This window comes from uncultured Acetobacteroides sp. (assembly GCF_963667355.2).
Classification (GTDB): domain Bacteria; phylum Bacteroidota; class Bacteroidia; order Bacteroidales; family ZOR0009; genus Acetobacteroides.
This window is the reverse complement of sequence record NZ_OY763328.2, coordinates 3,943,187-4,000,857: the sequence shown is the minus strand read 5'-3', so window position 1 is coordinate 4,000,857 and position 57,671 is coordinate 3,943,187. Positions and strand designations below refer to the sequence as shown.

Below are 57,671 nucleotides of genomic sequence, written 5' to 3'. Positions count from 1 at the left end.
AACCATTTTTAATTTTATTAAATCCTTTGTGTCTCTTAACACAACACGATAACCTCCTATATCTTGCATACCTCCTAATCCCATGCTATCATTAAGGTCTATTTTATATATAATTGATTCAAGTCGTTTTAATCTTTGAGAAACTAAAACTGGATTTATTTTATTTTTAATCATTAAACGAACAACAGAATTTTTCATGATATTCAAAGGATGCATATGATTATACCTCCATATATTTATTATATCTAATGCATCATTTATTTCATCTTGACTTTTTGATGTAATCAAGGTTATTCCTGCTTTAGTAATTCGCTTCTTACTTACCATTATTAATATTTTGGCATGTTGGATAATTCGCTTATATGTCTAACCTTATCAGTTCTTTCCACCCATTTTAGGGTGAGTATGTCTGATTAGAGCTAGACTATTCCATCTACAAGCAGTAAACCCACCACCCCGAACGGGATGCAAATGAAGGGAACGTACCCAAATCTGTACTAGTAGGCTTACGATTATAAATAGTGCGCCTAAAGTAGCAATAATAGCCTACAGCTAGCACTGCTTAGCTCTGTTTTTTTAAGAAAAGAGGAGGAAAACGGGTGAATGGGCTAGAAAAGGGGCGCTTAATTCAGCAGGCGACTGAATTTAATTCAGTAACCTACTGCGGTTAATTCAGTAGCCGACTGAGCTTAATTCAGTAGCCGACTGCGGTGAATTCAGTAGACGACTAAGCTTAATTCAGTAACCTACTGCGGTGAATTCAGTAGCCGACTGAGCTTAATTCAGTAACCTACTGCGGTTAATTCAGTAGCCGACTGAGCTTAATTCAGTAACCTACTGCGATGAATTCAGTAGCCGACTGCGGTTAATTCAGTAACCTACTGCGATGAATTCAGTAGTCGACTGCGGTTAATTCAGTAACTTACTGAATTAATTTAGGACATCTACTGCGACGAATATTCACTTAAACAGCGCATTAGGCTACAGGCAAACCATTAAGCAGGCAGGATTACTCTGTAACGGGGCAAACCAACCTTATGTAGATTAAATCTAAACAACCACGACAGCCTAAAATTTTCTTCTTCGCAAATTACCATTTTTAAGCAACCTCTGTTATTCTTTTAAAACGGACCGAAATTTTTGTATAACGTTTAAAAAGAAAAATAAAGATGTCAAAGCCGCAGTTTATTTCTCGCTTTGTTGATAAGGATTTTGAAGACTACAACAAGCTGCTAACCGACCTAGAGGCAATAGATAAGGGGAAGCTCGATAGCCTAACGCCATCCGAGCGGCAGCAGTACGGCAAGGTGGGTAACTCAGTGCTCGAATGGGACGACAGGGTGTACGGCTACATTAACCAGAAGCCGGAGTTTGCCCCAATATTCTTAGATAAGGTAGCCTTTGCTGACAAGCTGAATCTGCACAAGAAGATTCGTCCGATTGTCAACCGCCTAAAGGCCATTTTGGAGAACTGGGAGGACACTGAATCGCTGGTTAGCTTCGACCTCGACACTGAGGCCCGTAGCTACTACCAAAACGTAAAGATGCTTGCCTCTAAGAATGTACCAAGCGCCAAAACTATCTACGACGACCTATCGTCGCGCTTTAACAACGCCGGTCGTAAGGATAAAAAGGATGCTCCAAAAGATAACAAGAAGAGCTTAGTTGATTAGTAGTTCTTTTCTTTAGTGCCTTGCCATTAAAAGCGGGACTCAGCAATGGGTTTCGCTTTTTCTTTTATAGCTTTCAGCACAGAGACGCAGAGGGCACGGAGGCACACAGAGCTTCTTCTTATCCTTTATGCGCTTTGCGCTACCCTTTGTGGTATTTGTGATAAAAACAGGTAGGATTCCTATTCAACACGGAGACGCGGAGGTACAGAGGGCACAGCGTTTTTTCTACTCACTATTCCCTACTCACCACATAACCCACCCCTGCCCCTCCCTAGGAGGGGAAAATGCGCCTTGATTAGGGTTAGCCCATAATTCTTTAGCTTCTTTGCATTCGCATTCTTCTTCCGAATAGCTTCAGCATAACTTCCGTTTATTCCTGTTTAACTTCTTTCCCCAACACATAGTCACGGAGACACGGAGGGCACGGAGTTTCTTCTACTCCCTATTCCCTATTCCCTACTCCCTATTTAACACATTTTACTGCAACATTAAGCTATCCCGTGCGTCTTATTTGCTGATATTGCGCCGACTTGTACGCCTACGAATGCGTTTTTGCAACAACAAATAAAGGGATCCTTACCATGGGACTATTCAGCTTTACGAAAAAGAAAGAACAGGTTAACACCAGCTTAGCGGGTGCCAATATTCCAATGCTCGAGCGAAGCATGGCGCCTCAGCCCATCAACGAGCCAGCGGCTACGCCCGAAGCACCGCTGCTGGGAATCGATGCCATTTACGCCTTCCTTCAGGCCAACTACGAAACGAGGGGCTACAACGATGCGCTCACCAACCCCGACGAGAGCTACAAGAACGACAACATTAAGCTTTTCCAGTACGATTTGCAGATACTCATTCAGCGCTCGTTCATGTACTACGACGATAAGATTAAGGAGATTGACTTCCACATCGGGTCGCGCACGCGAGCAGGGCTAATCGACCTGGTGGAGGAGCTTAAGATTAAGCGCGAGCTGGTGGTGGAGCATATCAGCAAGGTAAACCAGCTGAAGCAGGAAACCGAAAGCAACGCCGGGATGAGCGAGCGCATCAAGCTCTCGTACCAGCGCGGCTTTATGCGCGGGCTAGCCGCCATCAGCCAAACCAAAGTAATGAACATCACCCTATAGCATATAAAGAAGGAAACACCCAAACCTGCCGAGCGCAGGCACAAGCCCGTAAATGGCACAAATGGGTGTTCCATCCAACCGCTTACAAAAAATTATTCGGATGAAAGATTGGTGGATAAAGCTGGGCTGCTACCTCACGGGGTACAACTACAGCATTGTAAAGAGTTCGAGCGAGGCAAGCGCCAAGGCGGTAAAGAAGTTTACCTCTGCCCTATTAATCATCAGCATGGTGTGGTGCTTCATCGGCTTCGAGTTTACCAGCCGCTACCTGCACGGCAATGCGCTGGTCTCGTCCATTGGCGCCATCATTATGGTGGTTGTGGTTATCCAGATAGAGCGCCAAATTATCCTTACGATAGGTAAAAACAGCTCGGTAAAGCGCTTCCGTATCATCATTGGTATTGTAATGGCCATCATCGGTTCGGTGATTATCGACCAGGTGATGTTTAAGGATGATATCGAGCGCGAGCGCATCACCGTCGACCAAATCAAGGTGAACAAGGCGATGGCGATTAAGACTAAGGAGATAGACGATCAGATCATGCAGCTCGATTCGTCGATTGCCCGTAAGGAGCGCGAGCGCATGAAGATGATTGCCGAGATTGGCAAGAATCCGACAATTACCACCTACAACACGCAAACGCAGGCGAAGACCGACGATAAGGGCAAGATGGTAACGGTTGGCAAAACCACCACCAGCCAGTCGATCCCCAATCCTAAGATTGAAATGCTCGCCCAGCTCGACGATCAGATAAAGACGCTGCGCACCGCAAAAACGGCCAAGGAGAATAGCCTGCTAACGATACGCGCCACCGTCGAGAAGGATATTAAGAACAACAAGCCGTTCCTGGAGGAGCTGTCGATCCTGTTTAGGATACTTGTGTCGAGCCCCATTGCCTTTATCGTTTGGGCGCTAATCTTCACCTTCTTCTTTTCGATAGAGCTCTTTGTGCTCTACTGCAAGTTTGGCGACGACAAGAACGACTACGACCGTACGATACTGCACCAGATGCAAATCCGCATGCAGATGATCGACAAGCTAAACCCGTAACTTTTTTAAGGAGAGCCGGCAGCTTGCTGCCCATAAAATGGTAATGCAGCATCTACATCCGTGGTGCTGCATTATTCTTAGCACCTATCCCCAGCTGCATTTCCAGAGCCATTCCGTCAGCTATCAAAGAATATATTAGAAACAGTAAAAACCGGCATAACCCCCTAAACCAATCGGAGATGAAAACCTTCAGACATCTAAAATCTACCATTCTAGCTTTAGGAATAATACTTTGCACAAATGCCTTTGCAAAGTCCTACACCATACGAAAAGGAGGAGTAACCTACGATTTCACCTTTGCCGAGCTGGCCGTTAAGTATCTGGAAAGCGGTGATACTACCTACCTGCACAAAATAGCGGCTTGCGATGGTGCCAAACACATTCTAAACCATTCGAATTGGAGTAACGGCAACGGAAAGGCAGAGCAGGACGCCTTACCACTGGTAAAAGAGCTGCTTACACCACGCGAGAAGCTGCTGCCCAACCTTACGCGAATTAAGCAGAACATTCGGTTTGCTAAAGATAGCATTGCCAGCACCAACCTATCGCAACGATTTGCGCTGGAGTACCTGCCACACGGCTTTAAATTTGCAAGCCACCTCTACTTTACCGTAGGATACGACTTGGGCGTTGCATTCCAAAATAGCAGCAGCGTAAACCTTGCCCATTCTCACTACCTAAAAGATCCGAACGAGATGAGGTACTACTCGATCCACGAGCTTCACCATGCCGGTTTTATTATAACCAAGGGCTATATGCCATCGCTTAACGTCAACACCCACGTACAGATGTCCGAGTTAATTGCATACTTAACCCACTTAGAAGGAATGGCAACCTATGCAGCGCTCGATATGAGAACAAAAGAGCATGCACTAGGCAACGATAATGACTACGTATCGCTACAGGACAGTACGCTAATGAAAAGCTACAAGGAGGAGTACTTCGAAATATACCGTTACTTTAAGGAAACACCCAACCAACCTGTAACCGAAGATGATTGGAATAAGATTAGCATACTATCCGATAAGCGTAGGCTTTGGTACAGAGTCGGTGCGCTAATGGCATTAGCTATCGACAAAAAGATAGGAAGAGATGCCTTAACCATGCTTATAGCAAAACCATCAGCATGCTTTATTGACACCTACCTCGGCCTAAAGGAGTAGAAATACAAAAGCGATTCGGATAACAACTAGCGGTAGTAGGAGTCGGCAAGAAGAGCAATGAAGAGTATCATTATCACAGAAATAACATTAGCCCAGAAGAGAGACTTAAAGTAGCTAGATCTTTGCGCCTTGGCGTAGCTAAAGAAGTAGAGCAAATCTCTAATGCCGTAAAGCGTTTTTTGCGTCTTTCCCTCCCCTTCGAGAATACGGGCAATGGTATAGCTCGTAAAAATAAGGATGAAGCCCCAAGCAATCTCTAGAATAATGAATAGGTAGGCCATTGCTGTTGTTTTAATGGCAAACGTTAGCCATAGATTAAAACAGCTTACGGCAACATTAGTTTCGATTTATCCGCATAATGCGCCTACTGGTGCGGAGTAGTAGCTCCACCTGAAGCATGAAGGAATGGCATCTCGCCATTTTTTTGATCTATATAGTATTGGTGGATGAGTTCTGTTGTTGCTCAATATTCAACCGCTATTCGGTTGTAATCTTGTGGTACATTACGGTCCCGTATTGCAGATGGGGCTATTCGAATTCAACCCTTTCGGATTACTGCCTGCTGCATTATTCAAGGACAAGCATAGATACTAGCCAACTATCAGCAATAAAAAAAGGAAACCTAAATAGGTTTCCTTTTTACGATATAGGCTTAAAATAATTACTTTCCAATAACATTAATAGCCTTAAGGTCGGCAAACGACTCCTTTAAACGGGCAATTACAGACTCTTCGCCCTTACGTAACCAAACGCGTGGGTCGTAGTACTTCTTGTTAGGAGCATCTTCGCCTTCTGGGTTACCAAGCTGACCTTGTAGGTATGCTTCCTTAGCCTTATAGAAGTTAAGGATGCCTTCCCAGTATGCCCATTGGATATCGGTATCGATGTTCATCTTGATAACACCGTACGAGATTGCTTCGTGAATCTTTTCCTTTTCCGATCCCGAACCACCGTGGAATACAAAGTCAACAGGCTTTGCAGAAGTGTTGTACTTCTTTTGGATGTAAGCTTGCGAATCTCTAAGGATTTGTGGGCTTAGCACCACGTTACCTGGCTTGTAAACGCCGTGAACGTTTCCAAACGATGCAGCAACCGTAAAGTTAGGGCTAACCTTGCTTAGCTCTTCGTAAGCGTAGGCAACATCTTCTGGCTGAGTGTATAGCTTCGAAGCATCAACGTGGCTGTTATCAACGCCATCTTCTTCTCCACCAGTAACACCAAGCTCAATTTCGAGGGTCATTCCCATTTTGCTCATGCGAGCAAGGTACTTCTTAGAGATTTCGATGTTTTCTTCTAGCGACTCTTCAGAAAGGTCGAGCATGTGCGAGCAGAAAAGAGGCTTTCCCTTTTCGGCGAAGAACTTTTCTCCAGCATCTAGCAAACCGTCAATCCAAGGAAGAAGCTTCTTAGCGGCGTGGTCGGTATGAAGAATTACAGGAATTCCATAAGATTCAGCAACGTTGTGTACGTGAAGAGCAGCGGAAATAGCACCAGCAATAGCCGACTTTTGACCATCGTTGCTAAGACCTTTTCCTGCAAAGAAAGAAGCACCGCCGTTAGATACTTGAATGATAACAGGAGAGTTTACTTCGCGAGCTGCTTCAAGAACTGCATTTGCAGTGTTGGTTCCAGTAACGTTAACAGCAGGAATTGCGAATCCTTTTTCCTTTGCATAAGCAAAAAGCTCATGAACGTCAGCGCCGCTGATAACACCTGGCTTGAAATTGAAAGTTGCCATAATGGGATTATTTTGATGTAATAAAAAACTGCTTTCTTTCAGGAATAAGCTCAAAAAGCATATAAAATGCATTCTTAACTTCGACCATCAAAGGTATAACTATAGGCAGTTGCAAACAAATCTATTTTAGAAAATTTACAGAGCCTGAAAACCGGAGCACACCTATGAGAAACAATTAGGGGAATCACCTAAAAGGCAACTCCCCTAAAAATTATAGTGACACGACAATTAAAGCCGAAATAAAAGGCTTCCTATAAGGTTACAAATAACGAAATAAGCACGTATAGCCAGTGGGCAAATATGCCCGCACAAATTCCGCCAATGGTTTGGGCAAGCAACCCTTTAGAGAGCAATCCCCGATAACCAATGGAGTCGTACATCGCTGTATAGGTGCTGAGGAATCCGCTCCAGCACATGCCCATTGCTGTAAACACGGCAACAACTCCTCCATTAATAAATCCTGATGCTATAAACTGCTTAACCAAGCCTAGCGCAGCGCCAACGGCACCAAGCGAGGTAATTGGGAATGCAATAAGCTCGGGATGCTGAAATCCGAAAAGACCTTCGAAAAGCCAGTTAACCTTGCTTGCAAGCCAAGGAAGAACTTTAACACCTTCGTATGCTAAACCTTGATACCCAACAGCAGGATTTGAAGGGCCAAAGGTGAGTATCATTACCATGGTAGAAATGATGAGCACGCCAGGAATAATGGTAAGCCCTAGCTCTACCCCTGTTTTGCCCCCATCAAGGATGGCATTAAGGAAACGCAAAAAGATGGTTCCCTCTTTCTTTAAAATGATTTTATCCGTAGCCCCCTTTTCAACTTTTGATTCGCGCAGGAATGGGCTATTCCGAATAGATCGCTGCATTAAGCGGGTAGAAATCATGCCTCCGAATGCCGCTCCAACAACGCCAATCAACGCTGCCTTGAAGTAGCCTAAGCTCGCCATAAAGGTGAGGACCACCAATCCCATACCGAATGCTGTCCCAAAGTTGGTAAGCGATACCAGCTGGTATGGCTTAAAATAGCGGTTAAAGTTTTTATCCTTTAAGAGACCAATGATTGCGGGATTGTCGGAAAAGAAAGTCATTATCCCCCCCAACGCAGCAACTCCAGGAAGGTTGTAAATGGGACGCATGAGCGGCGAAAACAAGTACTCCAAAAGACGAACAACCCCAAACTCGATGAGTAATCGGCTGAGCGCTCCGGAAAGCACCGTAATTGCCATAATGTAGAAGACCGTTTTTATCAACAAATCGTACGCCGTAGCCATTATGGTATTAATCAGGTTTGCTGTTCCCATTCGTCCTCCTAGGAAGCCAAAAATCAGAAAGAAAACGAGAAGGAACGCCCCTGCTTCGATACGTCTACGGGTTAGGAACTGCAGGTGAGATATAGGTTTCATCCTTGTTATGTAGCTTTGAACATTGATGGCACAAATGTATAGGTTTATCCTAATTAACAAACTTAACGTAGCGCTTATTTTTAAGTTTAAAAACATACCTAAAGCGTATTTTTATCTATAGATATCACCCCATATCAAACAAAAAGCCGAACTATTGTAAGTTCGGCTTTGTATTTAGCTACATACGGAATTTTCGTTCATATTCCCTGTTGCACAAGACTTCTACTTGAAGTTTGCAATGATAGCCTTTACGGCCTTTACCTTTTCAACAAGCAAGTCCTCCGAGGTTGCCTCTGCAAGAAACCTTAGGTAGGGTTCAGTATTCGAAGGTCGAACGTTAAACCACCAGTCGGCAAATTCTAGGCGGTATCCATCGAAGTCGTAGAAAGCGGTTACGGTTTCAGCCTCCTCAAAATGCTTCTTGATGGCATCCATTGCCTGCTGCTTCTGCTCAATCTTAAAGTTGATTTCGCCGGAGTTGTGGTAGCAAGATATGGCTGAAATTGCTTCGCTAAAGGAGATCCCCTTACTCTTAAGCTTAGCAACTACGTTAAGCGTAAGAATAGCCGCAAGCATTCCCGAATCGGAGTAGAAGAAATCCTTAAAGTAGTAGTGCCCGGCAAGCTCGCCACCGTATATACCATCTATCTCGCGAAGCTTAAGCGCCGCATAGGCACGCCCTACGCGCCAGGTGTGAATCTCTGCTCCAAAGTTCTTCTTTAGATACTCTCCTACTGCCTTCGACGAGCGGATATCCTGAAGAACGATCTGCCCGGCGGGCTTACCTTCGAGGAAGTAATGCCCCAACAACGCAATGATAAGGTCGGGCGATACGAACTTTCCCTTTTCATCAACAAACATTACGCGATCGGCATCGCCATCGAAGATAACGCCTATATCGCTCTTGGTATGGTTTACCAAAGCCTTTAAATCGGCTACGTTGGGTTCATCGAGAGGGTTGGGCTCATGGTTAGGAAACGTTCCATCAACATCATCATAGATATAGGTAGGAGTCTCGCCGAATACCTGCTGCACAAAAAGCCCAGCCATACCGTTAGAGCAATCCACCGCAATCTTTAAATTCGACACATCCTCCAGCTTCGCCTTAAGGAACTCGAGGTACTCCTCCTTAACCTTAATCGGCGTAATGGAACCGCGCTTAGAGGAAGGCTCTACATTTCCGCCCAAAACCAGCGACTCCAGCTCCTTTAGCCCAGAATCGTAACCTACAGGGAGAGCATTCTCGCGCGAGATCTTCAACCCATTATACTCTTTTGGATTATGCGAAGCCGTAATCTGCACCGAAGCCTTAAAGCCCAACTTCGCGGTGGTGTAGTAAACCAAAGGGGTGGTAGCCAACCCTAGATCGAACACATCGGCTCCGGCATCGTTGATGCCCTTGGTAAGCGCCTCGTAAATCTCTGGTGATGATTCGCGGGCATCCCTACCCACTAAAATTTTAGAGGTTCCCAACAGCTGTGGAAGAAAGTAGCCAATGCGGTACACATCCTCCCGGTTAAAATCTTTATTGTAAATGCCTCTAATGTCGTACGCGTGAAAAGCACCCATAATCAGATTATTTATTTTTGTTTTTATGTTAATTCCCTCCTGAAAAATCGGGCGCACAATCTACCTATAATTACTGGAAAGAAAAAATGGTATTTCAACTTTTCGGAAACTTCGTCTAGGAGCTGCGCGTTTAAGGCTGACTAAACGCTGCATTCACCCATAAATATCCAAAGGGGACATTACGGCATCTCTACAATAATGTGATATTTTCGGGTTAGTACAAACTACCTGATGGAAGTACAAACCTAAGCCCGTGTTAGTACAAACCACCCGACGGAAGTACTAACCCAAACCCGTGTTAGTACAAACCTCCCGACGGAAATACAAACCTAAGCCCGTGTTAGTACAAACCTCCCGATGGAAGTACAAACCCAATTTGGGGGAATATCTTTGTTCATCGGCAAAAGCGGGTAGGAATACATGCAAAAGAAGCAGAGCCAACCCGAATTGCTTTTGGTTGGCTCTGCTTCTTCACTGCATACGCTATTGGTTATACGGCAGCAATAAACACATCGAGCTTAGGCAGCAAGTACTTCACCTTTTGCAACGATGAGATCTTAATGGTTCCGATAACGTAGCTGTATTCCTTCGACGAGTACTTTTCGGTGATATCCTCGAACTCGAAGTGGCTAAACGCAAGGCTGTCGCGGTAGCGTAGGTAGATCTTTACCTCGGTATCGGTGGTGTAGGTTGGCGGAGTAAAGAGCGTGTGCTTCTTGTACTCGTACTTGTAGCTGTGCGCGCGGGCGGTAATATCCGAAAGAACCGACGAAGCAGTTGGGAATGCCCCAGCCCCCTTGCCAAACATAAACTGCTTCTCGTAGTACTCGCCCTCGATGATCACGCCGTTGTACTCGTTCTCCACCGAATAGATATACTCTTCGGGAGAAACCAGTTTTGGCATTACAAACATGGTGAAGTTACCATTGTCGAGTTTGGTAACCTGCGCCACCAGCTTAATCTTAAGCCCCTTCTCCTTGGCATACTGAATGTCGCAAGGTGCAAGATTTGGAATGCCGCAGTTGAAGATATCCTTGGGCTTAACCAGCGTACCAAAGGCATGCAGGGTGATGATGATAAGCTTAAACATCGAATCGTAGCCCTCTACATCGAAGGCAGGGTTGCTCTCGGCAAAGCCTAGTTCTTGAGCCAACTTAAGGGCGCTATCGTAGTCGCCATTCTCGTTGAAGATTTTGGTAAGGATGAAGTTCGAAGAGCCGTTAAGAATACCGGTGATAGACTTCAGCAGGTCGTTATCGTAGTACTCCTCGAGGTTACGGATAACGGGGATGCTACCGCAGGCGCTGGCGTCGTAGAGCAACGACACGTTGTGCTTCTTCTGTATTTCGATCAGTTCCTCAAGGTGCTCGGCAAGCATCTTCTTGTTGCCCGACACCACGCTCTTGCCCTTAAGCAACGAAGCCTTTACGATATGGTATGCCTCATCGGCATTGTCGATAAGCTCTACAACCAGGTTGATGGACTCATCATTGATAATTTCGTTGGCATCAGTGGTGTAGAAGTTTTCCGATACGTTTCGCTTCTTATCGAGGTGCTTAATGCACACCTTTTTTATAGTAGCATCTACCGTGCGGCTGTTTTTTAGCACGTGGTAAAGCCCTTCGCCTACCACCCCAAATCCAAAAAGACCAATATTCAGGTTTGTCTTCATCGTTCTATATTTCTTTGTTTTTTTATTATTCTGATTTTGGGAAGTCGGGAAAAGTAAAGATTGGGACACCATTGAAGTATACCTTAATAAAATACTTGGTTCTCATGCCCACCCGTCCAAACGGGAGGATAATCATGCTTTGCTTCTGAATTCTATGCATCCTTTAGCTTCTCTTACTTCTTCGACTTTTGTCTTGCGTCTTGATACTGGTATCTTGTGTCTTGAGTCTTGTATCTTACATCTACCACGTATCGTACTGAAGAACGCAGCATTCCAACTCCTCCTCGCCGCAATCGGAGGCGTAGAAGTCCTCAATTACCCGGCTCAGCTGCCGCCACTCCAAAAGAAATCCATCGTGCCCGAAGTTGGAGCTGATTGAGGCAAACTGTGCATTAGCGATAAGCGCCTTCAGCGCGCGCTGCTCCTCTATTGGGAAAAGGAAATCGGTGTCGATACCAACCAGCAGCGTCTTTGCCTTAATTTTCGAAAGCGCAGCAGCCACTCCACCCCTATTGCGCCCCACATTGTGCGAGTCTATAATGCGGGTAAGCGTGTAATACGAGTAGGCATCGAAGCGGTTAGCCAGCTTTTGCCCCTGGTATTGCTGGTACGATGCAGCACGCGTATTCTCTAGGCTATCGCCATCCTCCTCGAACTGGGTTTTGTTATACCCCTCGTAGCTGCGGTAGCTAACCAGCGCAACGGTACGAGCTGCCTTAAGCCCATCCAAGCCACCATCGGGCCTATCCTCAAAAAAAGTCTTATCAGCACGAATAGCCATGCGCTGGCTCTCGTTTAGCGCCGTAGCCCAAGGGGTAACCCGTGCATTGCTGGCTACTATAATAAGATGTTCGCAAACATTGGGATTGATGATAGCCCACTCCAACGCCTGAAAAGCTCCAATCGAACCACCAATAAGCGTATGAACCCGATCTATTCCCAAATGCTTACGAAGCAGCTCGTGCGCAATGGCAAGGTCACGAACGGTGATTTGAGGGAAAGATCTAAAGTAAGGCTTGCCAGTTTCGGGATTGGTTGAAAGCGGACCGGTGGTGCCATAGCACGAGCCAATCATGTTGGCGCACACCACAAAGTAGCGAGAAGTATCGTAATACTTACCCGCACCAACCAGCACATCCCACCAATCCTCCACATCGGAGTTGGCGGTAAGGGCGTGGCAAACCCAAAGAACGTTATCCTTCGCAGGATTAAGCGTTCCTGAAGTATGATAAGCAATGTTCAATTCAGGGAGCACCTCCCCGCACTCCAGCGGGAAGGTACGTCCTAAACAGTACTGATGTTTATTCATTTATCTAAATAGAATTAAAAGCTTGTTCGAGATCGCTAATTATATCATCGACATATTCTATTCCTACTGAGATGCGAAGCTGAGACGGGGTTACCCCTGCAGCACGCTGTGCCTCTTCGTTAAGCTGAGAGTGAGTTGTTGCCGATGGCTGAATAATAAGCGTTTTGGCATCTCCCACGTTAGCAAGATGGCTAGCAAGTTTAAGGTTTTCAACAAACTTAGTTGTTTGTTCCTTGGTTCCGTTAATCTCGAATGATAACACCGAACCAAAGCCGTTCTTCAAATATTTTTTTGCCACTTCGTGACTTGGATGGCTCACCAATCCTGGAAAAAAAACGTTTTTAACCTTGGCATGACCATCTAGCCAATGAGCTATTTTGAGGGCATTACTATTATGCCTCTCTACACGAAGCGAAAGCGTTTCGAGACCTTGTATCAGCTGAAAAGAATTGAATGGGCTGATTGTTGATCCAAAATCGCGAAGACCTTCCAGTCGTGCTTTTAGGATATACGAAACATTTCCAAACAGGTCCCAAAGCGAATGACCATGGTAGGAGTCCTGAACCTCCGATATTTCTGGAAACTTACCGTTTGCCCAGTTAAAGTTACCTCCATCTACAATAACACCTCCCATAGTGGTTCCGTGACCTCCAATCCACTTGGTAGCCGACTCAACAACAATGTTTGCACCATGCTCTAAAGGACGGACGGTATAGCCACCCGCGCCAAAGGTGTTATCTACAATAAAAGGAATCTCATGCTTTGCGGCAAGAGCGCCAAGCGCCTCAAAATCGGGAACAACAAACGATGGATTACCAATAGACTCTGCATAAATTGCCTTGGTATTCTCGTCGATCAGTTTTGCAAAGTCTTCCGGTTTTTCGCTTTCGGCAAAGCGAACTTCAACCCCAAGACGGGCAAACGTAATCTTAAACTGGTTGTAGGTTCCCCCATATAGGTAAGGCGACGAAATAAAGTTATCCCCTTCCTTTAGTATATTATTAATGGCAATAAATTGAGCAGCATGCCCCGTTGCAACCGCCAACGCAGCCACACCGCCTTCGAGAGCAGCAACACGCTTCTCAAACACATCGGTAGTTGGGTTCATCAGGCGAGTATAGATATTTCCAAACTCTTTTAGTCCAAAAAGGTTGGCAGCATGTTCGGAGCTATTAAAAGTATACGATGTCGTTTGGTAAATGGGTACTGCGCGAGAATTAGTAGCGCTATCTACCTCTTGTCCTGCGTGTACCTGAAGTGTATCGAAATGTAATTTGTTTGCTGACATGGTTCAAATAAGTTTTAAATTAAACATAGCAATGCCATAACCGCTTATGGCTTGAATTTTTTATCCTGCTAAAGCACCAAAATAAGCTGCTATAGCAAAGATGCCCCATACGGTTTAAGGGTAAACTGAAAAGGATGCAGCAATGTTCTAAACATCGCCATTGCAAAGAGAGATGATTATTCGCGCAGCTAGCGCATTCGTGGCATTGTAGCAGCGCTACCTATTGCCACAGCTGAGATAAATCGTAGAAATGAAAATTCTGATTTCATGCTGTTGTTTTTAAATTATAAACCCCGTATAACTTGGGTAGGTTTTAGCACCATCTCCCCGTGGGGGAAGGTTGCTAGAGCTTCAACGAGCCTATTCTCTCCACTCTTCTTTATAACTCAAACAACCCTTTGGAAAGGATTATTGAACTGGTACAAAAGTACACCTTTTATTAATTTGGACAAGCCTCAACCTGCATTTACACATTCTTTAACTCAATGAAGACCAAACGAAAAGTGAATTTATCTGCTGTTTATCGGTTAAATAGGCTACAAAAAAACGATGCCATCCTTTATGGGATGGCATCGTTAGAAAAATTAGCGCAAGTCTTTTAGCAGCTCATTTCGCCTGCGTTCTTCTTTGCCGAAAGCAGGTTATAGGCTCCTTTTACTACAACTTTAGCAGTCTTTACATCGAACTTTTCGGGCAGAGTCACCTCGGTAAAACCTCCGCTGGCAACTCCCTTATGAACTTCAACCATACGGTACTCGGTAACAGGCTTGCCTTTTTCGGTTTTGTTTCTATCAAAAACAAAGATGTAATCTTTATCGTCGAAGCTTACAATTGCATCAGAGGGAAGTGCAGCCACATTACTGCTCGAAGCGTCGATTACGGCGTTAACGTACATGCCTGGAATTACATTCTTGCAGCGTTTGGTCACGCTGGCATACACCTTATAGGTTTTATCGGCATTTACCGACTTACCGGTTTGGTAGATTACCCCCTCATGCTGCTCGGTTTCGTTATTGATGAAGAAGTGAATCTTCTGCCCTACAGAAACCTTATCGGCATCCTTTTCGAAAAGGGTAAGCTCGAGGAAAAGTTTATCGCCATTTACGATTTCGAATAGCACATCAGAAGGTGCTACGTACTTACCGATGTTTACATTCACCGTTTTCACGAATCCTGATATTGGCGAGAGCACCGGAACCGATCTGCTGATATTTTCGGCATGCAGCTTAGATGGATTTATACCGATAAGCCCCAACTTCTGCTCTAGCGCCTTTACCTGAGCTTTTAGGCTCTTGTAATCGGCTGTAACCTGTTGAACGTTCTGCTTAGAGTAGACATCATCCTTGTACAGATCGTTGTGTCGCTTATAATCATTTTCTGCAAATTCGTACTTGCTCTTCGCCTCCAGATACTGTTGCTGGACATCCACGAACTCCTGATTCTCCAAGGTAGCAAGCACCTGCCCTTTACGAACGGCACAGCCCGGAATCAGCGAAGTACTTTTCACAAAGCCTCCCATTGGCATGCAAACCGTGGCCAAGTTCTGTGGGGCGACAGAAACTACGCCGTTTACCTTAAGCGTACCGTTCAACGTTCGATTTTCAACAGCCCCCATCTCGATGTTGGCCATCTTAATCTGGTCGGCACGGAGTTCGACCACATCATCGGGAAGAACCTCTCCCTCCTTTTCTTCTGCTCCGCCTTTACTGCCTCCGACACACGAAGCCATCGCTAACGCCGAGAGCAGGATTATGGAAGGCATAAGTAATCTATGTTGTATCATTGCTTTTGCTTTTAAAAGATTTTACCTGTTATTGAGTCGATAGAGATTATGGCCTGGTTGTAGCTGTTAAGCGCATCCAAGTAGCCCTGCTTCACGCTCATTGCCCGATTCAGGGAAAGGATGTACTCCAAGTAATCCAATGCGCCGCCCTTATAGCTTCGCGATGCCTGATCGATGATGTTGTCGGCTTCGGGTAACGCCTGCTTCTCGTAGTAATCGAGCGTACCGCTAAGCTTTGCGTACTCATCGAGCAAGGAAGTGTAGGTACCAGCCAACGACTTGGAGTAGTATTCGGCATTAGCCTGGGCAACTCGCTCCTTAAGCTTGGCCGCTTTGCTCCGAGAGGTGTACGGTGTGCTCCAAAGTGGAATAGAAATGCCTGCCTGAATGGCCGTAAAGCGATCGCCTGTGCCAAATGTTCGAGGAGCACCGTTAACATCCTGTACCCCGACGATGGTTTGGCTGGATACGCCGATGCTGAAGTCGGGCATCATGCGGCTAAGCTCAACCTTTCGCTCATACTTCGAGATCTCTACCTCCTGTGCCGCCAAGCCTAGGGTTGGATTTGCGCCAAGCACCGCGCTATCGCGAACAGGCGTAAAGGGAAGACGAACCAGTACGGTATCGGTTGGATTTACCTCTACATCTAGGTTCAGCAGATTCTGCAGATTCCGCTTGTAGATGACCAAATCGGCCTTTACCTGCCTCAGCTGGTTCTTCATCTCCAAGCTTTGCGAACGGGCGGTAACCATTTCGAGGCGATTGGTCTCGCCAACATTTGCCCGACGCTCGGCTGCCCGTTGGAAGCCTGCGAAAAGGCTATCCTGATAGGCGAGTAATCGCTGCTTGGCGTAGAGATACGCCAGCTGGTAGTACACCTGCTTTACCTGAGAGGCAACATCGAGCTGTGCAGCCTTTAGCTGCCATTCGCTACTGGTTACGTTGGCCCTTGCTAGCTTGTTCTGGTTAACATACACCGTAGGGAAGGCAAATGTTTGCGACACGGTAAGCCTGTTATCCCTGCTATGCGAGCTAAGCTGTCCCGTTTCCCCCAGTAGCTGCGTCTTGGGGATATCCCACGATGCACCAACCAGCGCCCGTTGCGCATCTACCGAATAGGAAGAGGCCTTAACGGCAAGATTGCTATCCAACGCAATTTGAACAGCCTTCTTTACGTCGACCGATAGCGGGCGTTGCTGCGCCATCAGCATATTAGAGAAGGTAGCACCTGCAACCATCAGCAACAGCATCGACAAAACCTTTGTGCCCTTGCGGCTAAACAGCTTTCGGAAGCTGTGGGTCGAGAAGATGATGTAGAAGATCGGTAGGATAACCAGCGTAAGGAACGTGGCAGAAATAAGCCCGCCAATTACCACCGTAGCTAACGGTTTTTGCACCTCCGCTCCTGCCGATGTTGATAGCGCCATTGGAAGGAAGCCTAACGATGCCACGGCAGCCGTCATGATTACCGGGCGCAGACGGGTATGTAGCCCTTTCCGTATTCTTTCGACGATATCGGTAATCCCCTCTTTCTCCAAGCGGTTGAACTCGGCGATGAGCACGATGCCGTTTAGCACCGCAACACCGAACAGGGCGATAAAACCAACCCCTGCCGAGATCGAGAAGTTCATGCCGCGCAGCCAGAGGGCGAACACTCCGCCAATAGCCGACATCGGAACTGCCGAGAAGATGAGCAAGCTCTGCTTCACGGAGTGGAAGGTAAAGAAGAGCAGAACGAATATCAGCAGCAGGGCAACCGGTACGGCTACCGAGAGCCTTGCCTTTGCCGCCTCGAGGTTCTGGAACTGCCCGCCGTAGGTTACGTAGTACCCCGTTGGCAGCGTTATCCGCTTATCTATCTTGCTGGTCACTTCGGCAATTACGCTTTGCACGTCGCGGTTGCGCACGTTGAAGCCGATGGTGATGCGTCGTTTGGTATCCTCGCGCGATACCTGTGCAGGCCCCGACTTGATCTGCACGGTGGCAATCTGATCGAAGGGAATTTGCCCCCCATTGGGCAACGCTACCGAGAGGTTCTTTACATCGTCGAGGCTATGGCGGTAATCCTTATCCAAGCGCACCACCAAGCCAAACCGCTTCTCCTGGTCGAACACCACTCCGGCCTGACTACCGGCAAATGCGGCCTGTAGGGTGCGATTTACGTCGCTAACCGAGAGCCCGTACTGGGCCAGACGGTCGCGGTTGTACTCCACCTGAACCTGCTCCAGTCCGGTTACCTTCTCCACGTTGATATCTTCGACGCCATCAATTTTACGAATGATCTTTTCGACCTCGTCGGCCTTATCCGAGAGAACATCAAGATCATCCCCAAATATTTTGATGGCGATATCCTGCTTTGCACCTGAGAGCAGCTCGTTGAAGCGCATCTGAATTGGTTGCTGGAACTCGAACTTCACCCCTGCAAGAACGGAGAGCTTATCCTCCATCTTCTCGGCGAGCTCCTCGCGCGTCTTGGCGCTTGTCCACTCGCTCTTATCCTTCATGGTAATGACGTAGTCGCCCGTTTCCATAGGCGTTGGGTCGGTAGGGATCTCGCTCGACCCAATTTTGCAGACCGTATGCTTTATCTCGGGGAAGTTTTCCAGCAAAATCTTGTTGGCAGCCTTTACCTGGTCGATGGTGTTGGAGAGCGAACCGCCTTGCAGCGTGATAACGCCTGCAGCAATGTCGCCCTCTTCGAGCTGAGGAATGAACTCGCCCCCAAGGCGGGAGAACAGCAGCACGCTAACGAGGAATAGGCCGATGGCGGAGTATACCACCAAGCGCTTGCGCCTTAAGGCAAAGTCGATAAGCGGCGTGAATCCTTTGTGAAGCTTATCCATTAGCTTATCGGAGAAGCTGCGCTTGTGCTCGGTTCGCTTGCTGAGGAACAACGCCGAAATCATCGGCACATAGGTGAGCGAAAGGATGGCGGCGCCCACCAAAGCAAAGGTAACAACCTGCGCCATGGGGCGGAACATCTTTCCTTCGATGCCCACCAACGCCATAATAGGCAGGTAAACGATAAGAATGATCACCTGACCGAAGGTAGCAGAGCTCATCATTCGTTTGGCTGACTCGAAAACGTTCTCGTCCATCTGCTGCTGGGTGAGGCGTTCGACTCCCGGGTGATGATGTCGGCTCATGAATATGCGATGTACAACGCTTTCAACGATAATCACCGCGCCATCCACAATCAATCCGAAGTCGATTGCCCCTAAGCTCATCAGGTTGCCCGATACCCCAAACAGATTCATCAGCGAAAGGGCAAAGAGCATCGAAAGCGGAATCACTGACGCTACAATAAGCCCCGCTCTCAGGTTGCCAAGCAGGAGTACCAGTATAAATATGACAATTAGGGCTCCCTCAATAAGATTTTTCGAAACGGTACCAATGGCGCGCCCTACTAAATCGGAGCGGTTTAGGAATGGTTCAATGTGTACCCCTTTGGGAAGCGATTTTTGGATAGACTTAATACGAGTCTCTACGTTTTCGACAACCTGATGGGCGTTTGCTCCCTTGAGCATCATCACCACGCCGCCAACGGCCTCGGAGGTATCAACCACCAGCGCTCCGTAGCGCGTGGAACTGCCGTACTGTACGGTGGCAACGTCGCGGATGAGGACAGGAATGCCAGAAGAGCTGCTCTTTACAACAATACTCCCGATGTCCTCCAGCGATTTTACCAAGCCAATCCCTCGGATGAAGTAGGAAGTTGGCTTTTTATCGATGTAGGCGCTCCCAGTATTCTCGTTGTTGCGCTCCAGCGCCTCGAAGATGTCGGAAAGGGTAAGGTTCATCGCCCTAAGCCTGTCAGGGCTGATGGCCACCTCGTACTCCTTTACAAAACCACCGTAGCTGTTGATGTCGGCAACGCCGGGAGTCCCCAGCATCTCGCGCCGAACCACCCAATCCTGAAGCGTGCGCAGCTCCATGGGCGTGTACTTGTTCTCCAGCCCCTTGTCGACGGCCAAGCGGTACTGGTATATCTCGCCAAGCCCCGACGAAATGGGCGCCAGCTCGATCTTGGCTAGTCCGGGAGGAATCGATTCCTCGGCCTCCTTCAGCTTTTCGTTGAGCTGCTGGCGTGCCCAGTAAAGATCAACCCCATCCTTAAATACAACGGTTACCACCGATAGCCCAAGGCGCGAGATGGAGCGCAGCTCGATGATGTCGGGGATATTGGCAACCGCCACTTCGATGGGGGCGGTTATGAAGCTCTCCACCTCCTGCACCGCCAACGATGGCGCGCGCGATATTACCTGAACCTGGTTGTTCGTAATGTCGGGGATGGCATCGACAGGAAGCTGGATTAACGAGTAGATGCCCCACCCGGTTAACGCCAACACCAGCAACCCGATAATAAACTTATTCTTTATCGAAAAATGTATTATACGTTCTATCATAGCCCAAAATGAGTTAATCTAACGTGAGTTCGATGTCGCATAGAACTTCTCCAAGAGTGTCATCCCGTGCTTATCACGGGATCTGCAACGTTGTTCGAAGGACATTCTTTGGCCATCTTGTATTTTATAGACGCTTAAAAGTCCTTCGGACGGTCATTTAGATGCCGGAACAAGTCCGGCATGACCGCATTTTGAAAGGTTGCTCCTAAAATCGAACTGACGTTAAGCCAATAAAAAGATAAGCACAACGCCGTTTAACTATAGCGTAAATGCCAAAAGCTTTGTAAGAGGATTAAGCCAGCTGAGGGGGCTGCCAGATAGAAAAGGTGGGAGCGCTAACCTTGCTTGTTCGATACTCCTTGTACGATTGGAGATGCACAACGTAGCAGCTAAGCTGAATAGCCTTAGCGAGGTAAACGACAGGTATCGAGCAACAGCTGCAGGTGCAAAAGGGCGAGCAATGATCGGCCTCGTGGTGGTGACTACCGCCGGCTGCATGAGCCATTTCGGTTTTTGCTAGCGCACACTCGTCGTGGCACTCAACACAAGGAATAGAGATAAGCACCAAAACGTATAAGGATAGTATGAAGGCTAGCAGTCGAAGCATAATCGTTGCCAGCAAATATATAAAATAATGCAACAGGTTGAAGGATCTACGACGAAAAAGGCTTTAATTCATTCACCGCTCATGCAATCTAAGCTGGGGCTCTACCTTCCCAAGCTTTTTACCATACCAGAGGCGACTCTGCTGATCGAGTTTTCGGCATAGGCTGCAGCCACAAGCTCAAGGCCAATGCTTCCTTACGGTAGAAACAATCGTAGCTACTGCTTCCCTTTAAAGTAGCCTTGCAGCAACAGCCTTAATAGATTCTCTCCATGTATCATACGGTTTACTTCACTCCATCAACACCTGTTAAACCCAATAATGGCAAAGCATTCATGATTTTTTAAAAAACCACAGGTGCTTTTCTCAAAACCATCCGCCATTTTCTCTTTTCCTTCGACGGTTTTCTCAAAACCGTCCGCCATTTTCTCTTTTCCTTCGATGGTTTGCTCAAAACCATCCGCCATTTTCTCTTTTCCTTCGATGGTTTGCTCAAATCCATCCGCCATTTTCTCTTTTCCATCGATGGTTTGCTCAAAACCGTCCGCCATTTTCTCTTATTCTTCGACGGTTTGCTCAAAACCACCCTTCATTTTTCCCACTACTCCAACCAAAACCTTTTTACCGTTTGGCTTATTCCGATAGCGGCCGTTACGTAGCAGCCCGTCGAGCATGCTGAGCGGCTGGCAGTAGAGCACTTCCGGCACGTAAGCTCCCAGCTTGCAGATGGCATCGCCCGCTGCCGCTCCTTTGACGGAACAAAGCTAGCTCCATAGCACCACCTCTTCCTCTTCTATAGCTATTTTTTAAAAATATTTCATTCCCCTCAAAAAAACCCCAAAGCCCCATAAAATAAGGAATTCGAAAGACAACACACAACGCAGCAGGAAGATGAAACTACAAAACTATTTCACTTTATTTTGTAATATTAATTAATTTCCCTAATTTTATAACAGTAAGGAATCGGTCAGCGGTACATTACGCCTTGCGCTGCACCTGCCATATCGCAGCACAAGCCATCGGGCTGACAGCATTCCCAGCTACCCAATTAACATAACTACTAATTTAAAGACGGAAAGGAGGTATTTTTATGGCAAGAACAAAACGGACTTCAACCTCGATCGACAATCTGAAGCAACGGTTTTCAGGAATGATGTCCATTGATCCAAAGCTCGATCTCGGAAATGGAATTACCACTGCAGAGGCCGAAACCCTGATCAAAACTGGCGACGTAAGTCTACAGGATTACAACACGATCCTATCGGTTTGCGACGACAAGCAGTACAGTCTCGAAACGATCGAGAAAAAGATCGACAAGTTCAGTACCGCGATTCTTTCGTCCGTAGCGCTTAAGTACGGAAAGGATAGCATCGAGTACGAGCAGGTAGGTGGCACGCGCACCAGCGACATCAAGCGCAAGAATAACAAAAAGAAACCTAAGTCGCCCCCCTAAAAGGAGCAGGAATAGCGTTTCTTACGGTTATTGAATCAAAAAAAGTAGGCTTCCTCATTAGCAGGAGGCCTACTTTTTTTTGTTCGGGTTAAGCGCAGCCGCCCATTCAGCAATAAAGCTTAACCCAACCGCCAACAAGGGAATTCTCCCTCAGAACCAGCCCCAGCATACCGGCTCGCGTAAGTTCGAAAAATAAAGCGATCGATACCTCGAAAGGTATGTACCGGACCTAAATTCCAAGGTAAATCTAATATGAAACAGTAATAGGATAGTAATCGACACATTATCTTTACAACCGTTTAAGTCAATGCCAAGCTGGCAATATGTATGTAAGGAGTCTTTACGATGGCACAGAGCTAATGCAGCTGCTCGTACCAGCTATTCTCCTGCTAAGAAATACCAAACCCCAAGAGATCTAAAAAATGAAAAGGTTAACAAAAACAATGAGCGATTGCAGATTCTGCTGCAATCCACTACAAAGGAGCCGAAGGTTGCTCTCGAGAAAAATCAGTAAGGTAGAAGAAGTTTTGGAGCAGCAGCCATAGCAACTTGCTGGCATTAGCAGGCAGCTAAAGCATACAGGCGCACCATCACAAAACGTTACGACGTAACGTACCAACATCCACATCCAATTCGGAATACCCATAAGCAATGGGGTTCGGGGCCGCCCAAAGGCGATCGACCGACCATTGCTGCGGCATAGGTGGATATCAACAGGCGCAAAAATGGACCGGTTAGCAACACCGGAGGTTCGCCAATGCCCTAATGCCAGCCAGCATTATGCTCATCAGCCACGAAAAAGAGATTTAAGGTTAACATAAATAGACATGCTAAAAATTGAGAAAAAGAATATCGTCTCAGATATTCTAGGGGCTATGCAGCAACACCCCAATCGCAATGCATTTGTAGTTGAAGCTGTGCTCTATACGTATGCGCAGCTGGGAGAAAAGGTTGGCGGAATCATGAACTTTCTGTCGACCCTCCAAGATGAAAGAGTTGGCGTTATCGCAGAGAATTGTATCGAAACCTATGCGGCGATACTGGCGACCCTAATGAGCGGGAAAACGTACGTAATCCTTCACCCCTCCTATCCCGAAGAGCGCAACCTTAAGATTGCCGGAATGGCAGGCCTACAAACCGTTCTGTTCGCGGGCAGCTTCGATACGGAAGCCTTTCGCCAGCGAGGCATTGTAACGGTTGACGCAGCCACCCTACCAGAACAGGCCATTTGCGCATCGCAATGCCAAACCGACGCTACGGCAAACGCCTACATCATGTTCACATCGGGAAGCACCGGCGAGCCAAAAGGAGTTCCCATCTCGCGAAGCAATCTGAATGCCTTCTACCGCGCCTACAACGAGCTGGGATGGAAGCTGAACGAGCACGATCGCATGTTGCAGATGTTCGAGCTCACCTTCGACCTATCGGTGGTGTCGCTGCTGCATCCGCTAACGCTTGGTGCCTGCGTTTATCCGGTAGGATACCGCGATGTAAAGCACATCAAGGTATTCGAGCTGCTGGAGGACTACCAGATCACCTTCGCCGCCGTTACGCCCTCGCTGCTGCAGCTGCTGTCGCCCTACTTTGCCGACATCCACCTGCCCGAGCTTCGGTACCTTATACTAGCGGCCGAGGCATCGCAGGTAGCGCTGCTCGACCAGTTCAGGGCATCGGTACCCAACGCCGAATTCATCAACCTATACGGGCCAACCGAAGCAACCATCTACTGCTCCTGCTACCGAATACCCGCTACGGGGTGCAAGCACCACAATGGAATGGTGGCAATCGGGCAACCGTTCGATGGCATTGAGGTGCTTATTGCCGACGAGCAGGGAAAATCCCTCCCTAAAGGACAGATGGGCGAGCTCTGGGTCTCGGGCGAACAGATCATGAACGGCTACCTCGATGCCCCCGAGAAAAGCTCCGCTGCACTGGTGCAGCTCGCCAACGGAAAAACCTACTACCGAACCGGCGACCTGTGCATCATCGACGATAACGACGATATCATCTACTGCGGACGCCAAGACTACCAGGTAAAGATCCAAGGATTCCGCATCGAGCTTAGCGAGATCGAGTACACCGCAAAACAGTTCTTCGACAACCTGTGCAACGTTGTCGTTATTCCGACAATGCACCAGGGAATGTTCAACGAGCTGCACATGGTGGTGGAAACCCTCGACTGCGCCGAGGGCGAGCTGCACGGATACCTAAAGGAGAAGCTTCCCCACTACATGATCCCCAACAAGATCCACTGCATCCCGCAGTTCCCCGTAACCACCAGCAACAAGATAGACCGAAAGAAAATAGCACAACTCATTTAAACATCACAATAGCTATGACCCACTCAGAAGCATTAGCTCACGTACAAACCATTTTTCAAGAGGTGCTCAAGCGAGAAGGTATCCTCCTTACCGAATCGTCTACCGCCAACGACGTTGACGGTTGGAACTCGCTTTCGCACATGCTTATCATATCGAGTATCGAAAAGCACTTTGCCATTCGATTTAACTTCCGCGAAGTTGTTAAGCTCAAGAATGTCGGCGACCTTTGCAACGCCATCGTAACCAAAAAGCAGTAGGCCGATGCAGTTCCTTTCTTTTAGCTTTTTGGTGCTATTCGTCCTTTGCTTTGCCCTGTGCTATGCGCTGCGGCAGCGCTTCCGCAACGGGCTGCTGCTACTTGTTAGCTTCGTATTTATTGCTTGGTACCATCTGCCATTCCTGATAACCGCAGTAGCGGCGGCGCTGTTCACCTTCGCTATGGCGCAGCGAATTGAGCAAAGGTACGCACAGGATAAGTCTGCAGGGGGGGCTTACCTCACCGGCATTGTTGGTCTCGTCTTAGCATGGCTCTTCTTCCACTACAGCGCGTTCTCGCTGGGGATAATCCACACCCTAGTTCCGTTCTCAGGCAGCGGATCGCTGTCCGAGCGCCTAATTATCCCCCTTGGGATGTCGTTCTACACCTTCCAGGCCATCGGGTACCTCACCGACATCTATTGGCAGGAGTACAAGGCCGAGCGCAATCCGGTCGACTTCATGCTCTACATGCTTTTCTTCATGAAGTTCCTCTCCGGGCCCATCGAACGAGGGGAAACAATGCTGGCACAGCTCAAGCATCCGAAGCCTTTCGAGTACGCATCGGTAGTTGCCGGTTTGAAGCTCATCTTTTTGGGGCTTTTCAAGAAGCTACTTATTGCCAACCAGCTTACTCCCTATACCGACGCCATGTTTTCGAACATCCACAACCTCTCGGGCGTTGAGCTGCTGATGACTTGCCTAATCTACCCCATCGAACTCTACGCCGACTTCTCGGGATACTCGGATATCGCCATCGGAGGCGCAAAGATGCTGGGGATTGAGCTTTCGCCCAACTTCAAGAGCCCGTTTGCCGCGAGCAGTACCTCCGACCTTTGGCGCCGATGGCATATGTCGCTCTCGTTTTGGGTTCGCGACTACCTGTACGTTCCGCTGACAGCAACCGCCCGCGCTTGGGGGCTGTGGGGAATCTTCCTGAGCCTGATCGTAACCTTTGTTGCCCTAGGCGTATGGCACGGCGCTGGCTGGACATTCGCCATCTACGGGCTGATACAGGGTCTGCTCATCTGCTGCGAGACAGCAGTGCCCCGCTTTAGCCAAGGCCTGCAAAAGATAGTGGGGCGCCACGTAGCCCACGCCATAATGGTAGTCCGAACATACCTTTTATTTTCCCTATCGCTAGTATTCTTTCGGATAGGTTCGCTTCCGGATGCCCTCTACTTCCTTCGTCATATCTCCTTTAGCGTGCACCACACCTGGAAGGAGCTTAGCATCGGAATAAACGACCACAGCTGCCTGGTAGCAGGTTCTGCTCTGCTGCTACTGTTCGTTTATGAGTACTTCGATTCGAAGAAAGACCTGGACAAAGCGCTGGCGCATCAGCCTGCACTCCTTCGCTGGAGCATCTACTACATTCTGGCCTTCGTCCTACTCACCCTCGGCAAATTCGGAACCGATAGCTTTATCTACTTACAATTTTAACCGAATCGTTGAAGAGATGTCAATACTTGCTAAAATACAACCCAAGCCCCGCTTTTGGCTGAAGGCCTTTCTGCTGCTGTTGCCGTTCCTATCGGTGGTGGCCGTTTACTTCGTCTTCGACCCCTTCATGGTGCTGCACCGCTACAAGCGCTTCGACAATACGCACGTCATGCTCGGCGAAGCGTACGTGGGCTGGCAGAACTACATGGCCAACCGCGACTCTATCCCTTTCAACTCGTTTATAATGGGAAACTCCTGCACCATGGCCTTCAGGAGCGACGAGTGGGAAAAGCACCTAGACCACTCCGACCGCGCTGTCCGCTTCTTCGACACTGGAGAGAGCCTTGGAGGGGTTTGCCAGAAGCTCCAAGTGCTAGACTCCGCTGGAGCACCAATAAAGCACGTGCTAGTGGTAGCCAACAAGACCATGCTCAAGGATATCTTCCCCATGCAGGAGAACGGCCACCTATTCGCACCCGAAGCGGCCAAGGTAAGTCCGCTGGAGTTCCAGCTCAGCTTCCTGCAAAAGTTCCTCGACCCGAATATTGCCATCCCCTACCTGGGTTACCTAGCTAGCGGCAAGTACTCGTCCTACATGAAAGGGGTTATCTCTCCCGATGCCCCCATCCGCGAGCCCTATACCAATAACTTCATCAACCCTCACGAGAAGGAGATACAACGCTTGGGCGAACGCTACTGGCAGCGGTACAAAACAGAGTTTACGCCCCGAAGGGAGGCCGGCAAAGAGGAGGAACGCACCGTATACTGCGAGCAGCTGAAGCTGCTCCGCAAGATAAGGGCCGTATGCGACAAGCACGGCGCCGACCTGAAGTTCATCATCGGCCCCGAATACAACCAAAAGAGAACCAACCATGAGGATATTGCGCTACTAAAGGCCATACTAGGCGCATCTTCCGTTTGGGACTTTACTGGAATAAACCCTTACACCTCCGACATTCGTAACTATTACGACAGGGGACATTTCCGCCCCGAGGTGGGAAAGCAGCTGCTGGAGTTTATCTACCAAAAGAAGAACAGCTAGCGTTTTTGCTAGGAGGTTTTCTACATCACACAATAGGGAGGAAGAATAAGGTACAACACCTTTTCTTCCTCCCCTTTTTATTTGCATCATCCAAACGCAGAATATTTGTGTAGCTTTATGGGGTAAAACACCAGCAACGTAATTCTCTTTGAGGGTTTCGTGTTAACCTCTTAAACATCTGAAGTAATGAAAGCAACAAGCACGCTGATGCTCCTAGCCTGTATCGCCATTTCGCTGAGCGGCATGGGCGCTACAAACGAGCACAACGCTACGCCAAAAGGCAGCAGCAAGAGCGCCGGCATTACCACCGGCGCCGAACAAACCGAGAAGTACATTCCCTACCTACAGGGCAAAAGGGTTGGCGTGCTCGCCAATCCAACCACCGTAATCGGCAAAAGGCATCTTGTAGATAGCCTGATAGCAAGAGGCATCAACATTGTAAAGGTTTTTGGGCCCGAACACGGCTTTAGGGGCAACGCCAGCGCCGGAGTAGACGTAAACGACGAGGTAGACAGGACAACCGGCCTTAAGGTGATCTCGCTGTACGGTTCGAAGCAGAAGCCATCGCGCGAAGACCTTGCCGATATCGACATCATGGTGTTCGATATCCAGGATGTGGGATGCCGATTCTACACCTATATTAATGTACTGGGGAAAATTATGGAGGCTTGCGCCGAGAATGGGAAGGAGCTGCTTATCCTAGATCGCCCAAACCCCAACGGCTACCTGGTTGACGGTCCTATCCTCGACATGCGCTTAAAGTCGGGCATCGGCATGTTCCCCATTCCGATTGCTCACGGATTGACCATCGCCGAATTCGCCCAAATGGTGAACGGCGAGGGTTGGCTGCCCAACAAGATGACCTGCAAGCTGAAGATCATCCGCATGGTTAACTACAACCACGACATGGAGTACACCCTTCCGGTAAAGCCATCGCCCAACCTGAATACGCAGCAGAGCATCATGCTCTACCCTTCGGTCTGCCTCTTCGAGGGAACCATCGTAAGCCAAGGACGCGGCACCCATACCCCCTTTACCGTGCTGGGAAGCCCGCTGCTTAAGGGCAAGTACACGTTCTCGTTTAAGCCCATCAGCATTCCGGGCATGAGCGAGACTCCCCTACACATGAATGAGGTGTGCTACGGGATAGACTTGCAGAGCTACGACATCAAAAAGCTAAGGAAAAGCAGACGAATCAACATCCAATGGATGATAGACCTCTACAACGCCTACCCCGACAAGGAACGCTTCTTCGACAAGAGCCAGAGCCGGCAGATTGGCAACATCGACTACCTTGCCGGCACCTACGACTTCAAGAAACAGATCATCGATGGCAAATCGGCGAAGGAGATTCAGGCCTCGTGGGAGCCGCAGCTCTCGCAGTACAAGGAGATGCGGAAGAAGTACCTGCTCTACAAGTAGCATAGCGCATATAAATGCATCTCATGTAAAGGCGGTTGTCTCTTAATATGGTCACATGCAACTAGTATGAAATACGTTCATCTACTTTGGTGAATTTCTGCATTTATACTCGTTTCGCTTTTAGAATTTTGTTTTAAGAAAGCATAAGATCATACTAAAACAGGCTGTCGAAAGTTTCCTGCTCTATCGATAGTAAAGGGTTCTCCTGCCTCGTGTAGAAGAACCTTTTTTTAATTTTCACTTTATAAAGAAAATCGCAAAAAAAAAACCGCTACTTTAGCGACATATCTTTATAATCGTAAATCTTAGCAAAAGTATTGGTATCGCATTCTTTCGGCAAAGCCCAACTTGAGGAAAAGATTCACGCATTAAGAGTAAACAAAACAATCTGCCGATCCCCTATAGTATTGTCTTTTTAAGGTAAACAAGCAGGAAAGCAGATGTATAGGCTGGAAACAATATAAAACTAAGAAACTATGCGCTATTTCTTCTTTTTGCTCATTCTATTAACCTCTTGCAGCTCGGTAGAATTGGACAAGGAATACCTAAAAAAGAATTACAGCACCAAGGAGCTGGAATACTTTGGAGAGGTTGGCTTCTATACCGGTAATTCGGTAAAAAAGTGGCAGAAGAACATAACAATCTCACTGGTAGGCACCCCAAAACAAGGCGATATAGCGCTAGTAGATAGCATCATTAAGGAAGTTATGCCACTAGTAGCCCCTATTAGAATAGAACGTAAGGATAGTGATGGTAATCTAAAGATTAAGCTTGTTGATAGGGTTGATAAAGGCTATGCCAATCAGCATGTAAAATTGGGCTTTTTTAATGAGTTCCAATATTCTGACATTAACCTACCCAATAACCTAAAGGGAACCTTACGACAAGCTACATTGAGGCATGAATTTCTTCATGCGCTAGGGCTTCATCATCCTATTGAAAAAGGAACAGGAACTCTTATCGAATCAAATGTCGAATTTGTGGATTTTGACATGGAAAATGTTAAGAATTACAGATTTTCAGAATTAGATAAACGCATGATTAAGATGCTATACGATAAAAATATTATAAAAGGTCTAAAAAAGAAGGATTACTTACAGACATTAGGTCTAAAAGAAAAGCTACACCCTACACATGGAATACTAAGCACACGGCAGTAATGGTAATTGACCTGCTAAATCCGAACAATAGAATATGGACATGAAGCTAATCACATTCCTTGTGCTCTTATTTGCTTTATCCAATCTAACGATGCGGAAGAAGTACCTGCTCTACAAGTAGCATAGCGCATAGCATCGCCCTTTAAGCGAATTATAGTAATACCTGAATCATCCAGCTGGAGGGTTCAGGTATTCTTGTTTAGCCATTTCGCAAAAACAGCTGATGCAACTGACGAAAAAGTGCAAGTAAAGCTCCAAACTAAGGGCAACCTGCTCGCTAGTTAAAAACAAAAGCATAGCTTTGCTGTTAATGGACAAAAATTGAACCTATGAGATCACTACTAGCTGTTGCCTTTTTGCTGGTTGGGGTAGCATCATACGCCCAAAACAATGCAGTTTTAAGCGGCAGGATATACAGCTCTAAAAATGGAGCCCCCATACCCTTTGCAACCGTTATCGTTTGGGGAACGCAGCAGGGAACAACCGCCAACGAAAATGGCGAATACGAAATTAAGGGATTAAAACCCGGATACGTACAGCTAAAGGTTAGCGCCGTTGGCTTTATGCCTGCAATATCCAGCGAGGTACTTACCACCAACGCTAAAAGAGCAACTCTCGATGTTGCAATGGAGGAAACCTCGGTAAGCATTGAAGGAATTACCATTAGGGCAAACAACTTCAGGAAGAGCATAGAAAGCCCCGTAAGCCTATCGCGCATTGGCATCGAAGAGATTGAGAAAAACCCCGGAGGCAATCGCGATATCTCGAAGGTAATTCAATCTTTCCCCGGAGTATCTTCGGCTGCGGCATTCCGCAACGACATTATCGTTAGAGGTGGAGGTCCTAGCGAGAACAAGTTTTACCTAGATGGCATCGAGGTTCCAACCATCAACCACTTCTCTACGCAAGGTGCCTCGGGCGGACCTGTTGGGGTGATTAACGTAGACTTTATCCGCGAGGTAAACTTTTACTCGGGCGCGTTCCCATCCAATTCCAACGATGTGCTTAGCTCTATCCTCGACTTTAAAATGATTGATGGGAATCAGGATAAGCTAAAGTTTAGGGCAACTGTAGGTGCCTCCGATCTTGGATTGACGTTGGACGGCCCAATATCCGATAGAACAACGTTCATTGCTTCTGCCCGCCGAAGCTACCTTCAGCTGCTCTTTAAGGCGCTTAAGCTCCCCTTCCTCCCAACCTACAACGACCTTCAGCTTAAGGTAAAAACGAAGATCAACAGCAAGCAGGAGATCTCGGTTATCGGTCTTGGTGCCTACGACATCAGCAGGCTGAACAAGAGCATCGGCAACCCAGACGAAGAGCAGCGCTTTATCCTGAACTACCTGCCCGAAAACGACCAGTGGAGCTACACGCTGGGCGTGGTGTACAAGCAGTACCGCGAGAAGAGCGTCAACACATGGGTGGTTAGCCGCTCCCACTTCTTCAACAAGGAGTACAAGTACCCCAACAACGACGAGAGCCAGCCCAAAATACTCGACTACTCATCCGCCGAAAAGCGGAATAGGCTGCGCTTCGAGCACTCGAACGAGGTATCGGGCTACAAGCTGGGGTATGGCGCAAATGTTGGCGTCGACGAGTACTCCAACTCCACGTTTGAGTTGGGATTCAAGAATGGCACCCCCTCCACTACCGACTACAGCAGCAGCCTAAACCTCTTCGGCTACGGCGCATTCTTCAACATCGCCAAGAGCTACCTGAACGAGAAGCTATCGCTGGCGCTTGGGGCTAGGATAGACGGCAACAGCTACTCCTCGTCCATGCGAAACCCCTTCGAGCAGGTATCTCCCCGCTTTTCGCTAAGCTATGGCATTGCCAAGGAGGTGTTCTTCAACTTCAACATCGGCAGGTATTACCAGGCCCCTCCCCTTACCTCGATGGGATACGCCAACGCCAAGGGCGAGCTGGTAAACAAGCGCAATGGGCTAAGGTACATCGAGGCAAACCACCTGGTTGCCGGATTCGAGTACCGCCCCAGCGAGAAGGATAAGCTTACCCTGGAGGGATTCTACAAGATATACCGAAACTACCTCTACTCGGTAACCGACTCGGTTGCCATTGCCAGCAAGGGGGGCGACTACGGCGTTTTTGGCAACGAGGAGCTGCGCTCTAGCGCCAAGGGCACGTCGTACGGGTTGGAGCTGATGTACCGCTCGAAGGATTTCTACGGGTTTAACCTCGTGGGTGCCTACACGCTCTTCTGGAGCAGGACCAAAAGCAGCAGCAACCGCAGCGGCGCCAACGGGTGGATCCCCACGTCGTGGGACAATAGGAACATCGTTACCCTAACGGGCTCCCGGATATTCGGCAAAAGCTGGGAGGCGGGCGTTAAGTGGCGATACCTTGGCGGCAGCCCCTACACGCCCTACGACATCGACAAGTCGAGCATAAAGGAAGCCTACGATGCCGTTGGCGGTCTCTACTACGACTACTCGCAGTTTAACCAGCTTCGTCTAAGCTCCTACCAGCAGCTCGACCTTCGCGTGGATAAGACCTACTACCTAAAGAAGTGGTCGATGAACTTCTACGTCGATATCCAGAATGTCTTAGGATCGAAGCAGAAAAGAGCCGATGTGTACCTGCCCGAGCTCGACGCCAACGGCAAACCGGTTGTTGTACCGGGCAATCCCGACAGGTATAAGCTCAAAAAGGTGGCGATGAAGGGCTCCGGCACCATCCTTCCGACAATTGGGGTGATACTGGATTTCTAATAGGGATAAGCAGCCTACGATTGAAGATAATGATGCTCTGGCACGACTGTTCGTTTTGAACGACATGGTCGTTGTTAGGGCAAATGTTGCGATTATCGTTCGAACGTTCGTAGGGGCGAAATATAAAATTTATCGTCATTCCATTTGGTCGGATTACCTACGATGTATTCGGCGATATTCTGGTACGACCGTTCGTTGCGAATGATATGTTCGTAGTAGTTACGTTGCCAAACGTTCTGAACGGTGGTGTTTTGCCGCATCCATTTGGTAACGCCAATTTTAAAACCGCGTAATATCGAACCAATCGTGCGCGATGTTCCCCGTATCACCATTTTTGCATCTGCAGGGGCGATGATTGGGGTAATCGTTGGGGCGATCGTGGGGGCGATAATAGGGGCGATAATAGGGGCGAAATATTTTTCGCCCCAACAAGCATCCACAATTTGCACAATGCCGTGCACATGGTTGGGCATTATTATGTATTCGTGTAAAACAACATTTGGATAATGGCGAGGAATCTCCAACCAGCACTGTAGGGCTGCACGCCCTGCATCGTTCAAAACCATTTCCCCATTTTCAATATTACCCAACAAACAGGCCCTATTGTATACGCATAGGGTTACAAAGTACAAGCCTGCTTGCGAATAGTCGTATCCTTTTAAGCGGATGCTTTGCCGATGGTGAATATTTGGATTATAGCCCATTTCTAAATGGTTTTGGCATTCACAGCTGAGATGTTTTCAAACGAATTACAATTTACAAAATTGTATTCGTACGGGCGAAATATTTTTCGCCCAACCAACGTACGGGCGAAATGTTTTTCGCCCCAACCGCGTACGGGCGAAATATCTTTCGCCCCTTCCAACCACATACGGGTGAAATATTTTTCACCCCTACCAACCGCGTATGGGCGAAATATCTTGTTCTTAAAGGATGCAACCAAAGCAACCGGTACCGAAATCTCGTTCAATTCGCTTCCGCCACAAACGGAGCAGCCTTACTTTCATATCCACCGAAAAAACGAGGAGACCTATATAATCCTAAAGGGTTTCGGTTTCTTTCAGGTAGATGAAGACTGCTTTAGCATTAAAGAAGGGAGCGTAATACGGGTTGCCCCTCAAGGGAAACGCGGCATCTGCAACTCTTCCGACGAAACTATGATTTATATGGTGATCCAGTCTAAAGAGAATTCGTTGGAGGAGCATACCTCTGCTGATGGAGAAAGACTTCCGGTAGAACCTAAATGGAGGTAAAGCCAAAGCTAAGCTGCGGCTTACTTACCACAGCTAACAAGCAGCAAAAAAGCCAAGCACTACCGCATTTGTAGCGGTGCTTGGCTTTTTTTGTTTGCCGTTTAATTGCGGTCAAAGACCGCTACTTATATGCGACATAGTCACAGACTATGCCGAGCCTTGATCTTCGATTATACTACGCTTAGCAAGGGCAGAGACAATGCACACCACTGCACCCGCAATGCAATTTGCAATTTGTTATGCTAAGTATTTTTATAATTTGAACTGCTTTATTTTCTTCTTTTTAACTTCAGCTAAAGTTTCTTTTACCTCACTAAATTCTATTATGTTTTGACTATTTAATTTGGAAATAAAACCATTAAAATCATCATCTTGATCTTTCTTTAAGTCTATAATTTCTCGTCCTTTTATACCAGTTGGCGTTATCGTATCAAATTCAACGTCTCCAAAAGAAACAAAAACGAATTTGTTTGTATTTGTTTTTATTTCCTCAAGAATTAGTTGGTATTCGGTGCCAACACCTCCTTCAAATGCATCTGCCTTTTTTTTGTATTTTTCTGTAAGTACAACAATTACTTTGTCTGAGTTTTGAATACCTTCAACCATCATTCGATTAAAGTTAGTTGATGTTTCTTCTTGGGATATCTTTCTATCCATTGAGGCGTTGTATCCTTTTTCCTTCCTAAGAAAATCAACGAAAGAAATAATCAAATCATTGAAATCCTCTCCACCCCAAGCATAAGTTACAAAAACAGAAATTGCTTTATCCAAATTCATAGCAGGCATGCTAAAGTTTTCTACGGGCTTTTGTGATTTTTGAATCTTCTTTAATCCAATAATAAGTTCCTGCCGAACTTTGTCTAAGATATATTGAAGTGATGCCTTTCCAAAGCGATAATATGCAGATGTAAGATTATAACCAGGATTATTATATTTCAGAATATCATTCAGCAGGCTTACTTGTCCTCCGGGCATTTTTTTTAGAACAAGAGCCTTCCTCAAACTTTCTAAATTGTTTTCTATGAAACTAATGCCATCAGGTGATACCGTGGTTGAAATATCAAATCCAATTTGGTCAGAAATTTTTGAAAAGTCTAGTGGGTATTGTTGATGTACAAATCGTCCAAATGAATCTTGTATATCCCCAACAATTTCTGCATTTATTCTCCGATATTCGGGGATTTCCTTACCCGCATATCCATTTATTTCATCATCAATAAATTCAATAAATCTCTCATCCTTTGCGTTCTCGGCATATTCTTTAGCTTCCAATAAAAGAAGGCTGAGTTTGCCTTCTCCACTTAATAATCTGTTTATTAGCTCTTCCATTTCTGTTTGTTTAATATTTTGCATAACGGTGGCGGTATGAAAAGTTGCCGATTGCGGGCGATTTCCTGTCAAGTTACACAAAAGTTGAAGCGGGCTACAACCCTTGAATAACCAACTATTCCGGCAATTTTTTATACCGCGTGTTGTGTACAGTTTTTTTTGTTTTTTTCAATTCTTTCTCTATAATATTTTTGACAATTTTTTCAATTTCAGCAGAGTCCGCTTTTTTTAATTTGCGATTATTCAACTTAACTTCATTAGATGAACTAATTATTTCTTTTAACCAAGCTGATAATAATCCAACTGCCAATGTTGTCGCATTACTAACAATCAATGTAACTATAAATTCACTACTTAAGAAATTATTTGATGATATATCGATTTTGTCAAAAATTACTTTCAGATCATCTATTGATAAATCATTTATAATTTCTTCTCTTTTTGTTTTTATTGTTATTTTCATTTAATTATCTATATTTTTTTAAATCAATAAAACAAGTTTTGTAATAAAAATCAAGCACTTCATTTATACCTTCAAATTCTTCTATGGTGCAGTAATTCATATATATATTCTTTAAATTCTCAAATCTTTCGCTAGCATTTGGATATAAAAGAGTTTTTTGTTTTTTTTCTTTCTCTAAAAATTCTAATATTTTAAAAAAGAATAATGGAGCTGTTTTATAACCAATTATATTTTTAAACAAGTTCAATTCCGAATTTTCATTTGAACATTTGAACATTAATTGTATTCCCAATTTGTCTGCCTCTAATTCTTGTTTTTTTATTTGTTTAATTGCCAATTGTATGTCATTTTCGATTAGTTCATTTCGATTCACATTAGTATGTCCCAATTCATGATGAGCCTGTTCATGGCAAATAACAAATAGCATAATAACTCTCGAAAAGGATATCACATCACTATTTAGATTTTTGTATTTTTTCGGAAACTCACTAAAGTTAAGACCTTTAGTTCCCCCTTTTGTATAAAAATCTAAAAATGAGGTTATTGGAGATAATAAATCTTTTGATACAAATTCAGACATATCAATTTTATCCTGTTCAAAATCTATTGTATTCTTTTGAATAGCTTCAAAAGAATAAATAGAGTGATTTATTAGGTAAAGCAGGCCTTCTAGGAAATAATCAATTACTATTATAGGTGTTCCGTTTGGTGCCTTTTCAGCATATCCGTTCAAATTAAGAATAGGAAGATTGAGTAACTCACATTTAATATACATATTTTTTGTCTCCAAATGAAAACAATCATAAATATATTTCAGATAATTTAGTGGTGCAATTTTCTCTAAATAAGATTTATCACTATACTTATTAACATCTTCAATCTCTCCATTTTTCATTGAGTTTTCATACAAATCAAAATGGTTTCTTGTCAATGAATCATTGATTTTGTAATAACCAGTCTTAATTCTTAATGATTCAATATATTCACTATCTGTCATTTTGTTTTATTAGAATTGTACACAACTCGTTTATCCCCCCAACAAACCTGTATATCCCCACCTCTTTTAGGTGTATATCCACAGCTACTGTTGCGGTTGTCTATTTATCCCGTAAACCTCAGCAACCCCGAACAGGGCGCACACGAAGTGCAGCTTACTATTATGCTTACCTAATGTTTACGATTCGAAATATTGGGGGCTAATGTAGAGATTATATGGTGCCGTTGTACTTTTCAGCCTAACTATTTTAGCTGTGGTGGCCAGTAAAGGATCCTTCGGGATTCGCGCAGCTGCAGGCCATACCCTACTAGTAGCATACTATGCCACCCCCATAAAGCCAACACCAACCATCATACAATCGAAAAGCGCTTTTAGAAGTTCTTGAGAAGAAAAATCCCGTAGGGATGACATCGTTATAGCCCCGTGCGTAAGCGCGGGGTAATGGTTGCAGGGTAGAATTCTGCCGCATCGGCCAACCGAAAGAAGAGGTCAGACATCCCATGCGGCATCGAACACCTGCATATTTTAATCGATTAGATGCATATTTTAGTGGAAAAGATGCATCTGAAGATCGATTAGATGCATATTTTAGTAGAAAAGATGCATCTGAAAGTTGATTAGATGCATATTTTAGTGGAAAAGATGCATCTGAAAATTGATTAGATGCATATTCTAGTAGAAAAGATGCATCTGAGGATCGATTAGATGCATCTTTTAGCGCGAAAGATGCAGGCGTAAATCGTTCAGCTGAATCTAAAGGAGGTTTGCTAGAGCTTTATCAGCCCTACATGCAAGGCATAGAGCACCGCATGCGAGTGAAGGCCAACGCCAAACTTGCTGTAGATGCGCTTACGGTGGGTATCAACCGTGTTTTCGCTTTTATCGAGTGCTTCGGCTATGGCCTTGACGCTATTGGAGTAGATTAGCCTTTTTAGCACCTGCTGCTCGGCGTAGGTTATGCCAACACCCCGGCTTTTTTCGGCTATCTCGCAGGTGATGTTGTTAATAACATAGTAAATGCGATGCTGCATCTCCTTTTCCATATATAGAAGGGGAAAAAGCTGCAGCAGCAGGGCATAACCGCCATTGGAGGGTAGCTCTACTAGCTGGTACTTAAAGAGGATGCGCTTGAACTCCTTGCGGCTATTCTGCATTCGACACTCGAATACCAGGGAGTAGCCGCTCAGCACATCCAACGATTTCCCCGAAGCAAACCGATGCCCCTTCTCCCGGCATCGGTCAAAAAAAGCACGGTCATCGTGATGAATCAGCTCCCTAAAATCGCTTACGGTTATGTTTTTCTTGGCGAGGTACTCGAACCCCTCAATGGAACGGCAGTCGAAATGGTAGCATTGCAAATTCTCTTCGCAGATGGCATGCATCATAAAAAATGATTTTGTAGCGCTGCTTACAGGCCTCAACCATTCCCTGTTTGGGTTATTGTAGTCGTCGTTGGATCGCGTTTGTAGAATCCGCTGGTTTAGCTCCTCCTGAAGTGAACGTAGTTTAGCCATAAATCTACTCCTAAATGTAATTTATTCTTTATACCGTTTTTTTTGGGGGCCCTCTCTGTGAGGTTGGAGCGTTTTCTCCATTTGTGCTATTCGGCTGCAGCTGCTATTACGAAGATGCCGAACTCCCCATTTAGTATTACTGTTAATCGAAATTAGAAAAAATTATTTAACGAATGACAACATTCTCCATCAAATAATAGATTATCACCCTACAACGGTATGCTTTTCTGCCATTTAGTACCCCTCCGCCTGTATTGTTTCAGCCTGCACGCTATCCTAACTTTGTGATGTAGCGCTGAATCTATTTTATCAGGTCAGCCAACCGCTCAAATAAGTTCAACAAAAAACCAAAACGCAATGCCAACGATTTTTTTATCGTGTATTCCCTTATCGTTCGATAAGTTTAACACCTACCTACTGAACACCATCTCGTTCCTCTACGATGGAACGTCAACGGCCAACTACGTTCGCTTGGGCATTCCCGAAGCCATTGTCAAAGGTTGGAAGGATATCGGCACCCAGTGGACCCCGCTTTACAGCAAGTACTCCGATAAGTACAACCTCCGCACGCAAGCCGTCAGCGACGAGCTACGCGCCATGATCGAATCAACCCGGAAGTACGAAGAGGAGAACCACCTCATTGCCCTTGTAGCGATATCGCCCAAGGCTACCGTTACCGATATGGAGACCTTCAACATTAATGGCGCTAATGGGCAAAAGAAGAACCGAACCGTTCCGCAAAGCCAGATCACCAGCCTTGTTAACGCCATCCTGAAACCAATAGGCGGCGGCTCCATTTCCATTAAGTGCTACGACGCCAACAGCAAGCGCGCCTCTATTAAAGAAACCGCCAACTGTGTCCAGTATCGCTACTGCATTGGCAACACCGCACCAGCTTCGGTTGAAGATGCTATCTTGGATATGGACATTTCGACCAAAAGCTCATTTATCCTACAAGCGGGAGCCGAAAACGAGGGGAAACGCCTGCACATCTACTTCCGCTGGTACAACACCAAGCATCCCGAGATAGCGAGCCCTTGGTGCCCTCTCCAAAGCGCCATCATCGTTTAGCGTCAACCAATCCTACCAATAGCAGCAAGGGCGAAAGATGTTTCGCCCTTACTTTTTGCCGCTACTCGATGCAAGCAGGGATTTCGCTTTTAAGTTTACACTACTCTATTTCGAAGGATATCCCACGCTGGCGGGGGTTAGGGGGTGGATTCTTAGGAGTGTACAGCTGCCATTGAACACAATTAAACCCGCAAACCAACATACGGCAAGCAGACCATCCGAAAAGTATCAACCCCCTTCCGTAAATACCGTGGCGAAGCCACACCATCCTCGTCGTGGGTTCTGTTCGAAGCGGACGGAGCAACCGCCAACTTCTAGTAAATAGCAAAGTACTAATGCGCGTGCAAACCTTTATCGTGTATAAACGCCCCACGCCGAAGGCTGCGAGTTAAGCCACGACAGCCTTTCTTTGTTTCGTTTCTTTGGGCACAAAGAAATGAAAAGGAGAAGCATACAGAATCTATGCAACCACAAAGCCCCTTAAAAAAATAGCAACCCACCCCTACCCCTCCCAAGGAGGGGATAAGCAGCCCTGATTGCAGTTAGAACGTTATTCTCGAACTTCTGAATATTTCAGAACTCGCAAACCAACCTACGGCAAGCAGACCATCCGTAAAGCATTAACCTGCTTCCGTAAATACCGTGGCGAAGCCACACCATCCTCGTCGTGGGTTCTGTTCGAAGCGGACGGAGCAACCGCCAGCTTCTAGTAAATAGCAAAGTACTAATGCGCGTGCAAACCCTTATAGCGTATAAACGCCCCACGCCGAAGTCTGCGAGTTAAGCCACGACAGCCTTTCTTTGTTTCGTTTCTTTGGGCACAAAGAAATGAAATGCAAAAATGAAACGAGAAGTTACCCACTCCTGCCTCCCGTACAAACTGAGGATTACATGCCGCCATCAAGCAACTAGAGCGTATAAAAGCAAACCAACCACAAATCGTCAACCACCATCCGTAAATGCAGCACAAGTCTCTCATTCCTCTATTCCGAAACGTTCCCACATAAAAATGTAAATCTTTAAACAAAAAATCTTTGTAAAAATTAGGTTAAATCAACAATACGAATATCTTTGGAAAATATTCAAACAAAAATTTAGTTCACACCTATGAAAAAAATCATCATCACACTGGCGTTTAGCTGCCTAATAGGGCTTACCGCCACATTCGCGCAAAAGGTTAACAGCGTTGCCGTAAAAGACTTCACTGCTGAATACATTACAATTGGTGAAATCCCATCATTTAGTAGCAACGTCAGAATTGGAGTCGACTTTGGACAAAAGATTGCCAGCAGCTGGAAATCGAAGGAGATCGTTCTAACAGATGACGAAGGTAAACCGATGGATTTCAACACAACCGTTGCCGCGCTTAACTTTATGTACCAAAATGGCTACGAGCTAGTAAACACCTACACCCTTAAAAGTGGCGAAGAGCTCATTCCTCGTTTCGTACTAAGAAAGAAGAAGAACTAGCAACCGCTTCATAGGCCATAAAAAGGCACTCGCTTGCACTATACGGAATTCGACTAGGGGTTCCGTATATTTTTTTACTACCATAATATGTGCTTAAAGACTATTCGCGTAGATATTCAGCCTTAGCGTCAGATATAAATTCCGCATCGTTATTTCGGGCGCTTCAAATATATCCCGTTCCATCATCAACCATTTTCCGCCCCAAGAAGATGCGATTGCCCTAATTCGCCTAAATAGTCGCAAAGAAATGAGCAGCACCTTATGGGGAGAAATCGTAGCTAAACAAGCTCACTACAATTTTGTTATACCATTGACACATAATTAGCATAGGCGTAAGGTTTGATCCTAAAACGAAAGAGTAATGAGTACTGGTAGGAAGAAGTATGCCGCATTACTGGTTGCCGTGCTTTTAGCATACGCCCAGCACGGCTATGCAGGTCCACCATTCTTTACCGACGACCCGCAACCAGTATCTCTTAAGCATTGGGAGTACTATATTTCGTCGGTTAACACCTATCAACCCAATGCATGGTCGGGAACCTCTCCCCATTTCGAGGTAAACTATGGGCTAGTTAAGAATGTACAGGTGCATCTTCTGCTACCCGTTAGCTACATCCACGTCCAACATCAAAAAACCAGATTCGGATATGCCGATACCGAATTCGGCGTAAAGTACTGCTTCGTACAGGAAACCGACAGCCGTCCGCAGGTCGGCATTTTCCCCATTTTAGAGATACCCACCATCAAAAATGGCAGCTTTAGCGATGGGAAGACCAAAGCATTCCTTCCGGTATGGGTACAAAAATCGTGGGATAAGCTCACCACCTATGGTGGTGCCGGCTACTGGATAAATCCGGGTAAGGGTAACAAGAACTCTATATTCGTAGGATGGGAATTACAGTACGATTTCTCGAAGATGATAACGCTAGGCGGGGAACTTTACTACCAAACCGCCGATGCAGTAGGCAGCAAATCAACGGCTGCCGTTAACTTCGGCGGATTTATCAACATAAGCACCAAAACCCACTTCATCTTTTCCGTTGGCCATAGCGTAATGCACGAGAGCACCTTTACCTCCTACCTAGGCTTACAGTGGACAATATAACGGCTAGCAATTTTTTTAGTATATACACCTAGTTCCCCTTTTGTTTAATATAATCAGCAACAACGAATAGAGCCATGAGCTATAGAGTAGAACGAGATTCGATGGGCGAAGTGCCCGTTCCGTCCGACCACCTTTGGGGAGCGCAAACGCAGCGCTCGCTGCAGCATTTTGCCATTGGCGGCGAAGGCGCCACCATGCCCATAGAGGTAATCCACGCCCTGGCGCTGGTAAAGCGCGTCGCCGCCGAGAGCAGCTGCGAGCTGGGGGTGCTGCCGGGCTGGAAGATGGAGCTGATCGTGCAAGCGGCAAAGGAGATCGAAGAAGGGAAGCACGACGCTGAATTCCCCCTAAAGGTTTGGCAGACCGGATCGGGCACCCAAACCAACATGAACGTCAACGAGGTGATCGCCAACCGCTGCCAGCAGCTCTTTGGGGAGCCGCTCGACGCGCCGCACCGCATCATCCACCCCAACGACGACGTCAACCTGGCGCAATCGTCGAACGACGTGTTCCCAACGGCCATGTCCATCGCCACGTACGCCATCATCGAGCAGCAGCTACGGCCCAAGCTCCTCCGCCTACGCGCTGCGCTGCACCAAAAGGCCGAACAGCTTGCTAGCATCGTCAAGATCGGGCGCACCCACACCATGGATGCCACCCCCATCACGCTCGGCATGGAGTTTTCGGGGTACGCCTCGCAGCTCGACCATGGGCTGGAGGCCATCGAGGCCGCACTGCCGCATGCTGCCGAGCTGGCGCTCGGAGGAACAGCCGTAGGCACCGGCCTAAACGCCCCCAAGGGGTTTGCACAGCTGGTTGCCCAAAAGCTGGCAAGGGAAACGGGCTATCCGTTCGTCTCGGCGCCCAACAAGTTCGAGGCGCTTGCCACCTCCGACTCGATGGTTGCCGTACATTCCGCATTCCGAGCGGTTGCAGTCTCCCTAATGAAAGTAGCGAACGACATTCGGCTCCTCGGATCGGGGCCACGGTCGGGCATCGGCGAGCTGCTGCTCCCCGCCAACGAGCCGGGCTCGTCCATAATGCCCGGAAAGGTGAACCCAACGCAGAGCGAGGCGCTCACCATGGTCTGCGCCCAGGTAATGGGCAACGATGTGGCCGTTGGCGTAGGCGGGGCGGGCGGCCATTTCGAGCTCAACGTGTTCCGCCCAATGATAATCCTCAACGTGCTCTCCTCCGCCCGCCTGCTGGCAGACGCCTGCGAGTCGTTTAACGTGCACTGCATCGCCGGAATCGAGCCAAACCTGCCGCGCATCCAGCAGCACCTCAACGAATCGCTGATGCTGGTCACCGCCCTTTCGCCGCACATCGGCTACGAGAAGGCCGCGGCCATTGCCCACAAGGCGCTGCACGAAGGATTAACGCTGCGGCAGGCCGCACTAGCCCTGGGCTACGTTACCGCCGAGGAATTCGACCGCTGGGTACGACCGGAGGATATGCTCGGGAGCTAGCGGCCGCAGCCGGTAAACGAAATGGGGCACCGCGTTACCATAAAGTGCTGGATAATACGGCAAATTTCCGCACATCCGTGGTTAAAGCCCCAAAGAATAGCGCTACTTTTGGGCGTTCATTCGAAATCATTACCGTATTAATACTTACTATACCACATGAGAGCGCTTTTCCTTCTACTAGCACTACTCGCCATCGGGCAGTCCAGCCTTGCCCTCGACCAGGAGAAAACCGACAAGCTAACCCAGGCGCTAGGCAAGCTATGCAAGGGCGGAACCATTAAGGGATTTGCCGTAGCCGTGGTTAACCCCGACAGCCTTATCTACGCCAACGGATTCGGTTACGCCAACGTCGATGAAGGAACGCTCTATACCCCCAACACCATTCAGCCTATCGCGTCGGTTAGCAAGCTTTTCATCGGGGCTTCGCTGATGAAGGCGCAGGAGCTGGGACTACTGCGCCTAGACGACGACGTGAACAAGTATCTCCCCTTTAAGCTGGTAAACCCACACCATCCCAACGAAATTATCACCCTCAGGCAGCTGGCCATGCACACCTCCGGCATAAAGGACACCAAGAACTACGAAAAAACGTACGTCTTCGACGAAACAATCCCCCCCATTTACAAGTCGGAACCCATAGGCGCCAAAAGAATTCTGATGAAACAGTATGTCGACCTGTACAACTCCAACACCCGCATGCCCATGGTGGAGTTTCTTAAGCGCATCTACTGCAGCGACGGCGAATGGTACGACAAAGATTGCTTCAGCAAGGATAAACCAGGGGCGCACTACGAGTATAGCAACTGCGGAGCCGCCCTTGCCGCGCTGGCCATCGAGGGCGCTTCGCACATGAAGTACTCCTCCTTCGTGCAGGCCAACATCATTAACCCCCTTGGGATACAAAATACGGGCTGGGCGATGAACCAGTTCGATGCCAACGAAAAGGCATCGCTCTACCTCTCCGGCACTCAGATCCCCACCTACGAGCTAATCACCTATCCCGACGGAGGCTTTGCCACCAGCATCGTAGAGTTCAGCAAATTCTTCCGCGCTGCCATGCAGGGGTACACCGGCCGGAAGAATATCCTTTCGCCAGCCAGCTACCGCGAGATGCTATCAGCACAGCCGGCATCCCATTCGGAGAACGGGATATTCTGGGAGGTTAAGCCTAAGGTTATTGGGCACTCCGGCGCCGATCCTGGCGTCAGAACGCTCGCCTACTTCTACAAGGAGACACTCACAGGCTACCTGCTCTTCTTCAACACCAGCGATACCAAAACCATTTCAACCGAGATCAACGAAATCTTCAAGCTCCTCAAGGATGCATACCAGCCAGCGACAGCAGCACAGGAGGTTCACTAGAACAGGAATCGACGTAGCGGTGAACTGGCAGCGCCGAATTCCAAATGACTTGACCGTTACGCAAAGCCTCCAAATCTTTGCCCGAGGCTAAAAGAATAAAAGCCAAGATTACGGGCCTATAACGGTTTAGGTGAGCAAGTTCTCTCTCCTAAGCACCCATCAACCACCTTACGGTTGTAAGCTAGAGGTATACTGTTCCACCGCATGCAAACGTGGCGTTATTCAAATTCAATACTTTCGGATTACTGTTCGGCAACCATTATGCGGCATCGGTAAAGGGGGATAAGAAAGACCTAGGCAGCTTCACCGTAGCCAAAAGCCCATAAGAACTTCAACATAAATAGCCCCAAGAAGGACTCTGGGAGCAAAGGCAATAACAATGAATGGCTACGAAGTGGCTAGCTGTATTCCACAGCAAACGCACAGCCGCGTCTGCCACCCAACCGAACCGTTATAGAACCCAGACTTCAGGCTAGAAAGAGCCGTCATCGGCCTTCGAATAAAAAAATGCAGATAAATTCCCCCTATCCTCTTTATGAAAGCGCAAAACGGTACCCTCCCTCGCCAACATTACGCATCCCAAAGGCAAAACTCCCTTTTCGTACCACCTCAATAAAAAAGGGCATCCGAAAACGGATGCCCCTACTTTACAACCTATAAAAAGACCAATGGCGGGGATTTCACAACCCCTTCTTTCTTTCTATCTTTTTCAACCGTTCGCGGTTGTGGATAAGCTTATACACCCACGAGTAGATGATTGGCAGCACCAGCAGCGTCAGAAAGGTGGAGGTGATGAGCCCGCCAATCACCACAATGGCCAGCGGCTTCTGGCTTTCCGAGCCAATGCCGGTAGATATGGCCGCCGGCAGCAGGCCGATGGCGCCCATTAGCGCCGTCATCACCACCGGACGAATACGGCTTCGCACACCTTCGCTTACCGATGCCGTTAGCCCCTTGCCCTGCAGCAAATTATTGCGGAAAACGCTGATAAGGATAACCCCGTTCTGAATGCAGACCCCAAACAGCGCAATAAAGCCGATGCCGGCGCTGATGCTGAAGTTCATTCGGGTAAGATGCAGCGCCAGTATCCCTCCGATAAGGGCAAAAGGCACGTTAAGCAGCGTAAGCATCGCATCCTTTACGTTGCCAAAGGTCATAAACAGCAGAAGAAAGATGGCCAGCAGGCACACGGGCACCACATGGGCCAACGTCGACGAGGCCCGCTGCTGGTTTTCGAACTCGCCGTTCCACGTCATCTCGTAGCCCGATGGCAGCGCGAACGCCTTCGAGACGTTTCGCTGCGCTTCGGCGATGGTGCTCCCCAAGTCGCGCTCGCGAACCGAGAACTTAACGGCAATGTAGCGCTTGTTGTTGTCGCGGTAGATAAACGCAGGCCCGGTAAGCGTGTAGAGCCTCGATATTTCCTTGATCGGCACCATCGATCCGTTCATGGTGGGCACCATTAGGTTCCCGATCTTCTCGTAGGTGTCGCGGTACTCCTTGGGGTAGCGCACGCGGATGTCGAATCGGCGTTCGCCCTCGTAGAGCTGCGTTGCCGCCTTGCCGCCCAGCGCTGTTTCTATCACCGAATTGGCATCGGCGGTGCTCACGCCGTAAAGCGCCATCTTCTGCTGGTCGAGTTCAACGCGGAATTCGGGCTGACCGAGGTTCTTAAGGATACCAAGGTCGTCGATTCCTCGTATATTTTTGATGGTATCCTTGGCCTTACGCGCCAGCGAGTCGAGCACCTTGAAGTCGGGCCCGTAGATCTTGATGGCCAGCGCCCCGTTTACCCCCGCCACGGCCTCCTCCACGTTGTCGCGGATGGGCTGCGAGTAGTTGAATACAATTCCGGGGAACGCCTTAAGCTTGTTGTCCATCTCCTGGATGAGCTCATCCTCGGTGATGTGCCGCTTCCACTCCCCCTTCGGCTTCAGGTCCACCTGAATCTGCACGTTGAAGAAGCCCTTGGGATCGGTACCGTCGTTGGTTCGCCCAATTTGGCTGAGGGTCTGCTTCACCTCGGGGAAGCTGTCGAGGATATCCACCATCTGGTCGCTAACCTTCTTGGCGCTTTGCAGGCTGATGCTCATGGGCAGCTCGGCCTCTACCCAAAGCGCTCCCTCGTTGAGCGGAGGGATAAACTCGGTTCCCAGCAGCTTAACGCTAAGGAAGGTTGCCAACAAAATGCCAAAGGCAGCCATTACCGCCAGCCTCGAGTTGCGGTTTACCCAGTAGAATGCCGCCATAATGTTGCGCTCGAAGAAGCGAACAATGGGGTTGTTCTTCTCCTTAACGTTCTTCTTCAGCAAAACGCTGCTCAACGCAGGTACAAAGGTGAGCGTTAGGATCAGCGCACCGAGCAGGGCAAAGCCTAGGGTCCACGCCAGCGGAGAAAACATCTTGCCCTCCACCTTTTGGAAGGCGAAGATGGGCACTAGGCAGGTTAGAATGATAATCTTGCTGAAGAAGATAGCCTTTCCCATCTCAGTTCCCACATTTTTGATGAGCCCCAACTTAGTGAGCTTGTTGTATCGCTCCATGCCAACCTCCTTGGCCAGCGCGTCGAGCGCGACAAACATCCCTTCCACCATCACCACCGATCCATCGATGATGATACCGAAGTCTACAGCCCCCATCGACATCAAGTTGGCCGACATTCCCTTTATCTTCATGCAGATAAAGGCAAACAGGAGCGCCAGCGGGATAACCAGCCCCACGGTTAGCGTAGTACGCCAGTCGGCCATAAAGAGGAATACGATAACGGTGACTAGGATAATGCCCTCTAGCAGGTTATGGATAACGGTATGCGTAGCGTAGTCCATCAGGTTGGTACGGTCGTAGAACACCGAGAGCTGCACATCCTGCGGTTTGAGGCGCTTGTTGAGTTCGTCCACCTTGGCGTTAATACCCTTCAGAACCTCGGAGGGGTTTTCGCCCTTTCGCATCACCAGAATCCCCTCCACCACATCGTTCTCCTTGTCGCGGGTAACCCAGCCTAGGCGGGGAAGTCCCGTTTCGCGAACTTGGGCGACATCCTTCACCAAAATGGGCACACCGTTATCCTTTTTGATGAGCACATTCTCGATATCGGGGATATTCTTGAGCAAGCCAATGCCGCGCACCACGTAGTACTGGCCGTTCTTCTCGATAACATCGCCGCCCACGTTCACGTTGCTGCGCTGAACCGCCTGGTACACGTCGAGCGCGGTAAGCCCATACTGCGATAACAGCTCAGGTCGGGTGTCTAGCTCAAAGCACTTTTCCTCTCCACCAAAGCTATTCACCTCGGCCACCCCGGGCACCTGACGGAACTCGCGATCGAGCACCCAATCCTGAATGGCCGTTAGCTCGCGAATATTCTTGGTGTGGCTTTTTAATGTATACCGATAGATTTCGCCTGTTGGCCCGTATGGAGGCTGTACCTCTGGCTTAACTCCTTCGGGCAAATCAACGTTTGCCAACCGGCTCATCACCTGCTGTCGGGCAAACGCGTCGTCAACGCCATCGTCGAAGATGATGCAGATATAGCTTAGACCAAAAGTGTTGGTCGACCGAAGGCTGACCTTTTTCTGCACAGAAGCCAGCCCTGCCTCAAGGGGAATACTCACAAACTTCTCCATCTCCTCGGCGCTGCGCCCAGCCCATTGCGAGATGATAATGATCTGCGTATTGGTTACATCGGGAAATGTCTCAATTGGCGTGTTCTGATAGGTTATGAACCCAATCACCGCCAGTATCCCCGTAAGGAAAAAGATAAAGTAGCGGTGGTGGAGCGAAAATATGATGACTCGTTTAATAAGCGTATTCATGCTCAATCGTTTTTTAGCCTATAAATGTGTTTTTGTCGGGATCGGAGAACTACTCCATCTTCTCCTTAAGTTGGTTGTAAACCAGCAGCTGGTTTTGGGTGATAACCTTCTCGCCGGCCGACAGCCCCGAACTGATGTAACACGCATCTCCAACGGTTTTGAGCACCGTTACCGGGCGAATGCTATAGTGCGAGCGATCCTTGATCACCACCACAAAGTTTTTGCCGTTCTCGCTCAGCAATGCCGAAGCGCTAACCTCCAAGCCCACCTTCGATTCCTTCTTCGACACAAACACATCGGCGTACATGCCAGGCTTCAGCAGCATGTCCTTATTAGGGATAACGATCTTCACCTTCATCACCTTGCTCACGGGGTCGAGCACGCTCGAAGCCTTGTCCACCTTGCCGCTAAAGATTCTATCCGGATAACTCAGCGTCCTCACCTTAGCGCTAAAGCCCACGCCAACGTTGGCAATGTCGCGCTCAAAGACGTTAGCCCAGATCCAAACGTTGTCCAACGCCGCCACCGTAAAGAGGCTGGCCCCATTATCCGTGCGGATGAAGCTACCCTCCGAGATATTGCGCTCTACGATAAAACCACTTATTGGCGATTTGATAGCGTAGGTCCCCCCCGACTTGGCAGCGCCACCTCCATTAATGCTCAGCTGCGAGCTGATCTTGCTCACCGCCGATCGCGCCTTCTGAACGTTATTACGCGCCTCTTGATAGTCGCGCTCGCTCGACAATCCGCTGTGGTACATCCCCTCCACGTTTTGCAGGTTGCGCTGTGCGGTTGCCAAATCGGCCTTAGCGCCTTCCAGATCGCTGTATCCGCCAGCAATATCGGCGCTTTTGATAACGGCAAGCACCTGCCCTTTCGATACCCTATCGCCCAGCGAGGCCTTTACATGCAAAACCTGACCACTGTTGGAGGGATATATCTTTGCCATCTTGTTTTCGTCGCAGCCCACCTCTCCAGTAAGCTTTAGCGCATCCTCAATGGGAGCCATCCGAACGGTATCGATGGCTATCATGCTCATCAGCGTGTCGCTAAGAGCCTCTGCCTTCTTGCTGCTGCTCTCGGCGCTCTTACTATGCGAGCACGATGCTAAGGAGATCGCAACAATCCCTGCTATTCCTAGATATGAATACTTCATAGTAGCATTAATTTAGTTTTCGGAACACCTCAGCAAGCCCAACCAGTGGATTTCGCATCTGAGGTATCGCGTATTAATGAATGGTTTTACTTAGTTACTTAACGATAGATGCCCCAACATGGAAGTTCAACTCCTCCTTGGCAAGCTGGTACTTCATCCACCTGTCGTTCCAGTCAAGACGATTCTCCTTGTAGCTGTCGTAGAGATCGAGGAACTCCACCAGGCTCATGTTGTGGCGTAGGTACTGCCCCTTTGCCGCATCAATAAGGCCCTTGTAGCTGGATATAAAGGTCGAATCGGATTTGCCAATAGCCTTTTGGTACTGTGCCAAGATTTGGTAGCTGCTAGCAATATCCTCAATCGCACGATTAGACTGGGCGTCGAGCTGTGCTTGCGCGGCATTCGCACTTGCCTTTGCCGCGCTGATGTTTCCCTGATTACGGTTGAAGAAAGGGAGATCGAAGGAGGCTGAAAGTCCAACATACTTCTTTGTTGGTCCTCCAACCCTGTCGTACTGCGCCCCGAAAGTCACATCGGGAACGGCCAGCGAGCGCTGCATCTTGATGTTCTGCTGCGCCATTAGCAGGTTTTGCTGGGCAATCTGCACGTCTGGTCTATTTGCCGAGGCACTGTCGATAAGGGCACCAAGCGGAGGCAACGAAATACTCGAGGCTTGCTGCTGCCAACCCTCGTCGAGTATCGGACGGTAAACCTTATGCGAGGTGTGCAGCAGCAGGTTCAAGTCGTGCTCCAACGCCACCACCTGGGCGCCAACCTCCACCTTCTGGTGCTCTAGCGATTCCTTTAGGGCAACCATGCGAAGGAAATCTTTTGCGGCAACGTTGCCCTTCTCCTTCTGCTCTTGGTATCCCTTAACAATCGATACGATGGAGCTTAGCTCCTCGTCAAAAAGCAGCTCCGACTGCTGAAGAAAATAGAGTTGGTAAAAAGTACTAGCAAGCTGATACTTTAGGTTTCGCATCAAGTCGATGTACGAAAGTTCGCTCACCTTATAGCCAATCTTTGCCAGCTCGATTTGGTTGCGTCGTTTTCCAGCAATCGAAAAGAGCTGCTGCAGCTGCAGGCTGTACTCTGCCTGATTGCTCATGTCAAAAAACTTCTTTTTCTCGCCCGAATAAGCTTCACGCGACGCGCTAAACGATGGATTGGCAAACAGCTTCGCCTGCTTTACAAGGGCATCCGCCGCATCCATGTTGTAGCGCTGGGCTATAAGATCCAAATTGTTCGACAAGAAGTCCTGCTGAACCTTACTTAAGGACACGCTGAGCGTATCCTGAGCCCTGGCATACTCCATGGCCAAGGCACACAGCAATAGTAACCCTACACGTTTCATACGTTTTAAGTTGATTTAAGTGGTCGAATACTCCTGCAACAAACCATGCAGCTGCAACACAAGTAGCCAGCAGCAGCACACGTAAGCTACAGAACTAAATATTTAATGAAAGACGTAACATGCACCGCATGCAATGATGGAAACAGTGCCAGCAGATACTGCTAGCAAACGGAAGGAGGTGGAGTGATGATATCCGTATAGCACCCCGAAATAGCGCTATCGTTTATATAAGCAAACGAGAGTTGCGTAGCACTACCGCAGCATATCTGACAAAAAGATCGAATGGCAGGATCTTTCTTGATAACCTGATGATGGTTCTTATGTGTTAGCTGACGTTTATGCCTCTTTAGGTGATGGAGGAGCAGCTGAGCAATCGTTGCATCATGCCCTGTGGAGATAGAAGAGTGTTTACTCGAATGGCAGAAGGGACACTGATCATAGCTATTCAAATCGTAAACAGCAGGAATAAAAAGGTAGACAATCGTGTAGAACACGAATCCCAAAAACACCCTACTCAATACTGTTCTATTATCCCGCATTCGTAACTCTTACTGTTGCCACAAAGGTATCTACAGTGTTTCAACATTAACACTCCAATCTGTTCCTATTAGTATTCTTTAATCAATAGATAAGGCATTACAAAAAATGTAAAACGCAAAAGAGAGACAACTTAAATTGCGATCAACCCTTTACACAACTAGAAAAATCAGCCATTAACAAAGTGTAAACAAAACCTAAGCTAAACCCAAGGGCCAAAAGTTACACCAATCTCTCAGATGGAATCTTCACAGATAGTCGTGAAACTCATATTAGAGCATAAACTATCATGAGAAAACAATCCAAAAGCATAAAAACAGAAAGCCCATCGAGGATCATCCCGATGGGCTTTCGTCATATCTTAAAGGACCTGCTACTAGCGGAAGGTAAAGCCTAAACCAGCGGTGTACATCGACGTACCGGCGTAGGTGTAGTCACCAAAGAGCATAAACACGGCCAGTTTAACGCGAAGACCAGCATTAAACATCATCCCGGTAGAGGTATAGTCGAGGTTGAATGGATCATTTCCTCCATTAACGGCTATCCCATTGTACTGGTAGTGCCCTTTCAGCTTATAGTTGCTCGAACTGCTGTTGTAGCCAATGCCTCCGTAAACAGTAAGCACCGGAATCGACTTAGAAACGAGCAAACGTGCGGTATACGAGGTCGCATCTGTCGACAGTTTTTGATCGCTGTAGTTTGGATCGGCATAGCTATTATTTGCCATATCCCACGAAAGGTTGTACTTGGTCATTCCCCAGAATGCCGACATATTAAAGGGGAGCAGCTTGAACACCGGAATAAATTCCTTGAACTCGTTTCTAAGACCAATACCCCACAATCCGAATTTACCATCGTCTCCAATGCTAATCTTAGGAATAAAACGAACCGAAACATCGGTATGGAAAGGAAGACCAACAGCAATGTTGTAGTTAACCATTGGCATGACAGGAATGTTAGCGCCTTGAGGAAGCTTCATGGTCTGCGAAGGAAGCTTCTTTAGAAAAACAGTCGCTCCATCTTCATCCTTACCAAGAACGGTAGGAGTAGTAGCACCTGCGGCATGTCCCAATTCCTTCAGTTCGAGCTTCGACAAATCAAAACTCTTCATCGACGAAGAAACCGGAATGGCAGTTGCCGAAAAGGTGATATCAAAACCGCCTAGCTTATGAGGCTTTGCCGAAGTGTACCAACCGGTGTTAAGAGTTTTACCAAACTCCTCGCCAAAAGGTCTCATGTACTCTTTTGCCAGCACGGTAACATCGCTCTGCGCATCCTTATACAGCTTCAGCAGCTCGGCAATATCCGTTTGGGCAAAGCTGGGCACGCTAAAAGCCAAGGCTAGTACAGCTAACAACAATTTCTTTTTCATATTTCTCATAGTGGTTGTTTATTATCCGAGGCTAAAAGTATAAAAATGAAAATCATTACCTAGTTTGGTTTAGCAATTTTACAAAATATGCTAACCACGTTTTAGTAATCCGCAAACGAACTGCTATCTTTAACCTCAAATAAAATGGGTATGCCCAGCAATATTCCTTTAGCCGAACGATTACGCCCCCACAACCTCGACGGGTATGTAGGACAACAGCACCTTGTTGGTCCGAAGTCTGTTCTGCGCCGTTTTATTGAGTCGAAGAACATCCCCTCGATGATCTTTTGGGGACCTCCAGGAGTTGGAAAAACAACGCTTGCCAACATCATCGCCAAGGAGGTCGATCGCCCCTTCTTTATCCTCAGCGCCGTAAACTCGGGCGTAAAGGATGTTCGCGAGGTAATAGAAAAGGCCAAGTCGCAGCGCTTCTTCAACACCCCTTCGCCCATCCTATTCATCGACGAAATCCACCGCTTCAGCAAGTCGCAGCAGGATTCGCTGTTGGGCGCCGTAGAGCAGGGCATCGTTACGCTGATTGGCGCAACAACCGAGAATCCCTCCTTCGAGGTGATATCTCCGCTCCTATCGCGCTGCCAGGTGTACACGCTAAAGCATCTTGAGGAGAGCGAGCTCATTGGTCTTGTAGACTACGCCATAGAGCACGACATCGACCTTAAGGAAAAACAGATAAAGGTGGAGGAGTACGATGCGCTCATCCGCTTTAGCGGCGGCGATGCACGTAAGCTACTCAACATTCTGGAGCTACTTGCCGCTACCGCCGACGAGGTCACCATCACCAATAAGATGGTGGTGGATAAGCTGCAGGAGTCAACCGCCATGTACGACAAGGATGGCGAGCAGCACTACGACATCATCTCGGCATTCATCAAGAGCATCCGAGGAAGCGACCCCAACGGTGCGTTATACTGGCTTGCGCGAATGCTTGCCGGCGGCGAAGACCCCAAGTTCATCGCCCGCCGACTGGTAATTTCGGCTGCCGAAGACGTTGGCTTAGCCAACCCCAACGCGCTGCTGCTAGCCAACGCCGCATTCCAATCGGTACACGTTATTGGAATGCCCGAAGCACGCATTGTGCTCTCCGAGGCAACCGTTTACCTGGCAACAAGCCCAAAAAGCAACTCTGCCTACACGGCTATCGACGAGGCGCTGGCGTTTGTCCGCAACACGGGCAACCTTCCCGTTCCGCTACACCTGCGCAACGCCCCAACCAAACTGATGAAGAACCTAGGATACGGGAAAGATTACCTCTACCCTCACGTTTATCCCGGCAACTTTGTTCAGCAGGACTACCTGCCTACCGAAGCGGGAAACACCAAGTTCTTCGAGCCCCAAAACAACTCGAAGGAGAAGGAGATCCGCCAACGAATGCAGATCTACTGGAAAGAGAAGTACAAATATTAAAGATAAACCCCATGCAATTAAACCTCGAAAAGCTCAAGCATCAGGATAGCGGCAACTTCTTCTTGCTAGCAGGTCCATGTGTTGTGGAGAGCGAAGAAGTGGTGATGGAGGTAGCCGAAAAAATGGTTGCCATTACCAACAGGCTTAATATCCCCTACGTATTTAAAGGATCGTACCGCAAGGCCAACCGCTCGCGCCTCGACTCGTTTACTGGTATTGGCGACATCGAAGCGCTAGAAATCCTCAAAAAGGTAGGCGAAAGGTTCGATATCCCAGTTGTTACCGACATTCACGATAAGGAAGAGGCTGCCCTTGCCGCTCAGTACGTTGATATCCTTCAGATACCCGCATTCCTTTGCCGTCAAACCGACCTTTTGGTGGCTGCCGCACAAACCGGCAAGTACGTAAACATCAAAAAGGGGCAGTTCCTTGCCCCCGAAGCCATGCAGTTTGCCGCCAACAAAATTAGGGAAGCCGGCAACGATAAGGTTATGCTTACCGACCGTGGATCAACCTTCGGCTACTACGACCTGATTGTCGACTACCGCGGAATCCCAGAGATGCAGAAAACAGGTTGCCCCGTCATTCTCGACATCACCCACTCGCTACAGCAACCCAACCAATCGAGCGGCGTAACCGGAGGCAAGCCCGAACTTATCGAAACCGTTGCCCGCGCAGGTATCGCCGTTGGCGTAGATGGACTATTCATCGAAACACACCCCAACCCAGCCGTTGCCAAGTCGGATGGCGCCAACATGCTCCGCCTCGACCTTATGGAGAACCTGCTAGAGCACCTGGTAGCAATCCGACAAACAATAAGGAAATTCTAGTAGCACTAGCATACCAACCCCAGGGCAGTTGCTCTGGGGTTGCTTTTTCAACCAATTATCAAAGCAACCATGTTCATCATCTCATTAACCTACAAGGTGCCCACAAGCGTTGTTGACCAGCACCTACCCGCCCATGTCGAATTTCTTAGGGAGCAATACGCAAAAGGTAGCTTCATAGCCTCTGGCAGAAAAGTTCCAAGAACCGGTGGCGTCATTCTCTCCAATATTTCTAGCAAGCAAGAGGTCGAAAAGATCGTAGCACAAGACCCCTTCAACCAAAACGGCGTTGCCAACTACGACATCATCGAATTCATCCCAACAATGACCTCTCCGCAGCTCGACTTTCTTAAGGAGTAGCCCCTTCTCTGTTAGATGAAAGCCCGTCATGCGAGCTGCATGCGACCACCAAAACAATTACATTCACCTGAAAGTAATTTTGGAAGCAAAGCGGCAAAAAATATATGCAACAAATAATCTGGACTCTTTATCCTCCCGTTTGAACGGGAGGCAAGGGGTGGGTTATGCATTATCATTCTGCATTTATGCATGTCACCCCTCCCCCTTTCCCCAACTTAACGGATAAATGCAGCGTTTCGTAAATTACAGAAGCAAAATCTCCACAAAAACACCAGAACTATTGTATAATTTTCACGATTAACATACCTTCACCTCGTTTTAAAAACCACCTGCATCTTGTGCAGCACATCAAGGTAACGCATCAGCGCTATAAAGCATTCGCCACAAGGGCAAGTAGGAATACAAGCAAACATTCTACCACAAGCTAAACAACAACCTATGAGAACAACACTAAAGCCATTGCTGCTTCTAGTCTCCATGGCAATTGCCACCGCCTCGTTCTTCGCATGTAACATCAGTACCAACAACGATTCCAACAAAAAGCGGGTCGAAGGCAAAGGCGATCTCGTTCAAAAGACCATCGACCTCGACAGCTTTACCGCAATCGACATCGAAGGACAAGCCGACGTTAAGGTAACCTACGGTCCAAAACAGATTGTAAAGGTTCAGGCACAGGCCAACATCCTCGAGCTGCTAGATTTTACCGTTACGGAAGGCAAGCTAACCATTGGCACCAAAAGCAACTACAGCATCCAGCACTCCAAGGGCATCACGGTCGAGATCGTCACCCCTAATGCCATTACCGACTATAGCATCTCGGGTGCCGGTAATATATCAATAGCCGGTAAGCCTCAACAAAACCTGAATATCAAAATTGCAGGCGCCGCCAAATTCGATGCCTTCGAGCTAGAAGCAGACAACGTTAGCATAGACATCGCCGGAGCTGCCGACTGCGACGTTAAAGCAGCAAAGACGCTCGACGTTTCCATTGCCGGAACCGGCAGCGTCAAGTACAAGGGCAACCCCACCGTTAACAAGTCTATCGCTGGCATTGGCTCGGTAAAAAAGGACGCCGAATAGCCCGAACCACAGCTTTAGCAAATAAATACAGCATCAACAAGCGTAGGTCCTCCTACGCTTGTTTTATTAGCGGGCAAGCCTACCTGCATAGCCACTCACCCCCACAAAAGGAGCAAGGGACAACCACCTAGCCCTAGCGCATAAATCCGCCATTCCACGCAACTCTTGTAAAAACGCGATTCATCGCGCCTCATTCCAAAACCGTTGAAGCACCATTCTAACTAGCGAAGACCCTTTCCTAATCTTCCAACATGCTATTTTGGAGTGATGAGATCTTATTCAGAAACTTCATTATGCTATTTTGGTCACACTCCAAGTCATTCCAGTCATTCTCCAAGCAATTACAGGTATATCTCCAAGCAATCCCGCTACTTTCTTAAGCCATTACAGGTCATCTCTCATGTAGTTCAGCGACTTTCTTAAGCCATTCAGGTCATCTCTCACGCAGTTCAGCAGCTTCATTATGCTATTTTGGTCATCTCTCACGCAGTTCAGCAACTTCATTATGCTATTTTGGTCTTCTCTCACGTAGTTCAGCGACTTTCTTAAACCATTCAGGTCATCTCTCATGTAGTTCAGCGACTTTCTTAAGCCATTTTGGTCATCTCTCACGCAGTTCAGCAGCTTCATTATGCTATTTTGGTCATCTCTCACGTAGTTTAGCGACTTTCTTAAGCCATTCAGGTCATCTCTCAAGCAGTTCAGCAGCTTCATTATGCTATTCTGGTCATCTCTCACGTAGTTCAAGTCATGCAAATCCTATTTCAGCCCCAATCAGATCTCAACTTGCTACGGTCTACACCAATCTTTGCGATATCCCAATAAAAAAGCACCTCCTCCGTAACGGAAGAGGTGCTTTTACTATGGAATCGAGCCTTACGGCCTTGCTTCTACTTCTTCTTTATCGCCAGCTGCTTGGTATCAGCGGCAATCACCTTACGGTAGAACTCCTTGAAGGCAGGGATATCCGCCAGCGGAATAACCTGCTGCTTCACCTTAAAGGTACGCGTACCTATTAGTTTTCCGGCAGCCATCTTAAACGTCAGGCTGTAGTCGGCAGCGCTGCAGGTGTACGATACGTTTGTTGGCACCTCAACCAGCGCT

Annotated in this window: 45 protein-coding genes and 1 riboswitch (2 of these 46 running past the window's edge); of the genes, 22 read left to right on the top strand and 23 right to left on the bottom strand. The window is 47.7% G+C overall.

All coding sequences use genetic code 11. The features are described 5' to 3' along the window. A protein-coding gene (locus ACHZA1_RS16545) for a RelA/SpoT domain-containing protein (protein WP_320052971.1) crosses the window boundary here: on the bottom strand, positions 1-327 show its start. It extends 714 nt beyond the left edge of the window; only the first 327 of its 1,041 coding nucleotides appear in the window; it begins with the start codon at positions 325-327; the stop codon falls past the left edge of the window. 842 nt (positions 328-1,169) lie between these two features. On the opposite strand from ACHZA1_RS16545, the gene ACHZA1_RS16540 reads away from it, so the two are divergent. From ACHZA1_RS16540 to ACHZA1_RS16525, 4 genes are all read left to right on the top strand, one after another. Next, on the top strand, positions 1,170-1,673 hold the full coding sequence (locus ACHZA1_RS16540) for a hypothetical protein (protein WP_320052970.1): 504 nt from the start codon (positions 1,170-1,172) through the stop codon (positions 1,671-1,673). 581 nt (positions 1,674-2,254) lie between these two features. Beyond that, positions 2,255-2,797 carry a hypothetical protein gene (locus tag ACHZA1_RS16535; RefSeq protein WP_320052969.1) on the top strand — a complete coding sequence of 181 codons (543 nt, stop codon included), beginning with the start codon at positions 2,255-2,257 and terminating at the stop codon, positions 2,795-2,797. A gap of 100 nt (positions 2,798-2,897) precedes the next feature. Beyond that, positions 2,898-3,848, top strand: coding sequence for a DUF4407 domain-containing protein (locus ACHZA1_RS16530; protein WP_320052968.1), 951 nt, complete (start codon positions 2,898-2,900; stop codon positions 3,846-3,848). 179 nt (positions 3,849-4,027) lie between these two features. Then, entirely contained in the window at positions 4,028-5,011 is a 984-nt protein-coding gene (locus ACHZA1_RS16525; RefSeq protein ID WP_320052967.1) for a DUF5700 domain-containing putative Zn-dependent protease, read from the top strand. 26 nt (positions 5,012-5,037) lie between these two features. On the opposite strand, the gene ACHZA1_RS16520 is transcribed toward ACHZA1_RS16525, so the two are convergent. From ACHZA1_RS16520 to ACHZA1_RS16470, 11 genes are all read right to left on the bottom strand, one after another. Continuing rightward, positions 5,038-5,292, bottom strand: coding sequence for a hypothetical protein (locus ACHZA1_RS16520; protein WP_320052966.1), 255 nt, complete (start codon positions 5,290-5,292; stop codon positions 5,038-5,040). 380 nt (positions 5,293-5,672) lie between these two features. After that, positions 5,673-6,749, bottom strand: a complete 1,077-nt coding sequence (gene fbaA / locus ACHZA1_RS16515) for a class II fructose-bisphosphate aldolase (RefSeq protein WP_320052965.1) — start codon at positions 6,747-6,749, stop codon at positions 5,673-5,675. A 251-nt stretch (positions 6,750-7,000) separates the two neighbouring features. Continuing rightward, positions 7,001-8,155 carry a hypothetical protein gene (locus tag ACHZA1_RS16510; protein ID WP_320052964.1) on the bottom strand — a complete coding sequence of 385 codons (1,155 nt, stop codon included), beginning with the start codon at positions 8,153-8,155 and terminating at the stop codon, positions 7,001-7,003. 222 nt (positions 8,156-8,377) lie between these two features. Beyond that, positions 8,378-9,724, bottom strand: coding sequence for a phosphomannomutase/phosphoglucomutase (locus tag ACHZA1_RS16505; protein WP_320052963.1), 1,347 nt, complete (start codon positions 9,722-9,724; stop codon positions 8,378-8,380). A gap of 490 nt (positions 9,725-10,214) precedes the next feature. Beyond that, on the bottom strand, positions 10,215-11,396 hold the full coding sequence (locus tag ACHZA1_RS16500) for a homoserine dehydrogenase (protein ID WP_320052962.1): 1,182 nt from the start codon (positions 11,394-11,396) through the stop codon (positions 10,215-10,217). A 241-nt stretch (positions 11,397-11,637) separates the two neighbouring features. Beyond that, the gene (gene metX / locus ACHZA1_RS16495) at positions 11,638-12,705 is read right to left on the bottom strand and encodes a homoserine O-acetyltransferase (RefSeq protein WP_320052961.1); all 1,068 of its coding nucleotides are present in this window, start codon (positions 12,703-12,705) and stop codon (positions 11,638-11,640) included. 4 nt (positions 12,706-12,709) lie between these two features. Further along, positions 12,710-13,993 (bottom strand): O-acetylhomoserine aminocarboxypropyltransferase/cysteine synthase, encoded by a 1,284-nt coding sequence (locus tag ACHZA1_RS16490; RefSeq protein ID WP_320052960.1) that lies wholly within the window; start codon positions 13,991-13,993, stop codon positions 12,710-12,712. Positions 13,994-14,274: 281 nt separating this feature from the next. Continuing rightward, positions 14,275-14,381: riboswitch (SAM riboswitch) on the bottom strand. A gap of 210 nt (positions 14,382-14,591) precedes the next feature. Then, entirely contained in the window at positions 14,592-15,776 is a 1,185-nt protein-coding gene (locus ACHZA1_RS16485; protein ID WP_320052959.1) for an efflux RND transporter periplasmic adaptor subunit, read from the bottom strand. An 11-nt stretch (positions 15,777-15,787) separates the two neighbouring features. Then, a complete protein-coding gene (locus ACHZA1_RS16480) occupies positions 15,788-20,182 on the bottom strand; it encodes a CusA/CzcA family heavy metal efflux RND transporter (RefSeq protein WP_320052958.1) in 4,395 nt (1,464 codons plus the stop codon). A gap of 292 nt (positions 20,183-20,474) precedes the next feature. After that, positions 20,475-20,789, bottom strand: a complete 315-nt coding sequence (locus tag ACHZA1_RS16475; protein WP_320052957.1) for a DUF6660 family protein — start codon at positions 20,787-20,789, stop codon at positions 20,475-20,477. 296 nt (positions 20,790-21,085) lie between these two features. Beyond that, a complete protein-coding gene (locus ACHZA1_RS16470; RefSeq protein ID WP_320052956.1) occupies positions 21,086-21,337 on the bottom strand; it encodes a hypothetical protein in 252 nt (83 codons plus the stop codon). A 539-nt stretch (positions 21,338-21,876) separates the two neighbouring features. Between ACHZA1_RS16470 and ACHZA1_RS16465 the strand changes: the two genes are divergently transcribed. The 8 genes from ACHZA1_RS16465 to ACHZA1_RS16430 all read left to right on the top strand — a co-directional run bounded on the left by ACHZA1_RS16465 (position 21,877) and on the right by ACHZA1_RS16430 (position 32,611). Further along, entirely contained in the window at positions 21,877-22,239 is a 363-nt protein-coding gene (locus ACHZA1_RS16465) for a hypothetical protein (protein ID WP_320052955.1), read from the top strand. 827 nt (positions 22,240-23,066) lie between these two features. Further along, on the top strand, positions 23,067-24,560 hold the full coding sequence (locus ACHZA1_RS16460) for an amino acid adenylation domain-containing protein (protein ID WP_320052954.1): 1,494 nt from the start codon (positions 23,067-23,069) through the stop codon (positions 24,558-24,560). 14 nt (positions 24,561-24,574) lie between these two features. Then, positions 24,575-24,817, top strand: a complete 243-nt coding sequence (locus ACHZA1_RS16455; RefSeq protein WP_320052953.1) for an acyl carrier protein — start codon at positions 24,575-24,577, stop codon at positions 24,815-24,817. A gap of 4 nt (positions 24,818-24,821) precedes the next feature. Further along, positions 24,822-26,258, top strand: coding sequence for an MBOAT family O-acyltransferase (locus ACHZA1_RS16450; RefSeq protein ID WP_320052952.1), 1,437 nt, complete (start codon positions 24,822-24,824; stop codon positions 26,256-26,258). Positions 26,259-26,274: 16 nt separating this feature from the next. Further along, entirely contained in the window at positions 26,275-27,300 is a 1,026-nt protein-coding gene (locus ACHZA1_RS16445) for a hypothetical protein (RefSeq protein WP_320052951.1), read from the top strand. 186 nt (positions 27,301-27,486) lie between these two features. Then, complete coding sequence (locus ACHZA1_RS16440; protein ID WP_320052950.1) at positions 27,487-28,722, top strand: DUF1343 domain-containing protein; 1,236 nt, start codon at positions 27,487-27,489, stop codon at positions 28,720-28,722. Positions 28,723-29,198: 476 nt separating this feature from the next. Then, positions 29,199-29,882 carry a hypothetical protein gene (locus ACHZA1_RS16435; protein WP_320052949.1) on the top strand — a complete coding sequence of 228 codons (684 nt, stop codon included), beginning with the start codon at positions 29,199-29,201 and terminating at the stop codon, positions 29,880-29,882. A 329-nt stretch (positions 29,883-30,211) separates the two neighbouring features. Continuing rightward, positions 30,212-32,611 (top strand): TonB-dependent receptor, encoded by a 2,400-nt coding sequence (locus ACHZA1_RS16430; protein ID WP_320052948.1) that lies wholly within the window; start codon positions 30,212-30,214, stop codon positions 32,609-32,611. Between the two features lie 92 nt (positions 32,612-32,703). Here ACHZA1_RS16430 and ACHZA1_RS16425 read toward each other — a convergent pair whose 3' ends face one another. After that, entirely contained in the window at positions 32,704-33,201 is a 498-nt protein-coding gene (locus ACHZA1_RS16425) for a transposase (protein ID WP_320052947.1), read from the bottom strand. 285 nt (positions 33,202-33,486) lie between these two features. On the opposite strand from ACHZA1_RS16425, the gene ACHZA1_RS16420 reads away from it, so the two are divergent. Then, positions 33,487-33,864, top strand: a complete 378-nt coding sequence (locus ACHZA1_RS16420; RefSeq protein ID WP_320052946.1) for a cupin domain-containing protein — start codon at positions 33,487-33,489, stop codon at positions 33,862-33,864. A 252-nt stretch (positions 33,865-34,116) separates the two neighbouring features. Here ACHZA1_RS16420 and ACHZA1_RS16415 read toward each other — a convergent pair whose 3' ends face one another. From ACHZA1_RS16415 to ACHZA1_RS16400, 4 genes are all read right to left on the bottom strand, one after another. Continuing rightward, the gene (locus ACHZA1_RS16415) at positions 34,117-35,193 is read right to left on the bottom strand and encodes a TIR domain-containing protein (protein WP_320052945.1); all 1,077 of its coding nucleotides are present in this window, start codon (positions 35,191-35,193) and stop codon (positions 34,117-34,119) included. Between the two features lie 115 nt (positions 35,194-35,308). Then, the gene (locus ACHZA1_RS16410) at positions 35,309-35,656 is read right to left on the bottom strand and encodes a hypothetical protein (protein ID WP_320052944.1); all 348 of its coding nucleotides are present in this window, start codon (positions 35,654-35,656) and stop codon (positions 35,309-35,311) included. 4 nt (positions 35,657-35,660) lie between these two features. Next, on the bottom strand, positions 35,661-36,653 hold the full coding sequence (locus tag ACHZA1_RS16405; protein ID WP_320052943.1) for a hypothetical protein: 993 nt from the start codon (positions 36,651-36,653) through the stop codon (positions 35,661-35,663). Between the two features lie 767 nt (positions 36,654-37,420). After that, positions 37,421-38,167 (bottom strand): helix-turn-helix transcriptional regulator, encoded by a 747-nt coding sequence (locus ACHZA1_RS16400; RefSeq protein WP_320052942.1) that lies wholly within the window; start codon positions 38,165-38,167, stop codon positions 37,421-37,423. Positions 38,168-38,524: 357 nt separating this feature from the next. On the opposite strand from ACHZA1_RS16400, the gene ACHZA1_RS16395 reads away from it, so the two are divergent. The 5 genes from ACHZA1_RS16395 to ACHZA1_RS16375 all read left to right on the top strand — a co-directional run bounded on the left by ACHZA1_RS16395 (position 38,525) and on the right by ACHZA1_RS16375 (position 44,644). Further along, positions 38,525-39,238 (top strand): hypothetical protein, encoded by a 714-nt coding sequence (locus tag ACHZA1_RS16395; protein WP_320052941.1) that lies wholly within the window; start codon positions 38,525-38,527, stop codon positions 39,236-39,238. Positions 39,239-40,345: 1,107 nt separating this feature from the next. Continuing rightward, positions 40,346-40,708 (top strand): hypothetical protein, encoded by a 363-nt coding sequence (locus ACHZA1_RS16390; RefSeq protein ID WP_320052940.1) that lies wholly within the window; start codon positions 40,346-40,348, stop codon positions 40,706-40,708. Positions 40,709-41,069: 361 nt separating this feature from the next. Next, positions 41,070-41,813 carry a hypothetical protein gene (locus ACHZA1_RS16385; protein ID WP_320052939.1) on the top strand — a complete coding sequence of 248 codons (744 nt, stop codon included), beginning with the start codon at positions 41,070-41,072 and terminating at the stop codon, positions 41,811-41,813. A gap of 74 nt (positions 41,814-41,887) precedes the next feature. Continuing rightward, the gene (gene fumC / locus ACHZA1_RS16380; protein ID WP_320052938.1) at positions 41,888-43,282 is read left to right on the top strand and encodes a class II fumarate hydratase; all 1,395 of its coding nucleotides are present in this window, start codon (positions 41,888-41,890) and stop codon (positions 43,280-43,282) included. 156 nt (positions 43,283-43,438) lie between these two features. Then, positions 43,439-44,644: a serine hydrolase domain-containing protein gene (locus tag ACHZA1_RS16375; RefSeq protein WP_320052937.1), complete on the top strand. Its 1,206-nt coding sequence runs from the start codon at positions 43,439-43,441 to the stop codon at positions 44,642-44,644. A gap of 680 nt (positions 44,645-45,324) precedes the next feature. On the opposite strand, the gene ACHZA1_RS16370 is transcribed toward ACHZA1_RS16375, so the two are convergent. The 4 genes from ACHZA1_RS16370 to ACHZA1_RS16355 all read right to left on the bottom strand — a co-directional run bounded on the left by ACHZA1_RS16370 (position 45,325) and on the right by ACHZA1_RS16355 (position 52,884). Then, positions 45,325-48,456 (bottom strand): CusA/CzcA family heavy metal efflux RND transporter, encoded by a 3,132-nt coding sequence (locus ACHZA1_RS16370; RefSeq protein ID WP_320052936.1) that lies wholly within the window; start codon positions 48,454-48,456, stop codon positions 45,325-45,327. Between the two features lie 49 nt (positions 48,457-48,505). Beyond that, entirely contained in the window at positions 48,506-49,612 is a 1,107-nt protein-coding gene (locus tag ACHZA1_RS16365) for an efflux RND transporter periplasmic adaptor subunit (protein ID WP_320052935.1), read from the bottom strand. Between the two features lie 94 nt (positions 49,613-49,706). Next, positions 49,707-50,966 (bottom strand): TolC family protein, encoded by a 1,260-nt coding sequence (locus ACHZA1_RS16360; RefSeq protein ID WP_320052934.1) that lies wholly within the window; start codon positions 50,964-50,966, stop codon positions 49,707-49,709. Positions 50,967-51,879: 913 nt separating this feature from the next. Beyond that, the gene (locus tag ACHZA1_RS16355; protein WP_320052933.1) at positions 51,880-52,884 is read right to left on the bottom strand and encodes a DUF6588 family protein; all 1,005 of its coding nucleotides are present in this window, start codon (positions 52,882-52,884) and stop codon (positions 51,880-51,882) included. Positions 52,885-53,025: 141 nt separating this feature from the next. Between ACHZA1_RS16355 and ACHZA1_RS16350 the strand changes: the two genes are divergently transcribed. From ACHZA1_RS16350 to ACHZA1_RS16335, 4 genes are all read left to right on the top strand, one after another. Further along, complete coding sequence (locus ACHZA1_RS16350; protein WP_320052932.1) at positions 53,026-54,300, top strand: replication-associated recombination protein A; 1,275 nt, start codon at positions 53,026-53,028, stop codon at positions 54,298-54,300. A gap of 11 nt (positions 54,301-54,311) precedes the next feature. Next, positions 54,312-55,130 carry a 3-deoxy-8-phosphooctulonate synthase gene (kdsA, locus tag ACHZA1_RS16345; RefSeq protein WP_320052931.1) on the top strand — a complete coding sequence of 273 codons (819 nt, stop codon included), beginning with the start codon at positions 54,312-54,314 and terminating at the stop codon, positions 55,128-55,130. Positions 55,131-55,199: 69 nt separating this feature from the next. Continuing rightward, a complete protein-coding gene (locus tag ACHZA1_RS16340; protein ID WP_320052930.1) occupies positions 55,200-55,487 on the top strand; it encodes a YciI family protein in 288 nt (95 codons plus the stop codon). Between the two features lie 438 nt (positions 55,488-55,925). Further along, entirely contained in the window at positions 55,926-56,567 is a 642-nt protein-coding gene (locus tag ACHZA1_RS16335) for a GIN domain-containing protein (protein ID WP_320052929.1), read from the top strand. A 384-nt stretch (positions 56,568-56,951) separates the two neighbouring features. Here the strand turns inward: ACHZA1_RS16335 and ACHZA1_RS16330 are convergent, their stop codons facing one another. Then, positions 56,952-57,314 (bottom strand): hypothetical protein, encoded by a 363-nt coding sequence (locus ACHZA1_RS16330; RefSeq protein ID WP_320052928.1) that lies wholly within the window; start codon positions 57,312-57,314, stop codon positions 56,952-56,954. A 143-nt stretch (positions 57,315-57,457) separates the two neighbouring features. Further along, positions 57,458-57,671 carry the 3' end of a tetratricopeptide repeat protein gene (locus tag ACHZA1_RS16325; protein ID WP_320052927.1) on the bottom strand. 3,548 nt of this gene lie beyond the right edge of the window, so 214 of the gene's 3,762 nt are visible here — the last part of the coding sequence; the start codon falls outside the window, past its right edge — the gene reads right to left on this strand; its stop codon occupies positions 57,458-57,460.

Bases quoted from the DNA above. Each gene is read 5' to 3' on its own strand.
- ACHZA1_RS16540 (WP_320052970.1), top strand. From the start codon at position 1,170: ATGTCAAAGCCGCAGTTTATTTCTCGCTTTGTTGATAAGGATTTTGAA.
- ACHZA1_RS16535 (WP_320052969.1), top strand. From the start codon at position 2,255: ATGGGACTATTCAGCTTTACGAAAAAGAAAGAACAGGTTAACACCAGC.
- ACHZA1_RS16530 (WP_320052968.1), top strand. From the start codon at position 2,898: ATGAAAGATTGGTGGATAAAGCTGGGCTGCTACCTCACGGGGTACAAC.
- ACHZA1_RS16525 (WP_320052967.1), top strand. From the start codon at position 4,028: ATGAAAACCTTCAGACATCTAAAATCTACCATTCTAGCTTTAGGAATA.
- ACHZA1_RS16520 (WP_320052966.1), bottom strand. From the start codon at position 5,292: ATGGCCTACCTATTCATTATTCTAGAGATTGCTTGGGGCTTCATCCTT.
- fbaA (WP_320052965.1), bottom strand. From the start codon at position 6,749: ATGGCAACTTTCAATTTCAAGCCAGGTGTTATCAGCGGCGCTGACGTT.
- ACHZA1_RS16510 (WP_320052964.1), bottom strand. From the start codon at position 8,155: ATGAAACCTATATCTCACCTGCAGTTCCTAACCCGTAGACGTATCGAA.
- ACHZA1_RS16505 (WP_320052963.1), bottom strand. From the start codon at position 9,724: ATGGGTGCTTTTCACGCGTACGACATTAGAGGCATTTACAATAAAGAT.
- ACHZA1_RS16500 (WP_320052962.1), bottom strand. From the start codon at position 11,396: ATGAAGACAAACCTGAATATTGGTCTTTTTGGATTTGGGGTGGTAGGC.
- metX (WP_320052961.1), bottom strand. From the start codon at position 12,705: ATGAATAAACATCAGTACTGTTTAGGACGTACCTTCCCGCTGGAGTGC.
- ACHZA1_RS16490 (WP_320052960.1), bottom strand. From the start codon at position 13,993: ATGTCAGCAAACAAATTACATTTCGATACACTTCAGGTACACGCAGGA.
- ACHZA1_RS16485 (WP_320052959.1), bottom strand. From the start codon at position 15,776: ATGATACAACATAGATTACTTATGCCTTCCATAATCCTGCTCTCGGCG.
- ACHZA1_RS16480 (WP_320052958.1), bottom strand. From the start codon at position 20,182: ATGATAGAACGTATAATACATTTTTCGATAAAGAATAAGTTTATTATC.
- ACHZA1_RS16475 (WP_320052957.1), bottom strand. From the start codon at position 20,789: ATGCTTCGACTGCTAGCCTTCATACTATCCTTATACGTTTTGGTGCTT.
- ACHZA1_RS16470 (WP_320052956.1), bottom strand. From the start codon at position 21,337: ATGGCGGACGGTTTTGAGCAAACCATCGATGGAAAAGAGAAAATGGCG.
- ACHZA1_RS16465 (WP_320052955.1), top strand. From the start codon at position 21,877: ATGGCAAGAACAAAACGGACTTCAACCTCGATCGACAATCTGAAGCAA.
- ACHZA1_RS16460 (WP_320052954.1), top strand. From the start codon at position 23,067: ATGCTAAAAATTGAGAAAAAGAATATCGTCTCAGATATTCTAGGGGCT.
- ACHZA1_RS16455 (WP_320052953.1), top strand. From the start codon at position 24,575: ATGACCCACTCAGAAGCATTAGCTCACGTACAAACCATTTTTCAAGAG.
- ACHZA1_RS16450 (WP_320052952.1), top strand. From the start codon at position 24,822: ATGCAGTTCCTTTCTTTTAGCTTTTTGGTGCTATTCGTCCTTTGCTTT.
- ACHZA1_RS16445 (WP_320052951.1), top strand. From the start codon at position 26,275: ATGTCAATACTTGCTAAAATACAACCCAAGCCCCGCTTTTGGCTGAAG.
- ACHZA1_RS16440 (WP_320052950.1), top strand. From the start codon at position 27,487: ATGAAAGCAACAAGCACGCTGATGCTCCTAGCCTGTATCGCCATTTCG.
- ACHZA1_RS16435 (WP_320052949.1), top strand. From the start codon at position 29,199: ATGCGCTATTTCTTCTTTTTGCTCATTCTATTAACCTCTTGCAGCTCG.
- ACHZA1_RS16430 (WP_320052948.1), top strand. From the start codon at position 30,212: ATGAGATCACTACTAGCTGTTGCCTTTTTGCTGGTTGGGGTAGCATCA.
- ACHZA1_RS16415 (WP_320052945.1), bottom strand. From the start codon at position 35,193: ATGGAAGAGCTAATAAACAGATTATTAAGTGGAGAAGGCAAACTCAGC.
- ACHZA1_RS16410 (WP_320052944.1), bottom strand. From the start codon at position 35,656: ATGAAAATAACAATAAAAACAAAAAGAGAAGAAATTATAAATGATTTA.
- ACHZA1_RS16405 (WP_320052943.1), bottom strand. From the start codon at position 36,653: ATGACAGATAGTGAATATATTGAATCATTAAGAATTAAGACTGGTTAT.
- ACHZA1_RS16400 (WP_320052942.1), bottom strand. From the start codon at position 38,167: ATGGCTAAACTACGTTCACTTCAGGAGGAGCTAAACCAGCGGATTCTA.
- ACHZA1_RS16395 (WP_320052941.1), top strand. From the start codon at position 38,525: ATGCCAACGATTTTTTTATCGTGTATTCCCTTATCGTTCGATAAGTTT.
- ACHZA1_RS16390 (WP_320052940.1), top strand. From the start codon at position 40,346: ATGAAAAAAATCATCATCACACTGGCGTTTAGCTGCCTAATAGGGCTT.
- ACHZA1_RS16385 (WP_320052939.1), top strand. From the start codon at position 41,070: ATGAGTACTGGTAGGAAGAAGTATGCCGCATTACTGGTTGCCGTGCTT.
- fumC (WP_320052938.1), top strand. From the start codon at position 41,888: ATGAGCTATAGAGTAGAACGAGATTCGATGGGCGAAGTGCCCGTTCCG.
- ACHZA1_RS16375 (WP_320052937.1), top strand. From the start codon at position 43,439: ATGAGAGCGCTTTTCCTTCTACTAGCACTACTCGCCATCGGGCAGTCC.
- ACHZA1_RS16370 (WP_320052936.1), bottom strand. From the start codon at position 48,456: ATGAATACGCTTATTAAACGAGTCATCATATTTTCGCTCCACCACCGC.
- ACHZA1_RS16365 (WP_320052935.1), bottom strand. From the start codon at position 49,612: ATGAAGTATTCATATCTAGGAATAGCAGGGATTGTTGCGATCTCCTTA.
- ACHZA1_RS16360 (WP_320052934.1), bottom strand. From the start codon at position 50,966: ATGAAACGTGTAGGGTTACTATTGCTGTGTGCCTTGGCCATGGAGTAT.
- ACHZA1_RS16355 (WP_320052933.1), bottom strand. From the start codon at position 52,884: ATGAGAAATATGAAAAAGAAATTGTTGTTAGCTGTACTAGCCTTGGCT.
- ACHZA1_RS16350 (WP_320052932.1), top strand. From the start codon at position 53,026: ATGCCCAGCAATATTCCTTTAGCCGAACGATTACGCCCCCACAACCTC.
- kdsA (WP_320052931.1), top strand. From the start codon at position 54,312: ATGCAATTAAACCTCGAAAAGCTCAAGCATCAGGATAGCGGCAACTTC.
- ACHZA1_RS16340 (WP_320052930.1), top strand. From the start codon at position 55,200: ATGTTCATCATCTCATTAACCTACAAGGTGCCCACAAGCGTTGTTGAC.
- ACHZA1_RS16335 (WP_320052929.1), top strand. From the start codon at position 55,926: ATGAGAACAACACTAAAGCCATTGCTGCTTCTAGTCTCCATGGCAATT.